Source organism: Treponema sp. OMZ 857 (genome assembly GCF_024181085.1).
Lineage (GTDB): Bacteria > Spirochaetota > Spirochaetia > Treponematales > Treponemataceae > Treponema.
The window spans coordinates 1-57,671 of record NZ_CP051147.1; the positions used below are offsets into that span (position 1 = coordinate 1).

Here is a 57,671-nt window from a genome sequence, read left to right on the forward strand (position 1 = left end):
ATGAATAGTTGCGATTATCGTATTTTTTGGGAAGAAACCGTTAAACAATTAAAGGATGAGATAGGCGAACAGGAAATATCTACGTGGTTCTCGCGTATTGTCTACGAGAGGGCTTCGGACAGTACTATCGTTTTATCGGTACCTTCCGGATTTTATCGCGATAGTGTACGGCAACGGTATGAAATCCTTATCGAAAAAAAATTATTGGAGCTGCTCGGCTCTCGGATCAGTATTGAATTTGAAATAAGAACACATCAGGCACCGGATAGTCACTCAACGCCTAAAAACAATACGCATACACCGAAAGAATCTTCTTCATCGGCGCTCCGTGAGCCGCAAAAATCGGTGCCTCCCGAAGAAAAAAAGAAGCATCCCCTATTGAATGAACGCTATACGTTCGACAAATTCGTTATCGATGCGGATAACCCGCTGCCTGCGAACGCAGCCATTGCCGTATCGAAAAATCCCGGAACAGCGTATAATCCGTTGTTAATTTACGGCGGTGTGGGATTGGGTAAGACTCACTTAATGCAGGCAATCGGCAATGCGCTGTACCAAAATACCAATCTGAAGATTTTATATGCGCCTGCCGAGACCTTTACGAATGAATATATTGCTCATGTAAATAAAAACAAAATGCATGAATTTAAAAATAAGTACCGCAATGCGGATGTGCTGTTGCTTGACGATATTCACTTTTTGGAAAAAAAAGAGGGTACACAAGAAGAATTGTTCCATACGTTTAATGCCCTCTATGAAAGCAATAAGCAAATCGTATTTACGTGCGACCGTCCGGTAGAAGAACTGAAAAATTTAACCGACCGGCTCCGTTCCCGCTTTACCCGCGGTTTGAGTATCGACTTAAAAATACCTTCGTATGAAACCCGCTGCGCCATTTTATTTAAAAAGCTGCAAGATGAACATTTTTCCATTCCTGACGAAGTAGTACACCTGATTGCAAAGAATGTTTCTTCCAATGTACGTGATCTGGAAAGTGCACTTACTAAATTGCAAGCGTATTCGGAACTTACCGGTCCCATTACATTCGAGAATGCCCAGCGGCTTTTACAGGATACGTTCGGTTCTCCACGCCAGCATAATATTTCGATCGATACGATTCTAAAAATCGTTGCAGATTATTTCGGTATCTCCTATATCGACTTAAAAGGAAAAAAACGGACAAAGAATATCTCCTTTCCACGGCAGGTGGCAATGTACCTTGCACGGGAAATGACCGAATTCTCTACCACGGAGATCGGTGTTGAATTAGGTGGACGAGACCATTCGACAGTCATGCACGGACATCAAAAAATAGAAACGCAAACAGCGCTTGAACCTTCGCTCGAGGTTACCATTGCCGAATTGAAAAAACGCATAACGAACGCGAATCAGTAACGGTTTTTGCAGAAGTAAATGCGATATTTCCGGCGTTGCCGAAAACATATTTGGTAATGCGGCGTAATAATATGCCTAATATGCCGTATATTTTCAAAAAGAAAGGTTGGGGAGTTTCCCTTATTATGCGGTGTTGTTAAAAGACCGCTTGATGCGTTTGCCCGAATCCTATGAGAGGTATATATGAAAAAATTAACTGTATTAGTTTTAATGATAATGCTTGTGATCACCGTATTCGCACAGGAAGCGGCAGGAACTGAAACAGGCAGTCTTGAAGATGAGCTGTTCGGCGGCGATACTGAAGCGCTCGTAACACCGGAGCAGGCAAACGCCGAAACTCAAAAAAGCGGTGTTTCCCTAACGGGCGATCTTAAAACCGCAACACTCGCACTTGAAAGTAATAAATTGCGTATCGGCGGCTCGTTAAATGCCGAATTAGGTCTTAAATATGTATGGGCTGATCCGTACACAAAGAAGAGCAATGTAAAAGAAGCTTTTTTAAATCCCAAACAGGCGGTGTTGCAGCCGACAATCGGTGCAAATCTCTTTTTTGATGCGCGTCCTGTACAGGACTTAAAGTTATACGGCAAGTTCCTTTTTGAATTCCCGTTTGAAAAAAACTTGAATGGAGCCCTTTCAATACCTAAATCTCTTGTTCCTCCCAATGGTGTTGATATACCGATAAGTGTAAACGGTTCTCCAAATTTTAAAATTTGGGAGATGTATACCGATTTTTCGGCAAAAGATATTGCGTTTTTCCGGTTCGGAAAACATACGGTTAAGTGGGGAACCGGCTATTTTTACAGCCCTGCTGATGTTATCAATATTTCGCGGATAGACCCTGAAAAACCGACGGCAGATCGGGAAGGACCCGTTTCGCTTCGGACACATATCGTTATTCCTAAGACGCAGTACAATATATGGTTGTATTTGCTGCCCGACACGGAAACATTTAAGCCGCAGTATACGGCGGGGGCTGCAAAGGCTGAGTTTGTATTCGGCGATTGGGAATGGGGAATCGGCGGTTGGTATCGCTATGAAAAGGCGCCGCGGTTTATTACAACCCTCTCCGGCAGTATTGCAGGGAAGGTTGCCGTTTTTGCGGAAGGCGTATTTGCATGGGGCAGCGATTATACCTATTATAGAGACGATGCTGCACTGACGTCGTATACGGTAAAGAACAAGCCGTTTTTCCAAGCAACGCTCGGCGGCTCGTATTCAAATGCAGACTCGCATACTATGCTTGCATTCCAATATTATTATAACGGCTTCGGCTATGCAAACACAAAGGCCGCCGACCGGATTATCGACAGTACAGTTGCTTTGGCCGATCCACGAAATCATTTCACCCCTGAAGAAGCAAAGAATATACTCGAAAAATCCCGCGAGGTTGCCGCAATGGGAAATCGAGGTCAGCACTACATCGCGTTTACGGTATCTCAGAATAAAATCGGTACGGAAGATTTGACGGCAAATTTGTTCCAGCAGTTCGCAATCAGTGAGCTTGAAGGGCTTACAACACTCAGCCTTAACTGGAAGATATTTAAGTTTGTACAGATGAGTACCGGCCCGATATTCTCGTATCCGCTGAGCCCTGCATCGCACAGTAAAGGTTCCATCGGCTATAACCTCAGCTTTAAGCTTGGCGGTGGCAAGTTCTAACGTCCGCAATTCATTCATGGGGAAAGTTGAGGGCATCTTTCAAAAAATCTATTAGCCGTTTATCATTTTGTAGAATTCTTCCGCAAGAAGATTCATTCTTTTGTCTATATTGAACGAATCTTCTTTGCCTTCATATCGAGCAACAAATCTTTTTACGCTTTTAAAGGATGATTGGGCACCTCTAAAAACTCGGTTAGATTTTTAGAGGTGCCCGCCGAGTTTTTAATAAGTCTATAAATACAAATGACTTATTAAAAACATCGCAAATAAGCTTAAGGAAAACCTCTAAAAAACTGAGGTTTTTAGAGGTTCTCGATTGTTTATAAAACTGCATTTTTTTTGCACAACTCCCCTTATACTTACATATCAAGACTATGCTCATTTAAAAGAAAGTCGTAGATATTCATCGTTGTGATACCGTCATCATCTCTTCTGATATTCAGCGTGTCATGTACGATTATTATTTTCTTAAATGAATCCCCCACATTGAGAAGCGGCGTTTTTTCTTGTTTTATTTTTTCCTCATCAGGTAAACTGAATGCAGATTGAATATAATACTTCCGGCTTCCCAACGTTGCAATAAAATCGATTTCAAGCTGACTGCGTTCACGCTCTCCGCTGCTCACCGTTTTTCTTATCGGGACAACTCCCACATCAACGTTAAAACCTCTGGCTCTCAATTCATTATGCAGTATATTTTCCATCAAATGCGTTTCTTCATGTTGTCTAAATCCAAGCCGCGCATTTCTTAAGCCGACATCCTCAAAATAATATTTTAAAGGACTGCCGATATATTTTCTGCCTTTAACATCAAAGCGCTGCGCCTCATGTATCATAAATGCATCTTGTAAAAATGCTATATATTGACGGATAGTATTGATAGAAATATCCGAGTGGAGTTTGCTTTTAAATGTTGCTTCTATTTTAGAAGGGTTTGTAAGCGAACCGACTGCAGAAGCAAGTACGTTAATCAGATCATTTAATTCCTGTATTTTATCGATACGGTTCCGTTCCCGTATATCCTTTATATACGTCTCTTCAAAAAGCCGTGTCAGATATTCAACTTTTTGTTCTTCCGTTTTCATAGAAAGAATAAGAGGCAGACCGCCATACATGATATAATCTGCAAAGCCGCGATAGGTATCTCCGCTATAGCCCTGCATATATTCCTTAAAGGTGAGCGGAAATATGTGTATTTCATCGCCGCGCCCTCTAAATTCCGTTATGATATCCTTTGATAAAAACCGAGAGTTACTGCCGGTTACATATATGTCAAGATTTGATATATGTAAAAGGGAATTTAACACTTCCTCAAATTCGTCGAGTAACTGTACTTCATCAAGCAGCAAGTAATATAATTCATTATCTTTGATTTTATTTTCTACATAATCCAGTAGCACATCGGGATTTCTATAGTTTTTATTCTTTCTTTCGTCCAATGCAATTTCAATAATATGATCATCTGAAATATGTATTTCCTTCAGATAATTTTTAAATATTTTGAAAATAAGATAGGATTTTCCGCACCTTCTGATGCCGGTAATCACCTTAATCATGCCGTTATGCATGCGGTTTGTTAGGGCTTTCAGGTATTTTTCACGCTTAATTTCCACTCTCTTCTCCATTGAAAATTAACGGGCTTATGGCCGCTTTTTTTCAAAATTATACTATTTATATCGTGTGGTCAAGCATAATATTGACAATATACGGCCATTTGGCCGGAAATTTTCATTTTTTTTGATGGCTTTTGCCGTATTGGGGCAATAAGAGGGAGTAGCGGACAGGGATTCCGCATTATAACGAGAGCAATACTCTATCAAGGCAATCTTCTCGTTTGTTGCACAGATGTTGCTTATGGAGAAGCGGCATTTTCTTTGTGCTTATGATATCCGAGAAGTCAACCTGTTTGAGAATATTCAAGACAATTTTTCGTAAGACGCTTAAGTTTGCTGCCGCATTGTCTTTCCGTACAAGACAATAATCCTCATCGAGAATCGCATCGAGAACCCAATGCAGGTTATTTTCTATCCCCCAATGAGCCCTCATCGCAAATGCGGCCTTGTGCACATCTGTCAGTGAGGTCAAGAAATATCTTTGTTCAACGGATTTCTTCCCAGTCTTCTTTACCGTTCTTTCGCACACGAGCATTCCAACTCCATTGAGATTCTTCCATTCATCTTTTTCTGAAAGCCAATCAATATTCCCGCAAAGATAACAGGTGCGTTTTTCAATTCGCCCGTGTCCAATTTCAATGGTATATTCTCCTCGCTGAATATGGTAACACTGACAATACGCACCATCACAAGGGTGCTCAAAGAACTCTTTTACATCCCGGTGTATCGATTGCTGATTTCCTTTCAGAGAAATAACATACTCCGCTTCCTTTTCTGCTATTTTCTCAACGATTTTTTTCTGACAGCCCATCGCATCTATAGTAATAATCATGCCTTTTAAGTCTAACAGATCCAGAAGTTCAGGAATGGCGGTAATTTCATTTGATTTTTCTTCTGTTTTCACCTGCCCGAAGCACACACCCAGAGAATGCGCCCAAGCCGAAACAACATGAGCAGCTTTATGCGGTTTTTTATTTTCGCCTGTCGATACATATTCAGAGCGCCGGATAGTTTTTCCATCAATCGCGACCACTTCATTTTCTGCAATATGCTTGCCAAATGTCTCTCGTGCATATTCTATGAATACTTTTCAAGCTGCTTTGCATCAATCCTTGCAAGCACTCGCAGAATCGTATCGCTGCTGGGGATGCCATTTTCCAGTTTCAGATATTTTTTGAGGGTTTGCTCGCTTAATGTCGCATAAAACTGTATTTGTTCTATACTTTTATAGCCGCACAATACTCCCATAAACATAAGCATTAATATATCGATGAGATTGTGTTTCTTGCATCTGTCGATTCTTTCGTCTTTAATGTTTTCAAATGCTTCTTGTAATGTCATTGTTCCACTCCAAGAACATTTTACCATTATTTATACCATGGGGGCTACTATTTTTTTTGACACGATTTATAATGCGGAATCCCTGATACCATGCCTTTGATCCCTTGCCCATAAGAACCCACAACACAGAAAAGAGCATTCCCAAAAAGCAGATAACAAGAGGAACTATTCCCATAGTAAAAGGCTGGGCAAATGACTTTTCCGTACACGGCGGTTCATTTTTTTCGGTAATGATGACCGTAAACTCTTTACAAACTTTCACATCATCTTTAACAGCTTGAACCGTTGCAGTAAGGCGATTGCCGGCTAATTGAGGGATAAATATATCCTTCATATAAACAGCATAAGCGCCTGCAATAGCAATTAAAAAAGCGGCAAGAAAAACAGACCGAGACCAAAGACGTTCAAGCTCAAAATCTCTTCCGCGCCAAAGGTATTTGTAAATATCCTTTGCTGTAGGGGTGTGATTATTACTGTTCGCATTCGTATTGTCATTACGATTGTTATCTTGATTGCACATAAATCCCTCTTTTTATTTTGCCGTAATATTTTGACAGTAGGATTCAAAAGTTTTAGTGATTGTCCGCACCCCATATTCTATTTCTTCTTTTTTTGATTCGGTATTATCATTACGAGAAGTTGCAATTGTTTTTTTATCGTACCGTTCTCCTACTTTTTTAAGAGCTTCATCATAGGCGTATGTTAAAAGAGCGTATTTACGGCTTTCTTCTGAGAATACAAGGTTTATAAGAGCAAAGGCAACAATAAGAACTGTCATAATACCGACAAAAATTGAGGTGATGATAAATATATCTTGATTACCGTATTGACGTACATTCATCCATAAGAAAATCAATAAACCAATTGCAAATACACTGAACACTATAAATAATACGTAAGAACATATCGGCATTTGTATTTTTTCTATATACATATCGATTATTAGAGAATCATCCTGCTCTGGTATTTTGTCTTTATTTATTAAGTTCTTTGCATTTATACTTTCATTACTTTTACCGTCTGTAAACATAGATTTGTATATGTATTTATCAAACACTTTAATCTTCTCCTTTTCCCGCCCCCATACGGAGCGTTTTTCTTCATTATCTCTCCACAAACTGCACTGCTGTTTGCGGCAAGTTCAAAAATTGACTTTCTTGCCAATTTTTGAACGCGACATCCTTGTTCGTTCTGAAAATACTGAGCGTAAAAAGCATAGCTACTCAGCTTTTCATTCAGAACCCGCTTGAGCACCAAGGCAGGTTCTTAGGGCAGAGCCCTAAGTCGCCGTTTTTCTTTAGATGGGGTCATAGGGGAAGACTTTTCTTTTTATCGAAAAAAAAGAAAAGTCTTCCCCTAACCGGTTAAAGGCCTGCGAGACAACAAACACGATCACTATCGTTCTTGAGATCGTAGCCCACGTCGCCGTCACTGAAATACACGAGCCACGCGAAATAATAGTCGTAGGAATGCTGCGACGACGACCAATACCATGAAGTACCGAGACTTGCATCTGCATAACTGCTATTAAGACTGCTTATCTTTGCAAGGCTTGCATTAATAGCCGTTCTGTTCTTATACACCTCGCACAGTTCCGCAAGACTTGGCATATACCAGTCAAACCTCTTTTCTCCAAGCTGTGTCTTATATGTTTCGTTATAAGTATTTACCCAGTGGAACGCCGGATAGTTCGTTGCTGCATCCGCGGCTCCTGCAGAATCTTGCTGCTTAATATACTCCCAGTTATTGCTACCGTCAGTATCGCCGGTAAACGTTGTCGTTTGGGCAGCGCCACTTCCTGTTGCGCTCGGTGTGCAGATAATCCCTTCAAACTTCGTCTTGTAGCCGGCGCTGCCATCCTTTGCCCAGCTAAGACCGCTATCGCTTGTATGCAGCGCAATCATACGCGGTACACCATAGCTATTAGAGCCGCAGATAATACCAACCGGTGGCTTGTTTGGGTCTATTGCAGTATAGCTATCTTTATCAACGACTGTTTTATCCGCAAGTACGATTTTACCGATAGTGTAGCTGCTATAGTTTTTAACAGAAAAGGTTCCGGTTTTGTTTTCACTTCCGCAAGTTATCGTAACCGTGTAGTCGTCCGCTGTTCCCGGTATGGTAAGGCTCACTTTCAGCGTAGCATCGTCTATAATCGTAATCGCCGAGTGATCGGTGATTGAAGCTGTTGCGCAGCTTACCGAAAAATTCTCTTTGCTCACTCCCGGCGCTTTGAAGTTCGCTCCTTTCACGACCGCCGTTACTGGAAAGTCTTCTTTGGAAATACCCGCATTGGGAATTTTAAACGAGGTGAATTTCGGACTGCCGTACACCTGAATGGTCGGATGGGTTACGTTCTTTTTATCATCGTAAGAAGATCCTTCATAATATGACGTTTGAACGGCATTGCCGAACAACACTTTCGCGGTAAACACGCCTTCTTCCGATGGGACGGGAATATCCGCCGTAAGCGTGGTAAGCTCGCGTCCCGTATGCGACGTATCAATTGGCGCCGCGCTTCCGTAAGCGGCTCCGTTACTGTCATAGAGCTGTACGGTGATAGCCCCCGCAATATCGAGATTGATGCCTTTGAGCGTAATTTTCGTTGTACTCGAAGGCGTTACCGCACTTGAAGCTATCTGTGTTACGCTCAATTCGGGCTGGGCGGTAAGACGCGCTTCTTGCGATATGATAAAGCCTTTGGTTACGCTTTGATATGTTCCGCACAGTTTTACCTTTACCGTGTATACTGCTCCTTCCACGGTTACATTACTCGCAGAAAGGCGTGGCGCAGTAAGCGTTACCTTATAGTCTGAACCGTCTGCGGCTGCGTTTTGAAGGCTGCCTACCGGATCGTTGTCTTTAAAGATACCGACTTTTACCGTCGGGTCGCTTTGACTTGCGATAAGGTCAAAATTACTTCCTTTAAGCGTTGCCGTTATCGTGAGGTCGGTGTCGTTATAGACAAGGTGCGCACGGCTCAATTCGATGCCGTTCAGGGAAGGAGTCAGCGAAGCGGTAACGGATACCGAAGCCGGGTCGCTTTTGTTTCCGACGTCATCCTTTGCACTCACTGAAACCGTATACACATCGCCGACGACAGGAGTTACCGGAAGTTCATAGCCGGTTTTGTCTTTTGTAAGCGGCACATCCGTTGCATCTTCGCCTCCTTTTTTCCAGCTCAAGGTAAGTCCGGCAAAATCACTGTCTGTAGGATTCGTCCACGTTACGATAATCTTTTGGTTTCCTGAATCGTATACTGCAGAAAGGTTTTTCACCTTTGCAGGCGGTGTTTTGTCGATGTTTGTAATGGTAATCGTTTCTACTTCACGTCTGCCGTCATTATCTAACACTGCTACCGAGTAGATGCTGTTCGCAGTAACCGTAAAGCTATTGCCGGTTATCGCGGTTCCGCTCTCCAAAACATCCTTTGCGCTCGCTGCATCTTTCTTCCATTTTACTTCTTTTATTGAGGTGCTTGACGCAACCATTACTGTAACATCGCCGTTTGTCGGTGTTGTAGGATTCTGCGTCAGGGTAATGGCCATCACACTACCTGCAACGTTGGTTGTAACCGTTTTACTCACACCGTCTTTACTCTTGTTCAGTACCTTGTCAATAGTCTTAATTGTAAACGTATACGCGGTGCCGTTGGTAAGGCCCTCTGCCGTAAAGCTCATCTCTTTACCTTTTTCCGCTGAAAGATAAACGGGATTTATAAGGGTGCCTGCCGCAGGACTTGCACTAACTTCTACTTGATACAAGTCTGCATCGCCGGGGTTTTTCCAGCTTAAACTCACTTTACCGTTGCTGGCAACCGCTGCAAGTGCCGTAACCTCCGCCGGCGGTGCCTTGTCGCTGGTGTCAATCGGTTTCACCGCTTCTGCGGTACTTATGCCCGCGCTCTTGTTTAACGACTTATCGATGGTCTTAACGGTAAACGTATATGCGGTACCGTTGCTCAGTCCTTCCGCGGTAAAGCTCATCGCTTTACCTTTTTCCGCAGAAAGGTAAACGGCGTTTGTAAGGGTTCCCGCCGCAGGGCTTGCAGTAATTTCTACCTGATACAGGTCTGCATCCGCAGGGTTCGTCCAGCTTAAACTTACTTTACCATTTCCGGCAGCTGCTGTAAGTTCCGTAACTTCCGCAGGTGGCGTTGTGTCTTGTGCGGCGCTAACATTTGGATTACAGCCGATTATCATCGCTGCTACAGCCATATATGCAGCGGCGATAGTTATATAGCGTATGTTCTTTTTCATACGGTGTTCTCCTTATTATGTAAATTATCTCATGTTGTTCGTATGTGATTCCTGCGAGGATTATCCGGTATCAAACCAGACTGCATACCGAGCATTGCGGTACAAGGCGGACAATAATAAGAGGTTTATATAATAAGTTCTTTTCAGTATCGCCACGAATGGCGGTGGTTCCATACAGTAGCGAGTTTGCTGGGCAAACTTGTCGTTGGACAGCGTTTTTAGTGATGAGGAAACATTGTTATGTGTGTGAAATACGGATAAAAAATTATCTAAATAACATTCATGCTGTGAGCTGTGAGCTGTGAGCTGTGAGCTGTGAGCTGTGAGCTGTGAGCTGTGAGCTGTGAGCTGTGAGAATTGTACAGCCGACTATGCGCGTGTCAAGCCCCTTTTGCAAATATGCGGTATAGATGCTAGGAGCGTACAAAAAACACCCGCAGGCGTACTTGTTGTACGTCGAGGACTGTTTTTTGTGAAGCGACAACGCAGATATGCTGCATATTTGCAAAAGGCTTACGGGAGGCGGTTTTGACTGCGAATATGCGGTGTGTCGGCTCGGCATGGGTAGTATTATAAGCTAAGAAGGAGTAAAAAGCAACTCTGCGCATTGCATCACATTAAATCTAACCGAAAAAGAAGCGGTGCATCACGTAAAAATCTAACCCAAAATAGAAGCCCAAAGGAAGGGCACAATGGGGTTAGACATGAAAACGAAAAAGAAATTAACCGAAGAGACGGCGAAGCGTTACTGTACGGCAAGCAAAAAGAACAAGACGAAAATAATCGATGAGTTTATCGCAACAACCGGTTACAATCGAAAGTATGCCATTCACGTTCTGAAAAACAGTGCATACGTAAAGGTCACGCACTTTAACAATGTCGCAAGACAGAGCGTACAGGTCATTACAAAGACACGTAAAAAGCGGAACTATGAAAAATACTACGGTCAAGACGTACAACAAGAAGTCATCCGGCTATGGATTTTTTCGATGTATCTGTGTTCAAAACGGCTCGTGCCGTTCATTCGGGATAATATCGATTACTTTACTCAAAAGTTCGGCTATGATGAAAAACTGAAAGCAAAACTCGCCCGCATATCAAGCGCGACAGTCGGCAGGATTCTCAAACCGGAAATCCCAAAACATTCCATCCGCGGTATTTCAACAACACGACCTGCAAAGAATCTTAATAAGCTCATTCCCATCCGCACCTTTTTCGATTGGGATGAACGTAAGCCGGGTTTTTTTGAGGTTGACACCGTTGCCAACTGCGGCATAAGTACCCAAGGACAGTATATTTGCACGCTTACCCTTACCGATGTCCATTCCGGCTGGACAGAAACAAGAGCCCTTTTAAACAAAGCTCATCGTTGGGTAAAAGAAGCAATAGAAGATGTGAAAGAGAAGCTCCCCTTTCAGATGAAAGGTATTGATAGCGACAACGGAAGTGAGTTCAAAAATACACAGCTGTTGCAATGGTGTAAAAGTAATGAAGTTATTTTCACTCGGAGCAGATCATATAAAAAGAATGATAATTGTTTTGTTGAACAGAAAAATGACAGTGTCGTAAGACGCATCGTCGGTTACTATCGCTTTGAGGGAGAAGCGGCACGAGCGGTCATGGCTAACCTTTATCAGCAGTACAATGCACTCGTCAATTTCTTTTTTCCCTCGATGAAAATTATTTCAAAAAAACGGATAGACGCAAAGGTCATAAAAAAATATGATACGGCAAAGACGCCGTATTGCAGGCTGATGGAAAGCTCTGATGTAAGCGAGGCGGTAAAAGCTGAGCTGTGCCGCAGGAAGAACAACTTGGATTTACAACAGCTGCTTGAAACAACGCAATACTTGCAGCGTAAACTTATCTCTATGGCCCAGCCTTGGACATAGAGTGCTATGGTTAGATTTTTACTTGAGTAACCGCAATCCTTTCGGTTAGATTTTTACGTGAGTAAATACGCTCCGGAGATATTAGGTTTAGGACCCTCCAAAAACTTCCGTTTTTAGAGGGTTCCCTTAGATTTCTTTTGCGATGTTTTAGTGCCAAAGCTACGGAGGACGCAAAAGCGGCTATGGCGTTTCGGCTTCTGGACTGGCTGAGAGCAAGCCGCAACAACCTATCTCCGTGCACGCAACGAATTGCACACGGCAAGGAGTGCGACACCGACATCGGCGAATACCGCTGCCCATAATCCGATAATCCCTAAAGCGCCGCCTGCCAAAAAGGCGATTTTAACGACAAATGACATAACGATATTTTGTTTGACGATTTGCCGTGTAAAGCGTGCCGACTTGATTGCCTGCGGAATAAGCTGCGGATTATCGGTCATAAGCACGACATCGGCGGCTTCGATTGCGGCGTCGCTGCCGATTCCGCCCATCGCGATACCCACATCCGCACGGGCAAGAACAGGCGCATCGTTGATGCCGTCTCCGACAAACACGCACACGGCGCGGGCGTTGCTCTTTTTCCGCTCGTCGCTGATTGCTTCAAAGCGGGCGACCTTTTCATGCGGCAAAAGTTCGCTGCTGCAGCGGTCAAGCTGCAATTCGGCGGCTATTTTTTCGCCCGTGCGTTTCGTATCGCCGGTCAGCATCTCAAGATATCCGACCCCGGCGCCGCGCAGTTCCCGTATCGCTTGTGCGGATTGCGGTTTAATGCTGTCGCTGCAAATAATACAGCCGGCATAACGCCCGCCGTAGGAAAGGAATACCTTTGTTCCTTCGATTTGGGCAATGGAATCAGGCTGTTTTTCCGCATCGCCGAAGATGAACAGCGCGGAGCCGGCCGCAAGCTCCTGTCCGTTCCGCAGCATTTTAACACCGGAACCTGCTTTTTCCGTGTATTGCCGGAGTTCGGCAGCTTCTTTTTCAAACACGGCTGTTTTCTCTTTACCGAGCTGCCCTTGAATAGCGCCTTTTATCGCAACGGCAATCGGATGACCGGAATGATACTCGGCGATGTAGGCAAGCTCAAGCAATTCCTCCGTGCTGAATTGTTCTGCAGGAAGAATATGCTGTACCGTTAAAACACCGGCGGTCAATGTGCCGGTTTTGTCGAATACAACGCTGTCCGTTTTGGCAAGCGAATCGATAAAATCTGCACCTTTTATCAATATACCTTTTTTTGCCGCACCGCCGAGTCCGCCGAAGTAGCCGAGCGGAACGGAGATAACAAAGGCGCAGGGGCAGGATATAACAAGGAATACCAATCCGCGCGAAATCCACGGAACAAAGGCATTCCACGAAAGCGGGCTGCCGTGTACAGCCGAAAGTACAAGCGGCGGAAGGAGCGCCAGCACGACTGCACCGATCGTTACAATCGGCGTGTATACTCGTGCGAAGCTCGAAATAAGCCGCTCCGTTTTTGCCTTGCGGTCTTGCGCATGTTCCACCAACTGCAGCATTTTTGCCGCAGCAGTATTTTCCGCCGCTACGGTGGTTTTAATCACCGCAAGCCCGTCCGTATTGACGAATCCTGCAAGTACCGTACCGCCTGCTTCAATAAAACGCGGAACACTCTCTCCCGTCATCGAAGAGGTGTCAAAAGAACACGCCCCTTCGACCAGTATCCCGTCAAGCGGAACCTTCTCTCCCGGTTTTACAAGGATCAGCGTACCGATAGGAACATCTTCCGGGGCTACAATGTCAGGGTCATCGCCTTCATGATGATGCCCGCAGCAGCACTCTTCGGCATGATTATGCGTATGTTCGTGTTCATGCTCGCAATCGCATTCTTCATGTTCGTGATGATGTTCATGACTGTGATGGTGGTCATCATCTTCATGTTCATGACCGCAACAACTATGTGCATCGCTGTGTCCCGATTCGGAGTCGGCAGGATTACGGTAGAGCCGGACAAATTCGGGGCGCAAATCCATCAAATTGGTAATGGAACGCCGAGACTGCTGAACGGCGGCGGCTTGAAGCAGCTCGCCTAAGTTGTAAAACAGCATAACGGCGGCGCCTTCCGACCACTCTCCGAGTATGAATGCACCGAGTGTCGCAAAGGTCATCAAAAAGTTTTCGTCAAAAATACTCCCTTTACCGATGGTCTTCAGCAAGGTTTGGATAACTTCCAGTCCCGCAGCAAGCCACGAACCGACAAAAAGCAGTGATGAAAGTGCAATGGAGTAAGAAGCGCCGCTGAACTGAACGGTTATTTTGAAAGGTTCGGAAGCAATTTTCAATATAATCCCGGCGATAAAAAACACCGCCGCTACGCTAAATCGGATAATATCGTGTTTATCCCACAAACTGTCATGATGATGTTCATCATGATTATGCGTTTCGTGTATATGATTACATGCCATACAACTACAAGCCATCTTCTCTCCTCCTTAGGTCTAGCGCCCTTCCAGAATATGCTCCATGCCGACGCTGTATAAGATGCCGACATGATTGTCCTCTATAGAATAGTAGATTTGTTTTCCAACCCGCCGCGAACGTACTATTTTTGCTTGTCTGAGGATACGCAGTTGATGAGAAATTGCCGAAGCGGATATTTCAAGTACCTCCGCAATGTCGGCAACGCACAGCTCACCCGCCATTAACGCGGATACAATCTTGATACGGGTTGAATCACCGAAGTTCTTAAAAAAATCACTCAATGCGGTCATCGTGTCTTCGTCGGGGATCTTTGAGCGTGCATGAGCCACGGCATCAGGATTAAAATACTCCGCTGTTTCGTCACTCATCGGTTCTTCTTGATTTTCCATTACGCTGCCTCCTTATGTATTCCGATTATCACGCCTGCCGGCCTTGGTCATTCGCTTTCTCAAAACAGCAAGGTGATTTTTTTACCTACAAATATATGAACAGATGTTCAGATGTTTATTTGATTATAGGGGCAATAACATATACTGTCAAGAGAAAAAAATACAAGGAAATCTGAGTTGACACATCGCCAATGCACACAGTCTTTCCCGCGCCTTTATAAAACGTTCGGTTTCCTGTATACTGCATCTCATGCGAGTTACTACGGAAAAAATCGTATTCGGCGGGAAAGCGCTGGCACGGATAGATGGAAAAACGGTATTTATCCCTTTTGCACTCCCCGATGAAGAACTCGATATTACCGTTACGGCAAATAAGCGCGATTACAGCGAAGCGGTTATAAAAAAAATCATCACACCTTCTCCGCACCGGATTGAACCGGCCTGTCCTTATTTCGGGCACTGCGGCGGATGTAATCTGCAAATGGCGGATGACGACTTTCAACAAGTACTTCGGCAGGCAATGGTTGCAGAGCTTTTCGACAGAGCACATATTACTCCGGAACGTCCGCCGGTTTTTATTACGGGACCCGCATGGGAATATCGAAATCGGTTTCAATTCCATACAGATAAAAACGGAACAATCGGGATGCACGGCTTTGCGAGCAACACGGTTGTTCCCGTACACGACTGCCCCATTGCAACACCGGCTTTGCGTACTATTCTACAACAAGGTGGGTTGCAAAAACTTTTTCCCCGCAGTACAAAAATCGCTCAAGACCGTTACCATATTTTTGCACAAGATGACGTATACAGTCCCGTTCATCCCGACGCTTCGGCACGAGTAAAAGACACTGTTTTGAACTTTAGCGTATTCGGCTTTTTTCAGTCGAATATCACAATGCTGGAAAAACTGATTGAACCGGTATCGGATATCCCCCCATGTACGCGGATACTCGATTTTTATGCCGGTGTCGGCACCTTTTCCGCTTTTTTAACGGACAGAGCAGCCGAGCTTCATTTGGTGGAACACAATGAACGGGCGCTGCGGACGGCACAGCAAAACCTCGACCGGATTATTGCGGAAAAGAACAGCCCCTGCCGCTGCTTTTTCCATGCCGTTTCCGATACCGATTGGCCGGACATCCCCGCCGCACAGCTTACATATAATGCCGCTATCATCGATCCGCCGCGGCAGGGCATTCACGAACGGGCGCTTACTTATCTGGGGCAAGCAAAAATACCGCGCATTCACTATGTTTCATGCAATCCCGCAACCTTTGTCCGCGATGCAAAAAAACTAACCGCATTGGGGTATCGATTTATCGAATACCATTTATTCGACTTTTATCCGCAAACACATCACTGTGAACTTTTAGGAATTTTTATACGATGACAAAACCGAAACGCTTTTTAACATCCTTACTTACAGCAGCCTTTTCATGTATGTTTTTGCTGATTCCGACACGGTTGCTTACTGCACAAACCGCACAAACAGAACAAGCGCAGTGGTCTGCGGTTATGGCGGGCGAAACACTCTGCGATCCGGTCTTACATGGAGAATATCTTTATACATTAAGCTCGGATCAGGCGCTTAACTGTATCGATTACACCGGCTCCTTTGTATGGCGGCGGAATATTGAGCGGACAATAAAACCGTTTTTAAGCGTATCAAATTCGGGAATATTGATTATTGCAGATGCGTCGAGGATGCTGCAAGCGGTTTCCGGACAGGGGATTTATCTGTGGTCGGTGCAGCTGCCGGAACCGGCATTATATGCTCCCTACAGCACTACGGACGGCAGAATATGCGTGCTGACGAAATCCAATCTTTACTGTTTTTCCATAAAAGGGAAGCTCAAATGGCAGGTTACATTATCTTCTCCGCCGGCACGGCAATTATGCGAAACGGGAGCGGCATCATTACTGCTGACGCTTACGAACAAAGACTTTGTAACCGTTTCGCTTACCGGACAGGTGTTAAATACAAAAACACTAAAAAAAGATATTACAGCACTCACAGCCGCTCCCGGCGGGTATGTGATGAGCACCGGTGACGGCATCCTTACCTATTACCGCAGTACCGCTTCCCAAGAAAAAAACACATCCTCACTAGTGCCGCAGGGAGAAATCGATGGGTTTGCAGTTTGGCAAACACAAGAAACAGCTCCGCTGTTTATGCAAAATTCCGGCGATGAACTGGTATGCGTATATGCTGACGGCACCGTTTCCGCACGAAATATTACCTCTAATAAAATCGCTTGGACGGTAAAATTGAACAGCCGCATTACACTTCCGTTATATTACAGTAAGACGGACGGCGAATATTACATCGCCTGCAAAAGTATAGCGGCAATTATCAGTGGAACGGGAAGCGTAAAGCGGGAACAAAAGATACTCACCTCGGCTTTTCTGCCTGTTATCACACCAAGCGGGATCCTTATTGCCGTCAATGATTGGGTGATCAACAGCTGGCGGCTGGACACAAAGATTATGCAAAGCTCTCCCCAGCGGGACGTACTGCCGCAGTATCACATTTTGAAAACACAAGAAAAAACGCAAACCTTGCCTTTCTTTGTCCCCTATGGAGATACGGGAACACTGTTATCAAGCATTGACGAAGCTGTTACCAAAGGAACAATCGGTACAAATGAAGCAGCCTACGCACTTACTCTGCAAACAATTTTAACAAACAATCAGCGGGCAGCATATTTCCCATACGATTTTACGATATACGAACGGGCACGGGCAGCGGAATTGCTTGGACTATTGGAATCATTGGAATACCGAACCATCTTACTCGGCGAAGCATCAAAAACATACGACCCAACTTTAGCCGTTGCAATCATCCGGGCATTAGGATTTATTGCCGCCGACCCTGACGGACATTCGATCGAATCGATACAACTGTTACTGCAACGCTGCGGAGTCCGTATTTATGAACCTGCGTATGCAGCCTGTGATGCTTTAACCGAAATTGCAAAATATGGCGATAAACAGACCGCAGGTTCAGCTGTAAAAGCATTGTTTACCATCGCGGCGGGCGCCTTTCCCGAAAATATTAAGCAGTACGCAAGACAAAAAATAAAAACTATAGTAGAATAGGATTGAACTTTGTTTTACTGAGAAGCTCTCTTCCTTCAGGATACGTCCTAATGGGTTGGAATTTCTTCGTATCATCTTCATAGAAAGGGGTTGTTCAATGAAAAGAATAGCGCTTGTATGCCTCTGTACATTTGCCTTTATGAGTATGGCTTTTGCAATAGAGGTCGATCAAAGTGAACTGAAGCAGGCCGAAAATACGCCGATTGAATTTATCAACTACACAGGGCCTCATGCCGAAATCGATACGCTGCGGGCAATCGCTGAAATCGGAGAGTCGCTTGCCGGAGCTGCTCAGCGCGGACGTGCCGGCGATACGAACCGCTACGCCGTTATCCATGCAGTTGATCCGTCGGTGAAAACCGGTCTCGATGCCGATGTCATGATTATCGGAAGCGGAGCAAGAGTAGACCATATCAACAACTTACGAGTTATTATCGCCGGTTATTTACGGCGTGCTTACGGATACTCCGAAAAAGATGCAAATACGATTGCACATTTTGTAACAATTTATAACGCCGTATACCGCGGTGACATGAATATGTTCAAAAGTAAGTATAAAGCGGTTGTTGTCAAGAATTTGACTGCCGATAAAGCCGGTCTTGCCCTGCGCTATGATGAATGGCCGGGAAAGACACAGATTGTTATCCCGCTTTCCGATCAAAAATATAGCGGTACGTTAAGCGCGATCGATACGAAATCGATCTCCGATAAAAACGTCGTTAGCAAGATGCGTGAACAGGATGATAAAGATATCGCAACACGCAAAGACATGATCAACCTGAAAGAGCGCGAAAGCAGTGCCGCCCGCGACCGTGCAGATGTTGCACAGAAGGATGCCGCCGCGGCTCGGAAAGATGCCGACACAAAACGGAATGAAGCTGCAGCCGCACAAAAAGAAGCGGACAAATCAAAAACAGCGGCGACTCAGTCAAAGCAAGATGCGGAAAAAGCCCGAAAAGATGCAGAAGCAGCAAAGAAGAAAGCGGCTCAATCCGAAAAAGATGCGGCAGCAGCGCAGAAGCAGGCTCAGAAAAACCCGAATGATCGTAAAGCTGCTGAAGAGGCTGCAAAGAAACAACAGGAAGCAGCAAAAAATAAGCAAGAAGCAAGCAATAAAGATAAAGCTGCTGCCGAAAAAGCAAATGCAGCGAAAAAAGGCGATCAGGAAGCAGCGGCAAAACAGAAAGAAGCCGATACAAAGCAGAAAGCCGCCAATGAAGCTGCAAAAAAAGCTCAAGACAAAGAACAGGAAGCTTCTTCCGAAAAACAATTTGCCGATACAAAAGAACAAGAAGCTCAAAGCGACCGGAAGGATGTCGCTGCAGATACTCGGAAAATCATTGAAGAAAAACGAGCTGAGCGGAAAGCTCAAGATGAGGCGGCTTTTGCATCTGCATTACCCAGTGCTGTGCTGAAAGTAGTTGATTCCGGCTCCATGCTTTCCGAAGTGGTACTGCTCGACCTTAAAACGGAAAAAACACTGAAAACCTCGTCGTTGAATACCGTGCGCGGACGCGTTTTGATCGAAGGAACGGATTCGCTTATCGCGATTGCCGGTTCAAAATCCGGTAACCAGATGATTACACTTGTTGGCATTAACCCCCGCACGCTTGAAATGACCAAACAGGCAACAGTACCGGTTGCTGCACAAAGTCTTTTAATACAGGTTGATGACAGCTACTATGCGGTAATTGAACAATCGGGCAAAAATTACCTTGCACGATTCAACAATAACCTCGAAATGCAAGCAAAATCGACGGTAACCGTTCTTCCGTACACGGCGATAACCGTTACGGAAAAAGGCTTGCTCGTACAAGATACGGCAAACAAGATCCGCCTTTTGAATACGGATAACCTTGCGGAAGCGATAAAGTAAAAAGCTTGCAACCGTCAAAATAGCAAAAAGCCGATTGAACACGTCATGTGTTTAATCGGCTGTTTTAGTTACTTGTAAAATTATTGATTCTTGAACTACAAAAGGGAATATATCCGTGCTGATTTTGATTTCAATCATTGCTTTAAGTTAAACTTAGTTTCAATTTTGTATTTAACAGGAATTGCTCTAAACTTATTATTATTTTCGAAAGTTTCTTCTGCTTGATTAAATTCAAAGAATTTTTCTATAAATTTTATTTTCTGTTTTTTTGTATCAACTAAAGCTATATCGTAAAAGGATTTATTCTGAAAATTTAGTCCAAATTCTTTTTCTTCATAACTTATAAATATTTCGCCATCGTATTTTACTTCCAAATATCTATGCGGTTCATCGTTTTTCCAGTATTCAAAATCATAATGGAATGAATCATCACCATTAGATTCTCCTGAGGCGCCTCGTCTGTCGGTGAAACTATAGTTATTCTCCTGAAAGTACTTGATTACTATATTTTCTGCAGTCGCACCAATAGTTTGATTTACTCTATCAGACGAGAGATTATACGACCCATGCGATTTATGACGGCTGCCAGCTTTATTATTAGTTATGGCGATTTCTGGTGCGGTGGCTTCTCCCCATTCTGCACTTGGATGGAGAGAGTTTTGATTATCACTATTAAAGCATTCATATCTCGTAGGCTCTATAAGTTTTTTTATGATCTCTCTATTACCGGAAAAGTAAAATAAATATCGATTATCATTATCTTTTAAGTCGAAGAAGTCTTTGTACTCATCCAACTCTTTAATTTCTTGATAATCATTTATATGAAAATTAATTTCAATCACATTCCATTTGTCTTTAGTTGTATATTTTTTTATAATAGTATTTAAAATTGCAGTTGGGTCAAATGCTAAATCATATTTTAATGGATTAATAATATCATCATCATGCTTTGAGGCTATTATATCAATTAGTTCTCGATATAGATAAATACGGTCAAAATAATCTTTTTGTTTTGTACTATCAGAGTTACATTCCTGCCACCAAAGGGTAATAAATTGTTTTTCATAAACACTAATAGCATCTCTTAACTTTTTTATATTAAAATTATATAAAGGGAGCTTATTAATTTTCAAAAGACAAAGAATATCAATATTTAAGTTTTGTTTTAAAAGATTTAAGTATGCAATTCCAGCATTATTATTGAAATCATTTAAAGTGAAGTTCGGTTTAGATATTCCGAGTTTGCTAACGGCATAATCGGTGAGTTCATTGTTTGACTTCCAAATTTTCTCAGGTAGCGACTTATCTGCTTGCACAAAAACAGATTTCCAGAATTTATAATCGAATGTATATTTCAATTCGCAATATTTCTGGCTTTCATCAACTTCTTCATCCAATAGAAACCCATTATCTGTTAATGACTTTAACGTAGCAATTCGGGATATTACCAGCCTGAAATCATTAAGTTTTGACTCATCAGATAAGTTGAAAATAATTGAAAATATTTCTGTAAGCGAATCTTGAAATTGGGGGGTATTGTAATATTGTTCATATTCCGGAATCTTTATGTAAAAGTGTTTCTCATCTATATCCGATACAAAGTCATAGTCATCCAATTCTATTACATCATTTGAAATTAAATCACATTTATAGAGCAATTGATTAACAAGAATTATTTCTGAATCATTAAATTTTTTTATTTCACTATCCTTATCTTTCACATTTGATTTAAATCGAAGTGCAAAAATATAAGGTTTTATTTCTTGGAGCTTGTCTTGGAAGTTTAAATTGAAAATACTATTGCGATTTTGGTTATAATATATTTCGATATTTACATCTTTTCTTCCCTTTACATTAAATAGTCTTGGTATAGCGTCTCCACCTTGTCTAAGAGGCATATCAAGTATATTAATGGAATTCATAACTCGGCTGGGCAAAATTTTATCGTTAAAATAATATACTTCTGAATTATTTGTATAAGATTGAGATTTACCTTTTTTTGAAAAATATAAAATATTATCAGGAGGAGTAATAGATTTTCCTTCTTTTTCCAGTTCCATTAAAGCGTTTTTTGCTTCAGTATATATCGATTTTACATATTTCCCATCAGGTAAGTTGTCTTTGACGATACGTAAAATATCATACACTCCGGTTATGCCATAGTCTTTTAATCCTTTTTTTGCTCCTAGTGCAATCATGATAGTTGCAATATCATTTTCCTGGAATATTTCTAAGTTTATCGGGTTACTCGTATTGAGCAATTTAAAAATTGCAGAATTTTTTTCTTGAGCAAATGTATTGTCAAATTTATGTAATTTTCTTAATTGCCAACATGCAAATGAATATGGGGTTTTCATATACGATGTACTTCTGAAAAATTCATAGTTGTTGTGTAACAATTTTTCTCTTAGTGGATACGATTTATATATAATAAGCAAAAGAGATGTTAAATTTGTAATCTTATTGAGTTTTTCAATATTTGTAGTTATAGCATCTATATTATCATAATAATTTCCATTTGATTTTACTGCTTTGTCAAACTCCGAAAGTTTATCTCTATTTTTGAAATCTCTTAAATCGACTGCTTTGAACGATTCAATATTGATAAAACTATTAACACCAAAATATGAGAAGAATTTTATTATATCTTCAATTTCTTGATCTTTTAAACATTCCCAATAATCTTTAAAAATAAGATAATCAGAAGAAGTATTAACTTCTTTATACAATTTTGTAACTATTTTTCCTAGGGATGAATAAGTTTCTGAGAAATATAAGTCAGAACCTAATCTGGGTTGATAATAAATATCTAAAAAATAAGCTTTGTAATCAGGTCTTTTAGAAATGTTTCTCCAGCTATTATTCGCAAAATATAAGAAATAAACCTCCTGGTTTATAATGTCTTCAGGGGAATTTTGAGCACTATCTAATTGTTGTTTAGTTTGACTGAGTACTTCTTTTGTTATTGCTGTAATATTATATTCTTGAACTTTTATAAAATTTGATAATAATCTTGCTAATGTTCTTTGCGAAGATTCGTCAGGATTTTGAGCGTTTTTTCGTTCGTTTTCGATATCCAATTTAGAAAATAATCTATTATTTAAATTTCTATCAACTAAAGAAAATTTAGCATATGTAGGTTTATATTTATCTACTTCATTATATGAATTTTCCGTATAAACATAAGCTGTTTCATTGTTTGAAATACGTATAACTTTATTATTTTTGTCTACTCCAGAATATAATAATGCAAATTTTTCATTTCCATTCCAATTTTGAAAAATTATTTTCTTCTTATCAATTTCTTTTAAAATTGAAATTAACTCAAGCCTCTCTCCTCAGGGCTTCAGCATGAAAGAAAAGTATAGTAAAGTAACGTTATGGTGGAAGGGATATTATTTGAACAAGTAGAAGACAGTCGGCAAGACTGGAAAGTAAAGCATTCGATAAGTGAAATACTGATGGTAGTAATGTGTGGAGTAAGTGCCGGAGAACGAAGCATCTATGGGATTCGAGAGTTTGCGCGGCTAAAAGAACAATGGTTGCGAGATGTTATCGGTCTTAAACTGCCGAATGGACTGCCTTCATATGATACGGTACGGCGAGTACTAGGAATGTTAGATCCAAAACAGTTTCAAAGTGTATTTATTCGCTGGATAGAAGAAGAACTCGATATTCCAGTAGGCAGTTATGTCAGTTTAGATGGAAAAGTCTAAGAGGAAGCGGGTTGAAAGAAGTCGGCATAGATCCATTGCATCTGTTACACGCTTATAGCCATGAATTGGGAGTCGTTATCGGACAGATGGAATGCAGCAGCGAAAAGACGAACGAAATACCAATCGCTGAAAGGCTGATACAGATACTCAAAATCAAAGGCGTCATTATAACCGCTGATGCAATGCTATGTCAGAAAGAAATAGTGAAAAGATTGCAAAAGATAATGATTATATTCTGGCTCTTAAAGGAAATCATCCGCTTATGGAGCAGGAGGTAAAGGACTTCTTTCTTAGTCCTGCACCATCGACTCGGATCGTCCATACGACCTTTGATAAAGGGCACGGGAGAATAGAAAGGCGAATATATAGCCTTGATACCAACATAGAATGGTTTGAAGATAAAAAGGAGTGGAAGCACCTTGCTGCATTCGGTATGGTCGAAAGCATTGTAACGAGGAAGGGGAAAGAATGCCGTGAAATTCGCTATTTTATTACGAGTCTTACAGATGTAAAACAATTTGCAAAGGGAGTACGCAGTCATTGGGCGATAGAAAATAACTTACATTGGTGTTTAGATGTGTTGTTTTCTGATGATGCCTGTACTGTTCTTGACCGGAATGCAGCAGAAAACCTAGCTATTATCAGAAGAATTGTCTACAATAGAATTAAGATGCTTTCTAAAATGGATACGCTCAGTATGGGCAAGCGCGCTTGCATCTACGACGATAATTTTAGAGCTCAGATCCTTTTTTCATGCTGAAGCCCTGCCTCTCTCCTAAAGCATTTCCATCATCCATTAGTTCAAGTGTTTTTTCAATTTTTTGTTTTAAGACATCAGGGGGGTATATTTTTGAGATAATTTCAGTATGGTCTTCTTTATTTTTTGCCTTTACCATTTCACAATAAATATTTTTATATTTTTCATTACAAGAAAAAACACTCCACTCATCAGAATAATAAATATAGGCATCTCTCGTAAGGTACGTATTATTTACAGCCGGATATATTGCTAATGTTTGTTTTAAATTTTCCAGTTTTTCATTAAAATAGTTTGTGTCTTGTGGCAGATTTTCCGACTGTATAAATTTAAAAGATTCCCAGTTGGATTCTTTTGTTTTTGATTGAATTTTTCTTATTCCCTTTTCTATAAGAGTGATAATTTTATCAAAAATAAATTCGTTATTTTTAAAACCTACATCCTCCTGAATCAAATGATTTCTTGCTGTATCAATTTTAAAACTACCATGGATTATGAATGGCAGCTTTAATGTTATTTGAGTTGGGAAATAGGTGTAAAGATTATTCATGGCTAAATTAGTATCTTTCCATGCAATCATAGCAGAATATTTCGGTGTTTTGTTTGCTAATTTTATATTATCTTTTGTGTATTCAGGATACTCACCTGCAGATGAGTAAATATTCCATAAAATTCCATTAATTTCTTTAACAAAAAAAGTATATTCTTCATCAATTATTGTTTCTTTCACTTGACTGGTAATAACTCTAATAGTGCCGAGTTCATCTTCGATGATAATCTTCTTGATATTGTTTAAGAACAGCAGAATATTATCATTTAATCCCTTTTCAGATATTTGATATTCAATGGCTTTTAAGATTTCCGGATCTTTTTTATAAGTTAGCTCAATTTCTGTTATCCAGTTATTCTCATTATTGTCTTTTGAATAGCAAAAATCTTCTTGACTATCAATTTTGGGTATACCTAAAATAGGGAAACAAACTGAATCGGGTTTATATTCCTTTTCCATGTTGATACTATTTATATCATCATCAGAGTATCCTAATCCGCTATCTTTTTTGCTTGGGTCTTTGATTTTTGAAGTTAAAAAATTATATGCAACTTCTTTTGAGAATGTTAAACAACAACTATTTGATTTTATTTTTATACAATCACACCAGGATATTAAGGATCTAAAACCAAGGCCTTTATTGCCAATACTTGACCATTTTGATTTAGGACTAAAATCTGATACAAGAAGAGACTCGACCCCGGCAACAGAAAAAGAATCCTCATTCCTTCCCGTATTAGCTATTGAAATCGTATTATTAATTCTATTTAATTTAATTCTTACATTTTTGGCATGTGCATCATCAGCATTTTGTAACAATTCTAAGATTTGCCTTCCATTATAGTCTTCTGCAAGTCTTGTTTCCCTATTGAAAGCTGCTAAAAATGATGTTCTATTAACCTGATAAGTTCGACAATATATTTCCCGTAGTTTATCAACATCTTCAATAAAACTGTTCACCTTCTCTCCGGTATTTAAAATTTAAACAGCCGATTGAACACGTCATGTGTTTAATCGGCTTTTTGCGTTTACTTTTTCCGGCTATACGGCGTATTTTCAAGTGGCAACTTTGTTCTAAAAATACCGTCGCGGTTGTAATACGCAAGCGCCACCGCCGGTGCTGTCGGGATACTGGCAATTTCACCGACTCCCTTTGCGCCACAAGCAAGTTCATTATCGTTATGTTCGATAATATCCACCTTTATCGGCGGTACCTGCGGTGCTTTAAACAGGCCGAGTGTACCGAACTTAGCAGTCGGAACACTCTTTTGCAGCGGATAGTCCTCCGTCAGCGCATACCCAAGGCTCATCACGACACCGCCTTCGATCTGCCCCTCCAGCGAAATCGGATTAAGCGCCCGGCCGACATCGTGTGCGGCTTCCACATACGCAAGTTTTCCTTCTTCATCCAAATCGATGAGGTGCGTTGCATAGCCGTACGCAACATGACTTACCGGATGAGGCTTGTCGGAACCCAGTTTGTCCGTCGGATAGGTATATTCCGCAAAAAACTCTTTGGCGCTCAAGGCGGTAAACAGTTCGGGCAGTATATCTATGTGTTCGGAAAGGCAACCGGTTTTGCCGCGCTTTTGTAGCTCTTCTTCAAGCGCTCTTTTGACATCGGTAGCAGCCATACGAGCACTTTCGCCGGTAAACACGGTCTGACGCGAGGCGGTTGTCTCTCCCGCATCGGGAGCAAACTTGGTGTCGGGTATTTCGTAGTGTAACAGGCTGCGCGGCAGATTAAGCACCTCGCTGACAATCTGCAAGAGGATTGTTCCAACCCCCTGCCCGATACAAGCCGCGCTCGAATAAATATGTACGCCGTCTGCTTGAAGCCGCAGGGTTGTCCGGCCAAAGTCCGGGATGCCGACCCCGAGACCGGAGTTTTTAATGGCACACGCGATACCGGCTTTCGGATGCGCATCGTAATACGGCTTTACCGCTTCGAGGGTTTGTACAAGAGCGGTTGAATCGTCGGCATATTGACCGTTCGGCAGAACCTGCCCGGGACGGATTGCATTCCGGTAGCGGATTTCCCACGGACTGATGCCGACCTTTTCCGCTAATAGGTTTATGCACGATTCAACGGCAAAGCAGCTTTGTGTTACGCCGAATCCTCTGAATGCACCGGCCGGCGGGTTATTGGTATACCATGCACAGCCGAGTATGTCGATATCTTGATAATTATACGGCCCTGCCGCATGGGTACAGGCACGCTGTAGTACCGGCCCGCCGAGGGAGGCATAGGCGCCCGTGTCCGAATGGAGCACGGCTTTTAAGCCGGTTAGGTAGCCGTTCTCATCGCAGCCGAGTGTAAAATCCATCTCCATCGCGTGTCGCTTCGGGTGGATAATCATACTCTCTTTTCTGCTTAAACTCACCTTGACGGGGCGTTCGGTCTTTAACGCAAGGATAGCCGCATGGTGTTGCACGCTCATATCTTCTTTGCCGCCGAAGCCGCCGCCGACCATCTTGGCGATAACCCGCACCTTATCGATGGGTAAGCCGGTCGCTTCCGAACATTCCCGTTTTGTTTGATATATACCTTGATCCCCCGAATAAATAATGACACCGCCTTCTCCGTCCGGCTTTGCCACCGCCGTTTCCGGCTCCAAAAAGGCATGTTCGGTGGGAGGTACGGAATAGTGGTGAGAAACAACATATTTCGAATTTTTCAGCTTTTCATCGGCATTGCCGCGTACGAGGTGTTCTTTTGAAAGGAGGTTCCCGCTTTCATGAACATGAGGCGCATCTTCCGCCATTGCTTCCGCTATGGAGCATACGGGCGCTAATTCTTCATATTCGATTTTTACTGCTTTTTTTGCAGCCTCCAAAATCTCGCGGCTTTCGGCAGCAATCAGAACGATGGCATCCCCTAAATAATGCGTCTCTTTGCCGAGGGGAATAAGCACATCCCAGTCTTTTTTTAAGTGCCCGATTTTTTGCATACCGGGAAGATCTTTCGCCGTCATTACAAGATGAACGCCGGGCATCTTTTCCACATCTTCGGTATTGATAGCCAATATCTTGGCCCGCGGGTATGCAGTGCGTACCGCGCTTCCGTAAAGCATACCATCCGGATACATATCGTCGGCATATTCGGCTGTACCTGCGGCTTTCGCGTATGAATCGACACGGAGCGCGCTGCTTCCTACAGCCGTTTCGGTTTTTCCTTCCGGCACGGGCGTGTTTTCACGGAGCATCTTGGCAGCCAACAAAATAGCTTCTTCAATTTTTACATAGCCGGTACAGCGGCAAATATTATTGCGGATAGCCTGCTTTACATCCGCGGATGAAGGATTAGGATTTTCGTCTATCAACGCTTTTGCACAAATAATCATTCCTGGAATACAGAAACCGCATTGCACCGCGCCACAATGAGCGAACGCATATTGATATACGGCAAGCTCGCGTTCGGGGAACCCTTCAAGCGTTGTAATTGTCTTTCCCGCTAATTTACCGGTCACTTGAACACAGGCCTTCATCGGCTTTCCGTCTATTAAAACAGTACACGTTCCGCATGCACCCTCCATACAACCGTTTTTAACGGAAGTTAAACGTAGTGAATCGCGTAAAAAATAAATAAGTTTTTGGTTTTCTTCGGCTTCAACAATCCGGCCGTTCACGGTTAATGATACCATAGCATACTCCATCCGGAAAGATATTATGTAATTGTGGATACCCAAAACGGATACGCACAAAAGATACCTAAGGGAAGTCCCTAAAAAATTGAGATTTTTAAAGACTGTTCATCAATGAACTGACTCTACCGTATCAGTATAAGGGATAAAAATGGAAAAATCAACAATAAAAAAAGAAAATTAGGATGCCAAAAAAATAGTTTGATTTATGTGGAAAGGTGAATATTCGTACTCTGCATTGGAATACGCTAATTTGCCGTTTTTTACTATTTTGAGTACATTAAAAAAAATTACTTACATATATTGAGGTTATAGCATGGCAAAGTATGAGTTTCAAACGGAAGTTAATCAGCTGCTCCACCTGATTATCCATTCTCTGTATTCAAATAAGGAAATATTCCTGCGGGAGCTGGTGTCGAATGCCTCCGATGCGCTCGATAAGCTGAAATATCTGACCGTATCGGATGCCGCATTAAAAAATCTGCAATTCAATCCCCGTATCGATATTACGTTTAACGAAGATGCCGCAACGCCGACGCTGACTATCCGCGACACGGGTATCGGTATGAACGATGAGGACATCAAAAACAACCTCGGTACGATCGCCCGCTCCGGCACCAAGGCGTTTTTGGAGCAGCTTGCCGCGGAAGATAAAAAAGACTCCAACCTGATCGGACAATTCGGTGTCGGTTTTTATTCAGCCTTTATGGTTGCATCTAAAATCGAAGTGGTCTCAAAAAAAGCAGGGGAAAACACCGTGTGGAAGTGGATTTCCGACGGCAAGGGCGAATATGAACTGGAGCAAACCGATGATTCGGCGTTCCCGCTCATCGATGACGTTCCCGAAGGAGCAAACGGTACCTGCATCTCCCTCTACCTGAACAATGAGGATTCCGAATTTGCAAGCCGCTGGAAGATTGAAGACATTATCAAACGCTATTCGGATCATATCGCATTCCCGATTTACCTCCATTATATTCACAAAGAATATGATGATAAGGGGAACGAAAAATCGCAGGCAGCAAAGAGCGAGCAGATTAACGATGCAAGTGCGCTGTGGCAAAAACCGAAGTCTGAGCTGAAAGACGAGGACTATAAGAATTTTTATAAGTCGCTTTCGCACGATTCTACGGATCCGCTCCTGTACATCCACACCAAGGCGGAGGGTACGCAGGAATACACCACGCTCTTTTATGTCCCGGCAAAGGCGCCCTTTGATATGTACCATGCCGACTATAAGCCCGGCGTAAAGCTCTTTGTAAAGCGGGTGTTTATCACGGAGGACGAAAAAGAATTGCTGCCGGTATATCTGCGGTTTGTGCGCGGTATTATCGACAGTGAAGATTTACCGCTCAATGTCAGCCGCGAAATCCTGCAGCAGAACCGCATTTTGAACAACATCCGCTCCGCCTCGGTAAAAAAACTCTTAGGCGAATTTAAAAAGCTCTCCGAAACCGATAAAGAAAAATACGAAACCTTTATCGCCGAATACAACCGTCCGTTAAAAGAAGGTTTATACAGCGACTACGAACATCGCGACGAGCTTTTGGAACTGATCCGCTTTAGAACAACGAATGAGGAAAATACATGGACGAGCCTTGCCGACTATGTACAGCGGATGAAGGAAGGGCAAAAGGCGATTTACTATATCACCGGCGGCGATGAAAAGGCGCTCAGACAGTCCCCGCACTTGGAAGCGTACAAGGCGAAGGGTTTTGAAGTGCTGATTATGCCGGATGAAATTGACGATATCGTGATTCCCTCCGTCGGCAAGTATAAAGATTGGGAACTCAAGGCTGCAAACCGCGCCGGCTCCGACGAAGAGCTGAGCACTGACGAAGAAAAGAAAGAAGCAAAGCAGAAGGAAAAGGACTTTAAGCCGATTGTCGAAAAAATTAAAACAGCGCTCGGCGATGCGGTAAAAGAAGTACGCCTTTCCAAGCGGCTTGCCGACTCACCTTCGTGTATTGTCGTGGATGAAAACGATCCGAGCTTGCAGATGGAGCGCATGATGCGGGCAATGGGGCAGCAGCTCCGCGGCGAGGTAAAGCCCATTTTGGAAATCAATGCGGAACACCCTATTCTGCAGCGGCTCAAGGATACCGATGACGAAGCGCTCATTGCCGACACCGCATTTGTGCTGTTAGATCAGGCGCTGCTGCTGGAAGGCAGTACGCTCAAAGATACCGCCGACTTTGTAAAACGCTTGAATAAGCTGCTTGCACGGTAAGGTAAAAAAAATCCCGATAGAAAGGCTCTCTTTCTATCGGGATTACATCGTATCTTCAATTTTTGTGTAATAAACCCCTTTTATTCATCGGTTTTTCGTGATATATTGCAGTAAAAGTCGTCGGCATTCCGTGATAGATTACACTAATAATCATTGGGATTTCGTGATTCTTAGAATATCCGTATGTATAGAAAAATAAAGATTTTAGCTGTCTTTCTATGTAATATAATCGATTAAAGAGGTTCCCTTATGGCTATAAACTGCGGTATTGTCGGACTGCCGAATGTCGGCAAGTCAACCATCTTTTCTGCATTAACCCGTGCCCCTGCGGAGGCGGCAAACTATCCGTTCTGTACTATTAACCCCAATGTCGGTATCGTCGATCTGCCTGACGAACGGCTTGCAAAGCTCTCTCAATTTTTTGAACCGAAAAAGACCATCCCCGCTGCCGTCGAGTTTGTCGATATTGCAGGACTCGTAAAGGGAGCTTCAAAGGGTGAAGGGCTCGGCAATCAGTTTCTTTCTCATATCCGTGAGGTAGGTGTTATTGCGCATGTCGTGCGCTGCTTTGATAATCCCGACATCGTTCACGTAAATAACAAAGTTGATCCCGCCTCGGATATCGAAACTATCAATATTGAACTCGCACTTGCCGACCTTGCTTCGCTGGAAAAGCGGGCGGAACGGGCGGACAAGGCAACCCGTATGGGTAAAGATATGCAGAAAGAGGCGGCGATTGCGATGAGCGCAATTGCAAAAATCAAGCCCTTGCTGCAAGACGGAAAGGGCGCCCGCAATGCCAATTTAACCGATGAAGAGCGAGCCGTGATGTACGACACGCACCTGATTACCATGAAGCCACAGCTGTATGTTTGTAATGTCGATGAAGACGGAATCAAAAACGGGAATGCGTATATCGAAACGGTTAAAAAAATCGCCGCACAGGAGGGAGCCGAAACCGTCGTTATCTGCGGAAAGTTTGAAGCGGAGCTTGCCGATATCGACGATGCGGAAGAACGTGCTGCCTTTTTGGAAGAGATCGGGCTCAAAGTTTCGGGCTTATCGGTTCTTGCCCATGCAGCGTATCATTTGATTGGCCTCCGTACCTTTTTTACCGCCGGAAAAGACGAATGCCGCGCATGGACAATCCATGCAGGAGATACAGCTCCCAAGGCGGCCGGCGTTATCCACACCGACTTTGAACGAGGATTCATTAAAGCTGAAGTCTACAGTTTTGACGACTTCCTCAAATACGGCTCTGAACAAAAAATCAAAGAAGCAGGCCGCTACCGCCAAGAAGGCAAGGAATACATCGTGCAGGATCTGAACAAAAAATCAAAGAAGCAGGCCGCTACCGCCAAGAAGGCAAGGAATACATCGTGCAGGATGGGGATATCATATTTTTCAAATTCAACGTCTAGCACCTTTTGAAATATACGGTACATCTACTGCGTTGCTACACAAAAATAAATGCTCAACGTACAAAAAGTACGTCTCCGCTTTATTTTCGCTCGCGCCTTGTATCTGCACCGTCTATTTCAAAAGGCTTACGGAAGGGGTATTGCCAAAGGGGCTCTTTTAAAATATGTGGACATCTGCGTTGTTGCGTCGTATCAGAACGGACAAGGATGTCCGTGGTTCCATACGGCAGCGACGTTTTTGCTTTGCAAAAACTCGCCGCCAGCAAATGTGCATGGGCGCACATTTGCTGGCAAGGTATCTACCCACATCTTTTTAAAAGGCTTACGGAAAGACACCTGTAGCATTTTTTTATCCCCTTTAAAAAAAAGCGAAAATTCGGTATACTCGCCCGCATGGAATTAACTCAAGAGTTTATTGACGGCCTTACGGTAAATGAGGTCGAAATTATGAAACGAATTGCGGAAGAGCTGAACATTAGAATGCAGCAGGTTTCCGCAGTTATCACATTGGTCAACGAAGGATGCACAATTCCTTTTATTTCACGGTATCGTAAAGAAATGCACGGTTCGCTCGATGAAGTTCAAGTTCGGGATTCCGATAAATTGTTTAAATCCTATGTCAACTTGGAAACACGGCGGCTTGAAATTGTGCGGGGTGTGTTTGCAGCGGGAAAGCTGACCGAGCTGCTCTATGACAACATTATGAAGGCATCAACGCTGGCAGAGCTTGAAGATATTTGGGCACCCTTCAAAAAGAAGAAAAAGACACGCGGTATGCTTGCCGTCGAACGCGGTTTGCAGGGCTTAGCGGATTTAATGAAGGAATTGGAGGAAGCAGAGCTTGTAAAACGGGCGCAGGAGTTTGTTAAAACCGATTGTGAAGATGAGACACTCAATGTGCCGACGGTAGAGGAGGCGCTTGCGGGAGCTTCCGATATTATCGCCGAAGAAACAGCACAGGATACGGAAAACCGGAAAGCGGTACATGACTTCTTTATGGCAACCGGTCTTTTTGAAGTGAAGGGTATCGGGGATGAAGAAGCGCAGAAAACCTCCGTGTATCAGATGTACTGGGACTATTCCGAAGCGCTGAACCAGATTAAACCGCACCGGGTGCTTGCCATCAACCGTGGAGAGCGTGAAGGGGTATTGGAAGTAAAAATCAATGTTGATGTAGACGAAGCGGTTGCGCGGGTACAGAGCCGTTCGGTACAGCACAACAAATACTACAGTGAAGCGATTGCAGACGGCATTGTCCGGCTGCTCAGCCCGGCGGTATTGCGCGAAATCCGCAGCAACTTAGGCGAAGATGCCGACACCCACGGCATTACTATTTTTAGCGAAAACTTAAAACACCTTTTGATGACGCAGCCCATTAAGGGAACCCGTGTACTCGGCGTAGACCCCGGTATCAGAACCGGCACCAAATGCGCCGCCTTAGACGAAACCGGCAAGTACCTCGGCTCTTTTGTTATTTATCAGCATAAGACAGAGGAAGCAAAAGCGGCGCTGCTCAAGGCGGTGAAAGACTATAAGGTGCAGCTCATCGCAGTGGGCAACGGGACAGGCTCTCACGAGGTACAAGAAATTGTGTCCGATGTGATTAAAACGCATTGCCCCGAAGTACTGTTTACGGTAGTTGATGAGGACGGCGCCTCTGTGTATTCCGCAGGAGATGTGGCGCGCGAAGAGTTCCCCGACTTGGATTTGACCATCCGCGGTGCTATCTCCATCGGGCGGCGCTTGCAGGATCCCCTTGCCGAACTCGTCAAAATCGATCCCAAGTCTATCGGTGTCGGGCTCTATCAGCATGACTTAAACCAGAAAAAACTTTCAGAAGAGCTGGATGCGGTTGTCGGTTCGGTAGTAAACAATGTCGGCGTCAATTTGAATACCGCAAGCGCCTCGCTGCTCAAATACGTGTCCGGTATTACGAGCGGATTGGCGAAAAAAATTGTCAGCCACCGCGAAAAAACCGGCATCTTTACCGACCGGGAGCAACTTCATAACGTGAGCGGTTTAGGGCCTAAGACCTTTGAACAATGCGCCGGTTTTTTAAAGATACCGGAGAGCGCCAATCCGCTGGATAACTCGTGGGTACACCCCGAAAACTATCCTGCAGCGGAGGTTATCTATCAGATTGTACGTAAAAACGAACCGGTAACCAAAGAGGTTCGCATAGAGCTGCAGGAAAAATATCAGCTCGGCGAGCAAACAGTCAGCGACATTATCGAAGAACTGAAAAAACCGAACCGGGACCCTCGTGAGGACTGCCCCAAGCCGATTATGCAGCAGGGCGTTCTCTTGTTTGAAGACCTGAAACTCGGCATGACCGTTAAGGGCAAGATCAAAAACGTTGTAGACTTCGGCGCCTTTGTTGACCTCGGTATTAAGGAAACCGCCCTGCTGCACATCTCCGAAATGAGCGACAGCTTTGTTTCCGACCCGCTTGAGGCGGTAAAGGTCGGCGATATTGTCGAATGCCGGATTATTGCACTCGACGAAGCGCGCCGCCGCATCTCACTCAGCCGGAAAAGCGAAAGCGGGGTACAGGGAAAGCTAACTGCAAAGCAAAAGGTGGAAGTAAAAAAGATTACCGTAAAGACTAAGGACGGAAAAACCGTTGCGGTTAAGACTAGCAGCGGCGCCCCTGCCGTACAGGGTGAAAAACACCTGAGCCACCGCGGAGAGCGGCAGCCCGCAGTCCGTTCGGAGCGGCGTGTCGCAGAAGCCCGACCACGCAAGGACGACGACGGTACAAAGTACAATCCCTTTGCAGCGTTCTTTAATAAGAAGTAAGGCCGCCCATTCCAATCAACACCTCCAGTACAGAGCATCGGGGGTGTTGATTCTTTAGGGGCCGTTTTTCCGGTCTTCTACATCTTTATAGCAATTCGGAACTAAAGTTTCGGCAATTACCGATTATCCATGACAACAACCAATTAAAAAAACCGTACTTGCTTAAAAGGATAAAAGTTTCTATAATTATAAACTGTCATTTTTTTACAAAATGGTTAGGAGTAAAATATGGAAACTCGAAGCCGTTATGCTCCGTCTCCGACAGGATTACAGCACATTGGCGGAGTACGTACTGCATTATTTAATTATCTTTTTTCCCGCGCTACCGGCGGAAAATTCATCTTGCGTATAGAAGACACCGATCAAACCCGCTATGCTGCCGAATACGAAACAAATCTTTACGATACCCTTGACTGGCTTGGAATGGACTGGGATGAAGGCGGCCCGCGCGGCGGCCCTTATGCCCCCTATATTCAATCGCAACGTTCCGAATTATACCGCGAGTACGCCGATAAACTGGTCAAAAGCGGCCATGCCTATTATTGTTTTTGCGATGAAGAACGGCTCGAACGCATTAGAAAAATCCAGACCATGAATAAGATGCCTCCGGGATATGACCGACACTGCCGTAATTTAACGCAGGAAGAAATCGATGCGAATATCGCAGCGGGAAAACCCTATGTTATCCGTCTCAAGGTGCCGCTTGAAGGAACAACGGTATTCCACGATGTGCTCCTCGGTACAATCGAGTGGAAAAATGAAGACATCAACCCTGACCCTATCTTGCTGAAAAGTGACGGCTTCCCCACCTATCACTTGGCAAACGTTGTCGATGATCACTTAATGAAGATTACGCATGTCATGCGCGCCCAAGAATGGATTCCATCTACACCGATGCATGTCATTATGTATAAGGCATTCGGTTGGGAGCATCCTGATTTTTGCCATTTACCGATGGTAATGGGAAATGACGGACATAAGCTTTCCAAGCGGCACGGCGCGACCAGCTGTAATGAATTCCGCAATAACGGCTATTTAAAAGAAGCGATTATCAACTATGTTGCGATGCTCGGCTGTTCTTACGAAGAAGGCCGAGATATGTTCTCACTCCAGGAATTGGGAGAACGCTTTAATCCCGAACACATCAATAAAGCCCCTGCAATCTTCGACTATAAAAAACTGGAATGGTTTAACGGACAGTATATGCGGCTTAAAACCGATGAAGAACTCTTTGAGTTGACATGGCCGTTCATTGCGAACTCCGGAATCTTCGGTGAGCAAGATCAAGCAGCGCGTGAAGCAGCCGGATTACGTTTTGCCGACCAGACTCTGCTTAAACCTACCGATGAACAAAAGGCAATGCTGATGAAGGTGATGCCACTCATTAAAGAACGCCTCCACTTTTTGACGGAAGCCCCGCAAATGGTGCGGTTCCTCTTTGAAGAACCGACTGTGCCGCCTGCAGAAGAGATTATCCCCAAGAAACTGGATGCGGAGAAAACGAAGGCGGTACTCGAAAAAGCAAAGATCGTTCTGCCTTCGATTGCAAACCTTGACGAGCACGCGGCAAGCGAGGTGTTCCGTGCGGAGGCAGAGGCAATGGGCGTTAAATTGGGCGACTTTATGATGCCGATGCGTATGGCCGTTACGGGCAGCCGCGTAAGTCCGCCGCTGGTCGGTTCGATACAGATCTTAGGTATAGACCGCTCTATTGCCCGTATCGAAAAAACAATCAAGGAACGCTTTGCATAACTAAAAGAGGAGTTTACAGTATGGAAGATCACGCAATTTCAATGGAAAAAATTGTCAGCCTGTGCAAAAGGCGCGGTTTTGTGTTTCAGTCTTCTGAAATTTACGGAGGGCAAAACGGGGCATGGGATTACGGTCCGCTCGGGATTGAATTAAAAAACAACATCGCCCGCGCATGGTGGAAGGAAATGACCCAGCTGCACAACTCAATTGTCGGTATCGACGCCGCAATTTTGATGCACCCGCGTGTGTGGGAAGCATCGGGACATGTGGAAAACTTTACCGACCCGTTGGTGGACTGTAAGAAGTGTAAGGCCCGTTTCCGTGCCGATCAGATTGATCAAGACAAGTTAGCCAAAAAAGAATGCCCCGACTGCGGCGGCGAGCTTACCGATGTACGGAAATTCAACCTGATGTTTAAAACCCATATCGGGCCGACGGACGATAATAGCAACCTCATCTACTTACGCCCCGAAACTGCACAGGGTATTTACGTGAACTATAAAAACGTTGCGCAAGCCAATCGTATGAAAATCCCTTTCGGTATTGCGCAGATCGGTAAGGCATTCAGAAATGAAATCGTAACCAAAAACTTTATCTTCCGCACCTGCGAATTTGAGCAGATGGAAATGCAGTTTTTTGTAAAACCCGGTACCGACGACGAATGGTTCAACTATTGGCGTGAACAGCGGTGGGCGTTCTACAAAAAGCACGGTGTCCGCATGGATAAGCTGCGCTGGCATCAGCATGGCCCGGATGAGCTTGCTCACTATGCAAAAGACGCCTACGATATCGAATACGAATTCCCGATGGGCTTTAAAGAGCTTGAAGGCGTACACAACCGGACGAATTTTGACTTGACCCGCCATACCGAATATTCCGGTAAGGATATGCAGTATATCGATCAAGATAACGGCAACGAGCGGTATATTCCGTATATCATCGAAACCTCTGCCGGTTTAACTCGCAACCTTTTGATGTTCCTCTGCGATGCGTACGAAGAGCAAAAAGTTGCCGATAAAGGCAACGATGATGATTGGCGAACCGTGTTACATTTTCATCCGGTTATTGCGCCGATTACCGTAGCGGTGCTGCCTTTGATGAAAAAAGACGGACTTGCGGAATTGGCACAGGATATTCAAGCGGAATTGCGCGAAGACTTCCGCACAGACTACGACCAATCCGGCGCAATCGGTAAACGATACCGCCGCCAAGATGAAGCGGGAACTCCGTTCTGTGTTACCGTCGATTATGACAGCAAAGAAGACGGAACCGTAACCTTACGCTTCCGCGATTCTATGGAGCAGGTTCGCATTCCCCGCACAGAACTTGCAAACCGCATCAGAACCGAAATAAAAAATTACACAAGGGCGTAGGCGATATTTTCCCGTATAATACAGATAGCACAACATAAACAGCGACACGAGTGTTATACGGGACGCAATACTCTCTTACGCGGAGTTTTCTATGGCTAAAAAATATTTATATAGTGCAGAAGATCAATCTATTCTATCGCCGATATTATATAAGTTTTTCGTTAATCCTTTGGTAGAAATTTTACCTTATCGTGTACCGGCAAATTTTATTACATTTTCATCCTTTCTTTGTATTATTACTGCTTTTTGTGTCGCAGTACATGGGTACTATGTCGGAAGGTACGACCACTGGTGGCTTATTCCATTACTTGCACTGATGTATTTGACCGGCGATTGTGCCGATGGAAAACAAGCTCGAAAAACAGGAACCGGTTCACCGCTTGGTGAATATTTTGACCATTTTTTAGACTGTTTTGTGACCGGTCTTTTAATGAGTATTCTGATGATATCTTTCAAGATAACAAAACCGGCTCTTATTACAATAGGCTTCTTTAATTTATATGCCGGGCAGATTGGAAGTTTCTGGGAACGCTATAAGCGGCGGGTAATGTTTTTTGGAAAAATCGGATCCAATGAAGGAATTGTTGCTATCGGGTTGACATCGTGGCTTATGTCAATACCGTCGATTCACGCAGCAGCAGATACAGTTCTTATTTTGAATATAACAGGCGGAGAAGCTCTGCTGATCACTATTATGTCGGGAACAGCCATCTCCGCAATTCATTCAATCATCCGATCTCATGCAATTTCTATCCGTCTCATTGCGCATTTAATACTATCGTTTGCCGTTACCTATACCGCTGCCTGTCTCTTTGGGAAGAACAATATGGTGTATATCACAGGTGTGGTAAGTTTCTATAATGTATTTTTCCTTTCTTCACTTTTAGCAGCAACAAACCTTGACAGCCGTGAGTGCTTACCGGACATTATCATCCCTCTTTCATTCATATTATTCTTTTTGATCCCGAATTATACTTCACTTATTCAACATGTACAAATTGTATATTTGGTAGTACGGGTTGCGATAAAGTTTATCTCGTTTGTCAGAATAAACCGGCAGTATTGGTATTGGATTAATCCGCCGCCGCCGGATGAAGGTCTTTCATCAACGCGGTAATCCGATCGGGGTAGTCGGTAATAAGACTGTCTACCCCCATTTCAATCAGCTGCCGGTAATCGCACTGAATACTGCCGAACCACGGATTGACACGGATACCAGCCCGGTGCAAAGCCCCAACCAGTTCGGGCGTTACACAATAAGCTGATGGGTGATAACATTCGATACCGAGGTTCTGCACATACTGCTCAGGATGAATTTGCCAACTGTCTACCAATAGTCCGCAAACAACCGATGCATCGAGCTTCTTCATCCGTAGTACACTTTCGTGATTAAAAGACGACACAATACAGCGGCTGATCAGTTTGTACTCCTTCATCAGCTGATATACAACTTCTTCAATTCCTTCATAAACAAAAACGCCGGTTTTTAATTCAATATTTGAAATAATATTCGGCTGTGTTGCAATATATTCAAAGTATTCCCGCAATGAAGGAATGGATGCAAAATCTATCGTTTCAGGATGCGGCTTTGCGGCATTCAACGCTTTTAACTCATGGTATGTTTTCTGTCCGACCAACCCCGTACCGTCAGTCGTGCGGTCAACCGTTTCATCGTGAATAATAACAGCCTCGCCATCTTTTGAAAGATGCACATCAAACTCTATCCCGTCGCACCCGGCTTCTACTGCTTTCCGAAAGGCAAGCATGGTGTTTTCAGGATACCGGCTGCGGAATCCCCTGTGTGCAATATTAAGCATTGTTTTTTCCATCATGACGGGATTATAGCACAGAGGGGGCAATGATGTACACGTAAGATTTTTCCAATCACAGACTTATCACAGACTTAACCATCTGTCGCACTTCCCGGTGAAGTTTGTATAGGGATTTGTTCACCTAAATAACGGGGAGCGGCTTTAATCAGTATTGCACCGACTGCTTTTATCCGCGCAAAAAATTCCCGTATCTGACGGCGTTTTTCTCCGTAGATAAACCGCCGGTCACTTGCAACCCCGTATGCCTCAAGACCCAAACAGCGTGCAATATAGAGAGCCCGATATAAATGATACTGCTGTGTTACAATCACAACCTTTTTTGCACAAAAAATATCACGCGTTCGGTAACAGCTATCGTACGTAGAAAAACCGGCATGATCCGTAAACACACAATCAGCAGGAACACTTCTTTCTACTGCATACTGTTTCATTGCTTTTACTTCATCATAGCTTTTTGTACCATGATCACCACTCATCAGAATCGCCGGCGAAATACCGGCACGGTACAAATCGATACCGGTTATAATTCTATCTTCTAGGATATGGCTCGGCTGTCCGTTGCGCCAAACACGCGCACCTAACACTAAAATGCAATCAGATTTCGAGAGGCACTCATCATCAGCATTTTTGACATATTGTTTTGCAAAGCGAACCATATCGTAATTGATCCAAAGCGCGACAAAAATAAACGCACCACATACAATAAATATTTTTTTCATAAAACTTCTGCGTTTTGATATCTTCATAGTATCTTCCCATCAATTTTAACGATAATAATGACAGATAGTTGCGTTATACCATTCTTCGTAACATTCCGTACAGACGGCGAAAGTGTAGAACGATAAAAAAACCGATAAGGCTAACAATCAATGCGCCGAATATTACTTTGATTGAACTGATCATTTGAGCAATAAATTGTAACACCACGAAAAAATACGGCTTTTGTTCGAAAATTGGATACGCGGTATACCCATCAAAAGACATCGGTATAGACATCACTATAATAATACATCCGAGTATTGAAAGGATAAGAGAAATTCCAAAATACAATCTAAGATATTTTAACAGCCGGTTCATGTAGTTTAAGCCTTTCTCAATAACTTCGCGAATACTTGGCCTGTTCCCCAGAATACCAATCCGAGCGTTACATTCGATACGACCTTTTCAAGATATGCTAATTGATTTAATGTTGCATGCCCCTGCGTTAAAATATCAATAACTAAATTAAGTGCTGCAGCAAGAATAGAGAGCGTAATAAAAATGACGCTGGCAATTTGGATATATTTCGGTATGTCAATGTCTTGCAGCGTCTGCTTTTTCTTTTCTACAGTTTCATTTTCATTCATGATATGCTCCTAATTGATTTGATTTGTTTACGTATTGACTTCCATTATATCAAAACAATTCCAGTTGTGCATTCGGCTTTCCGGGGATTTTATCAAAGGCGCTTAAATACGCAAATATAACATCGGGATTGGTTTCTATGCCGTTTTCTTTGCACCGCGTGCGGAAGATATTCATCAGACGTGTATTGTGCGGACTCATAACGGAATAGCGGGTACCGTAACGCTGGATATATTGTTCTTTTAAGCCCGGAAACGCTGCATCAAGGTTTTTGTAAAAATATTCGCGGTTGCCGTTTCTCAGCGTTAAGCCCATGCCGAAACAGATGATGCCGCGTACTTTTGCTTCGATACAATACTGTAAAATACCTTCGAGATTTTCCACCGTATCATTGATGAAGGGGAGAATAGGTGTAAGCCATACAACGGTGGGAATACCTGCGTCGCGCAATGTTTTTAGCACAGTAAACCGTTCACTGGTAACCGCAACATTCGGTTCAAGTATTTTACACAAGCTATCGTTATAGGTGGTCAGCGTCATTTGTACAACGCATTTTGCTTTGGTGTTTACCGCCTGTAAAAGTTCGAGGTCGCGTAATATAAGCGGGGATTTTGTTATCACCGTAAAACCGAAACCGTAGCGGTGGACAGTCTCTATCGCTTTCCGCGTCATCCCGAGTTTTTCTTCCAACGGCATATACGGGTCGGTCATAGACCCGGTACCGATCATGCACTTATTTCGTTTTCGCCGCAAGGCATCTTCAAGCAGCTCTATTGCATTTTCTTTTATTTCAATATCTTCAAAGCTGTGGTTTATATGATAACACTCACTGCGCGAGTCGCAATAGATACACCCATGTGTACAACCGCGGTATAAGTTCATTCCATTTTTAGCTGATAAAATTCCTTTTGCTTGTACAAAGTGCATCTGTTATTCCTGAAAATCCGGCAGTTTTTAGAGATGGCTGTTATCGTGCCCTATATTTTTTCAATGCTTTGTTTTATACCGATTTTGCATAATCTCTTTTTGCATAAAATATATGCAATATATGTACAATCTTTTCTTTATCATCAATCGAATACAAAGCTAGATAGTTTTTATAAAAAAGGAATCTATGATATCCCTTCTTCTGCAATTTTATATCATTACAAAGGGGATACATATATGGCGAATCCTTTAAATTATTTTTCTGTTTTACAAAGTCCGCAAGCAAATTGGCGGCAGCTGTTACATTTGAAAGCTTTTCCGCAATATACCTGATAATTTCATCAAGATCAGTCTTTGCTTTATCGGTTACTCTGACTTTATAAACCATACTTGGATTTTAGTTCTGCAACTGCATCATCAGCATCGATAACACGCCCTTCTTTCACATCCAGCTCCGCCGCATTCAGATTATCATACAGACGATAAAAAAAGGAGTTTCTTTCAAACGTTTCCATACTCATAATTACCATATCGCCGTAACCGTTTTTTGTTATAAAAATAGGTTCATTACTTTCATGACACAAGGCGGAAATATTTGCAGTATTCTTTAAATCACGTATCGGAACTATTTGCGGCATAACTATCCCTCTATGGCATGATAATACCACAATAAAGCCGTATTGTCTATCTAGGTCTTGGCATAGTTTGTTGTTACTCCTTTAGTACCCTAGCTTAGTAACGGCCTCCGCAAGGGCGCTCGCCGTTAAACCGTAGTCGGAAGTATGCAGGAGTTTTGCAGCTTCGGCATGGGCAAGGCTACCTGTCAGAGCTGCTTCAAGAGGCGGATATCCTTGCGCCGCTAATGCGGTAATCATCCCGCTCAGTACATCGCCCGAACCCGCTTTGGCGAGCGCATTGGTTCCGAGCGGATTCACAAACACGCGGCTTCCGCACCCGATAAGCGGATAAGCGCCTTTCAATACTATGACTGCCTGCGGGAAAGCGCCGCAAAACAGTCTCAAATATTCAAACCGGCGCTCCTGTATTTCAGCGACACTTACCTGCGCGAGCCCGCTATTTGCAAGCAGACTTTGGAACTCCTTTGGATGCGGCGTTAGAATAGGCGCTTTGAAAAGCGGCAGCAGTTCAGGCAGTCTTGTGTTATGCAGTATATCGGCATCAAGAATGAGAGGCTGTTCCCGAACGTGCTCTTGTGAAAGGAAGTCGAGCGCCCGAGCCTGTGCATCGGAACTTCGCCCTAATCCGGAGCCGACCATTGCTGCGGAAAAGTTTTCGGGTAGCTGTAACGTATACATAAAATCGAACGGAGCAGCAGGCACAGGTTCTCCGAATACTGTCACCAAACCGATTCCGAAGTGGAGCGCAGCTGTGGCCGCCAGTATGCAGGCGCCGGTCTTTTCGCCGCAGAAAAAAAGCCCATGCCCGTAGCTCATCTTGTGGGTATTTTGCACGCGGCGGTGAGGCAGCTTCATATCCTCCACAGACAGGAGAAAGGTGTCGGTCTCACCTTCGTAGCATCGCCGCGGCAGACCGAGATTACAAACATGAATAGTGCCGGTATAATCCTTTGCGGCGTCGGCATAGAGAGCAGTTTTAAGGGCTCCCATGGTACAAGTTTCATCGGCGCTGAACGCAACAGGCGACGGTATACCGAATTCATTTAAACCGCTCGGAATATCGCAGGCAATCTTATAGCCCTGTACTACATTCATCCGCTCAATCAAGGCGCACATTTCGCTATCGAGGCTGCCGCGGATTCCAGTGCCGAACACCGCATCAACCAGTACATCACAACGTTCCTGCAATTCAGCGACTACCGGAATACCAAGCAGTTCAAGCCGTTCCCGTTGCAGTTTACATAAAGGGGATTTCGGTTCTTTTACCGGGACAACCCGAACAGTACAAAAATCGGCAAGAAGCCGCGCAAGAGCGTACCCGTCTCCGCCGTTATCACCCGAACCGCAGACAATCTGCACAAGCGGCAGTTCCATCTGCAGCGATTTTATGTGCGAAGACGGTAAATCCAAAGCATTGTTCTGCCTCGAACGTCCCTGTATATTTTGTGGGTACAATAAACGTGATGAAAGAAGATTCCGAATACGTTCGACCATACCGCGGGCAGCATGTTCCATAAGAACGCCGTTTTTTAGGTTAAAGGCATCTTCCGCCCGCTTATCCAGATCCCGTACCGAGTCAAATATCTTTTCCATAAAAAAGACCTCTCAGAAAGGCACTATTAGGCATCTCTAAACACTGAAGTTTTTCGACATCCCGCGGTTGTGTTAATTACCGATTTTCCATCGCTTTATCCCCGTTTAATTAAGGTGTTATAGCCCGCTCTAAAAACACTTAACCCATAACCGGACTTTTAGAGATAACCTATTATATTTGAAACATTTAGCAGTTTATGTCAATATATAAATTTGTCTATTCAATAGCTTAAAAGCAATATATTCATATACACTCACGTGCGCACAAAAATTGGGAATAGGTAATAGTATCCAGTCCCAATTTCCTATGTTCTACTATTTACGATTACTTTCGTATCAGTTTGCCGTCATTGCCTACCTTCCACTCCTGTGCGGGGGTCGTTTGCTGCGTTACGATAAACTTGGTGTAGTTTTGCGGTGTACCGTCTGTTATATCGCCATCCAGCACTTGCGTACTCGTGTTATATTTGTTGTTCGGTACGGTAATGCATGCAACGGGAGTTGTGCCGGTCAAAGCCCCGTCAAGTTTTATTTTTGCATTGGAGGGACTGCCACCCAAATACACATCGTTGTTTGTATCGATTTTTGCACTGCCGGACATACGCATATTTGAAGGAGAAGATACATACACACCTCGCCCTTGTTTTGCATCGTTTCCGGTAATATTTCCCGATTTAATATCCAAGGTTGCACCTAAGGCAACATATACGCCGCCTCCGGAAGCGCTTCCGCTCGTACTCTCTGCTTTATTTTCGGAGATTTCAGGATTGCCGCTTTCCATAATGAACTTACTATTCGAATTGCCCAGTGCTATGCCGCCGCCGGACACGCTGCCGCTCATACTGACCGCTTTGTTGTTTTTAATTGCACCACCTTTCATTGTAAACTCTATGTTTGAGCCAAGTGTCACGCCGCCTCCGCCGCTGTTGTTATTAGGCAAAGCAGCTTCTGCGGTATTGAAAGAGATGGTACTGTTTTCCATCTTAAATGTTTTGTTACCGGTTGAGGCAAAATATATACCGCCGCCGTTCTCTGCAATATTACCTTTTATCTTGTTGGGTGCGGAATCTGCATAATATTGCTCACCGCCGATGAGCGCATTGTTTGTAAGTTTCAATGTACTGGTGTATATATACATACCACCGCCGAACGACGATGCTTTATTGGCGCAGATTTTACCGCCGCTCATCATTATGGTACTGTTTTGACGTGCATAAACAGCTCCACCGTTGCCCGCCTCGCTGCCGGTAATCGTGCAGTTTGTAATATTGATTGTACCGCCGTCTGTGTAAATTGCCCCGCCGCAGTCAGCCGGTGCAGTCCCTTCTGCCTTGCCATTTTTGAGCGTCAGGTTTTCAAGGGTAAGCATTTTGCCGCTTGTTACCTTGAAGATGCGGTGCTTCATCGGAGGGGCATTGGGATCCGTGGTAGTGCCGTTTGCGTTAAGAATATCCGAAGCCGCTCCGGTTTTGCCCTTAATCGTGAGGTTCTTGTTGATAACGATTTCGCCGTAATTGGCTGTCGGGCCCGAACCTTCGTTTGTCGCTTTAATTTCGCCGTTGATAGTGATAATACTACCGTTGGGGAAATTCTGCACGGCATTTTTTAGCTTTTGCCATGCGAGGGAGTCCGAGCCGTTTATAACACTAGGAATCGCTTCCAATTTTCCGTCATTCTTTATTTTCCATAGGTTTGTTGAATCGAAGGTTTGTGTTACACTGAACTTGATATATTCACTGCCGACGGCCGTGCCCGTAAGCACTCTATGCGTATCGCTGTATGGTACAGGTGTAATACGGGCAACAATAGGCTCGGTACTCGTCAAAGCACCATCCACTTTAATCGAAGAACTCTTTGTAATATCCAGATACACGTCATTTTTGCCCGGCGTGTTTACTTCACTGCCGATGGATGGGGTAATAACAGTCTTGCCTTTCAGCACAAGTATGCCGCCCGTTTCGACGTAAGCCGCGCCGCCTTTGCCGTCGCCGGCATTGCCGCCTTCAAGCTTTATATCTTCCAAAGTCAGCTCCGTGCCGCTTCCGCTTATGTTGAATATCCGTCCCTTTCCGGCTGCGTTTATAATATGGCTCGAATCGCCCGGCTTAGGCAGCGCTATCAGTTTCTTGCCGCCTGTTACCGCTATTTCGGTATTACCAATATCGGAAGGAGCAGTAATATCATTGTCAATGTTGATTCTTATTTCATTTCCAGCCGGAGCATTTTGTACGACATTTTTAAGCTCGCTGTAGGTGGTAATAGCCTTTATCACCTTAATATGCAGTGTTGTTTTAGGGCCTTCTATGCCGTTTTTTACAGCCCATACTTGGAGAGTGTGTGTGGGGGCGTTTGGTAATGTTATGGGGGCTTCCATCGTTGCTGAGTGTTCAGGATCGGTGTTCAGTTGATATTTTACTGTTGCACCGCTACCTGTACGCGGAGCGATTAGGAACGCTGCCCCGCCATTTAAGTTGTAAATAACCAGCGGCGTTGTTGCGGTATTATAGTTTCCCGCATCCGGAATGATGTCTTCGTTAACATAGCCTTTCGTTGCTGTTGAAATATTTTTATGGAAACTCTGACCGGAACTGCTAAAATCCTGTTTTATTTTAAGGACGGGAAGCTCCTGCCGTAAAAGCTTGACAAAGAATGTTTTTTTATCGCTGTCGTCGTAGCCGCTTAACCGAGCTTTGAGAGTAATTTTGTAGAGCGCTTCGGTTTCGCCTGTGCCGAGCGCCGGTAAGTTTACCGTAACAGGCGTTATACCGCTTACGGTATCCGTCTCTGTCCAAGCGCTGCCGTTTTTCTTATAGATAGCTCCCGTTATCGCCGCTCCGCTTTGTGCTTTTGCTGTCAAGGTTTTTACGCTCATACCTGCAAATACTTTCGGATTTGCCTCAGATACTCCCGGCGATGTAGGGGTTTCCGCCATTGGGGTGAAACCGTCAAGCAATTCCACATCAGCCAGCTTGTTTTTTGGCGTGCCTGCCGATATAACCGTAGAACTTACTCCTTGTGCGTCTTTTATGCTGACTCTGTATGCTTTTTCATGACCATCTACTTTTACATCGGTCTTTAAGCGGAGTATCCAATCCTGCGCGGTCGGTGACGGAAGCGAGGAACTATCCAACGAAACTACATCTGCTGAGGCTAAAAGATCGGCACTCGCTACAAAGTCTGTCTTGCCTGTGTTAAAGGTAAGCGGAATCTCAACAGGGCTTCCTCCGCCCGCCGTAACAATCAATTTCTTGATGTCTTTATGTACACTGCTGTCGGTAATCGGGGTATTCATACCTTTTACGCGGAATAAAAGCACATAGTAGTTGTCAGTACCAACCGTCGTTTTTCCGATTCCCGCGTACTCCAAAGCAGGGGCGGTGTCAACTTTTAAATTTAAGTTGAACTTTCTACGAAACACCCTGCGGCCAGTGATGAAGGTAATTTCAGGACTAATGTTACCGTTACCCCACTCGTGCGCTTGCAAAAAGGTCGATTTGTATTTAAGTTCCAGTTTATCGTTTGCGGTTTGCGTTAAAGTGTAGTCTTTCAACTCGCCATACTCAGGCTGCGGCGAAAGCCCGGGAAATGTGATAACCTTTCCTGCATCGAGAGAAGGGGAGTTAGGCATAACGAGCGTAAAGTTTTTCGGATTACGCAGGTTAATCGTAACCGTTACATCGCTTGTTGATGGTATACACAAGACATCGTCTTTATTTGTTGGGTACGGTTTTTGAAGCTGATCAATGCTATAGCTTACCGGAGCAATCTCTGCCGCCCAATACCCCAAATATGTATCTATATCCGAGGTAAACTGCTCACAAGAGGTAAATAAAAAAGTGAAAAAAATTCCGGTTAAAAGGGTAAAAACTTTACGCATACGTTCCTTCGTTTTGAGGATAAGGGATTATTAAAACCGATAATAAAAAACAGCTGTATTATGGGCTTGAGTATCTGCTATTTTTATAGAAATAACAAGGGCATCGCTAAAAGCTCAAGCTGCCCCGGCATTCCCTAATATCCAATTGTGCAAATCAATTAAAATGAGTATAGTCCTTTCATGCTTGAATTTTTAGCGCTTTGCGCAGTCGGCGCGGAGCCGATCCTTTCAAATGAATTAAAACTGTTAGACTTTAAACCGGTTAACCGATTGCCGGGACGTGTTTTTTTTACCTCTACACTGAAGGAGCCTGAAGTCGTAAGCATTATGCGTGCAAACTTTTACCTCCGCACTGCGGACAGGCTCTATCTCGTCCTGAAAGAATTTGCCGCTGATAACTTCGATACGTTGTATGACACCGTTGCCGCAGTAGATTGGCAGCGTTTTTTTTCCAAAGATTCCAAGATAACGGTAGACAAAGTCAGAACCTTTAAGAGTAAACTCGCTTCCGAACATGCAGTGCAGCGGGCTGTTCATAAGGCGGTATGCACCGCGCTCTGTTCCGCATGGAAGATGGATGTATTACCGGAAACAGGGAGAGAGTACAGTATACGCATATACATAGAACATAACCGCGTGTATCTGCTGCTTGACCTTTCGGGAGAGCCGCTGCACCGGCGGGGATACCGCTTAAGCGGAGGCGCCGCGCCGATGAGGGAAACGCTGGCGGCTGTTCTGTTGCAGTGTATGCAATGGAAACGGAAGCTGCCGCTGCATGACGCTTTTTGCGGTTCGGGTACCATCCCGATTGAAGCGGCGTGGTATGCCTATAATATCCCGCCCGGAATCGGCCGCAGCTTTGCCTTTGAAACCTTTACCTGTTATTCGTCTAAAAAAGACCGGCAGCTTATTGAAGAAGAGCGCCGGCGCGGTGCGCTCAATATCCGCACGGATTGCTTGGTGCGAGTGAGCGGTTCCGACAACGATCCTGAGGCGGTGCGGCTTGCGCAAACCAATGCGGAGCGCGCTTGTATGCTTGCAGGCAAAGCGCTGCAACGGATTGGAAAAGATAACCGTATCCCGCGCCCCGAATTTATCCAAGCTGATTTTAGCGAACTTACCGCGCCGTATCCCGAAGGGGTGCTCCTTTCCAATCCGCCTTATGGAGACCGCCTCGGCGATGAACAGGAAGCAACCACGCTCTACGAAAAAATGACGTCCATTCCGCACGAGTTTGACAACTGGCGTTTAGGTTTTATTACCGACAAACCGGCTTTTGCAGACATATTCCTGCGTGCAGGCATTACGCTCAAAAAGCGGCCGTTAAAGAGCGGTAACCTCGACACCTGCCTGTATTCATACGGATTGTAGAAAGGTTTTATATGACGGCATTTTTTTCTACCGTACATACGGTATTTACCGGTATCGTGTTGCAGGCGGTGCCGTTCATGCTGCTGGGGGCGCTTTTGTCCTCGGCTCTATACGCTTTTGTTCCCGACCGGTTGCTGATCAAGCTTTTTCCTAAAAAATACGGGCTCGGCTTTTTAACCGCGCTCTTTGCCGGAGCGTTGTTCCCCGTTTGCGAGTGTGCCGCCGTTCCGCTGATGCGCAGCCTGATTAAAAAAGGCGTCGCGATGCCTATAGCGGTTACTTTTATGCTTGCGTCCCCCATCGTCAACCCTATTTCGATTGTGTCGACGCTGTACGCCTTCCCGCAACAGCCGTCCGTAGCGTTCTACCGGCTGTTCTTCGGTTTGCTGATTGCATTTACGATTGGGCTTTTACTGCTGTTTTACCCCGAAGAAAAATACTTAAAGGAAGATTTTGATACGCAACCGACAGCCCAGCCGCATTCCCTTGATAGTGCTGTGGCAGCATTTCGTCTTGCAACAGGCAGAAGTACACAGAACAGCCGCAGCGAAGCTCAATCGGACAATTTCGAGGGCACCGCTACAGAAAGCAAAGCGCACCGGCTGCAAGTAAAAGTATACGTCCTATTGATGCACACCTGTTCGGAATTTTTTACCACAGGCCCCTTTTTAATCCTCGGTGCGTTTATCACCGCCCTGATACGCGCGGCCGTGCCTCAGGAGTTTTTCAGCATAACAAGCGGCAGTGCGGCAGGTTCGCTTCTTGTGATGATGCTTTTCGCTTTTGTATTTTCTGCTTGCTCCACCTCCGACGCCTTTATCGCCCGCAGCTTCTTAAACAGATTTTCCTTCGGTTCAATCCTCGGTTTTTTAGTATACGGCCCGATGATGGATATAAAAAACCTCTTTATGCTGTTGTCTTTGTTTAAAAAGAGGTTTGTGATAGAACTTACGCTTATTATCACGGCGATCAATTTTATCGGCATTTCAGTGTTGATTCGACTGGTTTTATGATTAAAGAAGCTTCTGAGAAAATTTCGTCATATTTCTCTTGACTTTTTATTCCAATAAGTATATTATTACCGCCATTACGGGGGCGTAGCGAAGCTGGTTATCGCGCTGGCCTGTCACGCCGGAGATCGCGGGTTCGAGCCCCGTCGCTCCCGAAGAAGCTCACCGCGCAAGTGGTGAGCTTTTATTTTTATAATAGTTACGATATAATCACACAAACGGGCAGTAGCGCAGGGGTAGCGCGCTTGGTTCGGGACCAAGAAGTCGGGGGTTCAAATCCCCCCTGCCCGATCTTTCCTAAAATTGAAAAACGATAAGAATAGCCTATCATCCCTATCCAAAGATATTGAGTAGATTACAAATTAAGACTATAGTTCCGCTATGCGGCCGTGTCGCTTGTTTTTAGTATTTTTTATCATTTTTTTCCTCTTACCACCAATACTTTTAGCACAGGACGCAAAGCGTCTCGATACTGCTGAAAAGACAAAAAAATTTCCGGTAAGCGGCTTTATTGCATTTTCGTTGAACACCATGATTGCCGAAAGCCGCGAGTATGTGTGCCGTTATGATGCCATTTTAAGTGATCTAAAATGGCCGCTTATACCTTCGGCCTCTTACACGCTTTATGGCGGCGTATATTTCCCGAAAGGGATTCACCTTGAAGGGAATATTTCATTTATGCAGCCGATGGCTACCGCACCCATGACCGATTTGGACTTTGAGGGGATTCTGGCGACTCCTCAGCAGACGGGAATAACCAAATTTTCCAAACATAACTGTACAATCGTTAACGGGCTAAGCTGGATGGCAAAACTCGGTTTACAGTTGCCGATGCCGCAGTCTGCAGCAATGAGGAGCGCCGGTATTGCAATGACGATAGAACCGATGCTCAGTTTTTACTATTCAAAAATCAGTTGGCATTCCTATGGGGGCTATCTGCAATATGCAAAAATACGGCCGAACGGAACGTATGAACCGTGGAGCCCTGCATTACCTAAGGTGCCGCATATAGGATCGGCTGTATCGTATCAACAACAATTAATGATACCGGCAATAGGAGTCGCTTTTGAAGCAACGCTCCCTTATAAACTAACGCTTTTATCGGATTTTCACCTTACAGCCGATATTACAGCTTTCGCAGAAGATATCCACCATGCTACTAATGTGCGATATGTTGACATTCTGGGCGGCGGATGGGCATTGCACGGTAATCTCCGGTTACATTGGAACTGCCTGCCATTCGTTTCAGTATTCGTTAATCTTTTTTATCAATATTGTATAACAATGGAAGGTAGTAGTATTATTTATAACGACATCACCTCAACTAAGCCAAGCTCCTATACACCACCCAATTCCGCAGGCACGTCTTTACGCGGTTGTACCTGCTCGATCGGGTGTGCCTTCCGGATAGGCCGGTAACCATGCAGCAAATGGGGCAAACGCTCGGGCAACGGCTTGAGCAGCGAATGAGTCAAAGTCAAATCCAATCGCTGGATATATTGGCAATGCCGACCGTCGAACTTCGAGAAAGAATTGCGGAAGAGCTTGCCGAAAATCCTGCTTTGGAACTCATCCACGGAACACAACAAATATCGCCTGCGCCAACCGGTCAAGCAAAACTGCTCGAACGGAAAGAGCCGTACTACCGCAACGACCGAACATCGTCATCCTTTTCGACGGAAGCAAGCGACGTATTCCAGACTTTCTTAGAAAATATTCCGGCGCCTCAGCAGCAGAGCTTACAAAGTCATCTTTTGGAACAACTGTTTGTTCACAAGCTGGATCCGCTTACCGCGTCTTTTGCTGAACGGATTATCGGAAATTTAACAAATGACGGTTTCCACGTTGTCCCGCTAAACGAACTTTTTAAAACGGAACTATCTAAAAACAAAGGAGAGAAAGCCCTCGCTTTTACGCGGCATAAAATATCTCATGCATTATCGGTTGTTCGACGGCTTGATCCTATCGGATGTGCAACACGGGATTTTAAGCAATCGCTTTTGGTTCAGGCAAAAATATTATTCCACAAAAAGACCGAAATAGACCCTGTTTATGCCTATACTATCGATATTTTGGCGCATCATTTTGCTTATTTGGAAAAAGCGCGTCCGTATTCGCTCGTACGTGCCGTCAATGAAAACAAAGAAATTCCCTATAAGCTGACACAAGAAAATGCAGAAGATATTCTTGCATTGATTGCATCGCTCAATCCTTTTCCGGGACGAGCCTTTACGCCGGATATAACACCGGACGAATATATCATTCCAACTGCGTTCATCGAGCGGAATGATCAAGAATTCACCGTAAGAATAAATAACTTAGAAGTTCCGATTCTTACAGTCTCGCCCGAATTTCAGGATTTAATAAGCCACGCAAAAGATTCCGACTCTAAAACGTATATTAAAGAGCAGATGCAAAAGGCAAAGGTTTTTATCGGAAGTTTAAACCAGAGGGAAAAAACAATTGTAGCAGTATTGCGTAAAATAGTATCGGTACAAGAAGCTTTCTTTTTAACGGGAGATAAACGGCGATTGGTTCCGCTTACGCAACAGCAGATAGCAAAGGAATTGGATGTCCATGAATCTACCGTGTCGAGGGCGGTTGCCGGGAAATATGTACAATGCCAATGGGGCACTTTTGAGATACAATACTTTTTTACCAATGCCGTAGCAGTGCAGCCGCAGTCCAGCCCTATACAGTCCAACGCTTCTTTGGAGTCGGGAGCATTTTTGCAATCCAATGCTTCCGCGTCATCAACCATTCCCGCAACACGAGAAGGCGTAAAGGATTGCATTAAAGAGCTCCTTACCGAACATACAGCAAAAGGTTCCAAACTTTCGGATCAAAAAATTTCCGACTTGCTGCAAGAAAAATACGGTATTTCCGTCGCCCGCCGCACCGTCGCAAAATACCGAAAAGAACTGGATATCGGTTCGTCGTATGATAGGGCGTAAAATCCCTCTTGTAGATTTTTTTTGAGGTTTGTATGTGAATACGTTATCTTGTAGGTTTAATATCTGCAGTAGTGAACATCGTATATAAGGTTCTTGTGTGAATGGTAGAAAGCCTGAGGGTATGTCTGGTTTTTTCAGCAGTCTTATGAATATGTGCCGTTACAATCGACTTATTAAGAAAATGGTATAGTAGTAGACAAAATAGTGTTTTTATTATAACAATAATTACCGAGCATCTATAACAACTCGGGTAGATTTTTATTTTCGGAGGCGATTTTTATGTATAAAAAATTTTTGAATCTTTTATTGTTAAGCGCTGTAGTTTTATTATTGTTTAGTGCTTGTCCTACACCTTCAGGCTCAAATCAAAACAAGACACCGGAGCAAAACAACGGTGAAAATAATACGACTAAACCTGCTGAAAAAGGTGTAATAAAGGGATCCTTAAAATATGATGGAAATCCCTTAATTGCAACTGTTCGACTTTACAAGAAAGATGGAGAAGGCCTGAAAGAGATTGACTTTACAATTTCGGGAGGTACAGATGGTTCATTCGAATTTAAAAATCTGGCAAGCGGAAAATACCTTATAAAATTTACCGGAACATCAGTTACTATCGGCTCTCTCGGGCACTTTATACAGTGGTATAACGGCAAGAGCAGCTTTGATGCTACTATTATTAATATTACCGATGAAAAAGGAGCTGACCTGGAGCTTATCACCATTTTAAAGAAACCTGCTCTTAGCGTACAGATGCCAAAACGCACATATAGCCCTACTAATCCGAAAGATGTAAAATATACGGTTTCCATCTTAAACGACCAAAAAGAGCTTCTTGCCAAGCAAAGTTTTAACATAGGTACAGAATCTTTATCCCCCCCCCCCCCCACTATGGATTACTTAACCGATCAGGGGGCTTATTATGTCAAGTTTTCTTATGAGGGCATTAATGAAAACAAGATGGAATATTATGACCTTTGGCTTAAAGAAAAAGCGGGACATACACCTGAACATCCCGACTATACGGTAACTATAAAGGAAGAAGATGCCTGCAAAGTAAACTTAAACGACATAAACTTAATTAGTCCTTATCATCCCCAGGGAGATATTAAGGGAGTTTTGCAACAGCATGACGGTTCCTCAATGAAAGCTATAAACACTAAATATGACGATATTGAGTTGCGTGGTGTCTTTTTAGGAGAAAAACGTATACTTGAGTATAAAACCAATTCCTACGATCGATCAGCTAAGACCTCTATTTTAAGCTGCTACTATAAAAACGATGGGACTGCCGTTTTTTCTAAAGATGAGGCAAGTATTATAACCTATGAAGGTAATGGAATTAAAGATGTAACGTATACCTTTAAATATCCGGAAGCTAAAACGGTTAATTTTACCATGAAGCACAAGGCGGATAACTCAAATTTTACAACTCCTAGGGATTTTGAAAATGGGCGCAGCTATAGCAGTCTAATAGAAATGGCCGACTCTAATGGTCAAATTTTATATACTATAAGAAGGTTTGAAAATGAGGAGGCTGTAAACTTTAAAGCTTTTATGCCGATTGGTCATAAATTTGCTTTTAAGTACCTTGAAGGCTATAGACCCGAAAAACCTGGAAACATTTATCCTAACGAATTCTGGATAGGCAAACAGATCGGAGATAGTTTTGATGCTGCCTGTGTTATGACTATTGAAACTTCAAAAAACGATTACGATTTGTGGTATCCTGATGTAAAGATACAATATGCGCTCCCTACCTATAGAGGTAGTTACAACGTATTCTTTTTGAAGAATAAAGAAGACGGAAAACCTGTACGAATTTTTAACGGCAACACAGTTTTAGCCCGTGAATATTTTGTAAACATAAAGCATGAGCCAGACAAATATGCTGCAGTTGCAGCTACATCACCTGAACTTTGGATGTCTGCAAGGGATACATTCTCTTTACATAAAGCGGATGGTCAAAAGATAAAGTTTAACATGGGAGCAGAAACCATCAATATTGCATATCCTGGTACAGCGCAGTCCGTGCTTAACTTAAAAGTCAATGACATCTACGGAAACTATTCCGGACGCATAGGTACGGTTGAATTATATAAGGACCAAAAAGAAACTCCTTTTTTAAGCCTGTCCTCAAATAAAGACTTTTCTTTTAAGCATTTACCTCAGGGTTCTTATTATATAAAATTAAAAGATACCGGCACCTTTCAAGAATATGAATTTTGGTATGATAAAAAACTTAATAAAGGGGATGCAAAGCCTATTGAGCTTAACGGAACTAACTCAGAGAATTTAACGGTGAATAGACCATACGCTGAGCTCAGTATAAACAATGCAGGCTTAATGATTCGAGGCTCTGAGTATGATAATGAGTTTTGGGTTGCCCGTTTATTTAAAGCAGATACGGACTTTAACTCTTCCGACTTTAGATACGACCGAGGAATAGCCTTTGGAGCAAAGGTTGAGAATCAATATACCCCGGTGAATGAATTATATTTGGCTAAGGATGACCATTTTGTAACTTTCGAGCCACATAAACACCGGCGGATATTTCCCGGAAAATACTATCTCGGTTTCTACGTAGGCAAAAGCTTTAAAAATAATACTAAGCCCTTTAAATGGTTAAAGATGAGCGGAGCTGTTGCAAGTTTTACTGATAATTTTGAAGAGGCTTCCTTAATAGATTTTGCCGTTGATGAAAAAAAGGTATTATCATCAGATCTATTCCCCCAAACAAAACGTGATCGATATTTTAAAATTACAATAGAGGGGGAGGGTACGACTAGTATTCCAAACATTGGTTCAAAAAAACTGAGGTTTTATGTTCCAAGCAAACAGAATCCCGATAATGATTTTTTTGTTGAATCAAAGGAAACTCTCAATACTAATGGATCTGCCAAGGAAATGGTTTATCACCCTGCCTTTGTAATATCTGATAAGTGGCTTTTGGCTATTGAACACAGTGGAAAAATGTACTATTTTAAGGGGACTCAGAAACAAACCCCTGTAAATGATTTTACGGGAGAACTTACAACCGAAAGGTCTGAAGCTTATGAGTTTGAGCCGAACTTTTCTGGGGTCAGTTATTATAAGGTAACCATCTCGAACTGGAAGATTCTAAAATAATCTTCGCCGAGAAAAATCACGGAGATATCCCGAAAGCAACCGACTTTCGGGATATCTCCTGCACCGAGGCCTATAAGGCTTGGTGCTCAAGCCGAAACTTAAGCTCCCTGCTTTCACAATTTTTTTTAAAAAATTTCCCTTCTTTCCCCCAAAATCCTTAGCCAAAAAGCCGCGCGTGTCGCATATAGAGGTTAGCTTGTAGATTCTTAGGAGGCTAACTGATGAAAAAACTCTTGTTTGTTGTGCCGATTGTCTGCGCCCTGTTTGGAGCAGGATGCGCAGGTTTTTCTGAACAGCCCATTTTTACCGAGATTATCGGAGGAGAAGCCGAACCGGTCAAAATAGCAAAGGCCGCGCGGACAGAAGACAATACCGTGCAACTGTTCTTTTCCGGTACGGCGGAGTTGTTGTCGGCGGAAATTTTTATACCCGAAACGGGAGAAACGCAACCGTGCAACGCCGAGAATATGGATATTCCCGACGGCTTTACCGATTCCGAAGGGCAATCCGGCAAGGCAGATACCTACACCGCCGTTGCGCTTACCCCAACCGCCCCGATCGGTATCGGAGCTCCGTTTGTATTGCGCGGTTCCGTGTCGGACACAAAACACAGTGTCCTCGATTTTGCGCTGCCCTTTGAAGGAGCTAATACGCGCCCTGCAAAATTACGAATAACCGAAATCCGCCCATTGTACAGCAGCAAACCCAAAAGTGAATTTATCGAGTTCATTGTGATGGAAAGCGGGAACCTTGCCGGCATCACCATTACGAATGTCGGGGATAAGC

Annotated in this window: 39 protein-coding genes, 2 tRNA genes and 1 pseudogene (1 of these 42 running past the window's edge); 23 read left to right on the forward strand and 19 right to left on the reverse strand. The window is 43.7% G+C overall.

The genetic code is table 11. From position 1 onward, the window contains the following. Together dnaA and E4N66_RS00010 are read left to right on the forward strand one after the other, a co-directional pair. Positions 1 to 1,395 (forward strand): chromosomal replication initiator protein DnaA, encoded by a 1,395-nt coding sequence (gene dnaA / locus E4N66_RS00005; RefSeq protein ID WP_044017036.1) that lies wholly within the window; start codon positions 1 to 3, stop codon positions 1,393 to 1,395. Positions 1,396 to 1,578: 183 nt separating this feature from the next. After that, positions 1,579 to 3,057 carry a hypothetical protein gene (locus tag E4N66_RS00010; RefSeq protein ID WP_253728407.1) on the forward strand — a complete coding sequence of 493 codons (1,479 nt, stop codon included), beginning with the start codon at positions 1,579 to 1,581 and terminating at the stop codon, positions 3,055 to 3,057. 359 nt (positions 3,058 to 3,416) lie between these two features. Here the strand turns inward: E4N66_RS00010 and E4N66_RS00015 are convergent, their stop codons facing one another. From E4N66_RS00015 to E4N66_RS00040, 6 genes are all read right to left on the reverse strand, one after another. After that, on the reverse strand, positions 3,417 to 4,670 hold the full coding sequence (locus E4N66_RS00015; protein WP_253728409.1) for an ATP-binding protein: 1,254 nt from the start codon (positions 4,668 to 4,670) through the stop codon (positions 3,417 to 3,419). Positions 4,671 to 4,851: 181 nt separating this feature from the next. Beyond that, positions 4,852 to 5,703, reverse strand: a complete 852-nt coding sequence (locus E4N66_RS00020) for an ISAs1 family transposase (RefSeq protein WP_253728411.1) — start codon at positions 5,701 to 5,703, stop codon at positions 4,852 to 4,854. Between the two features lie 44 nt (positions 5,704 to 5,747). Next, positions 5,748 to 6,011, reverse strand: coding sequence for a transposase family protein (locus E4N66_RS00025; RefSeq protein WP_253728412.1), 264 nt, complete (start codon positions 6,009 to 6,011; stop codon positions 5,748 to 5,750). Continuing rightward, on the reverse strand, positions 5,989 to 6,531 hold the full coding sequence (locus E4N66_RS00030; RefSeq protein ID WP_253728413.1) for a hypothetical protein: 543 nt from the start codon (positions 6,529 to 6,531) through the stop codon (positions 5,989 to 5,991). The genes E4N66_RS00025 and E4N66_RS00030 overlap by 23 nt, the downstream gene beginning before the upstream one ends. Before the next feature lie 12 nt (positions 6,532 to 6,543). Then, the gene (locus E4N66_RS00035; protein ID WP_253728414.1) at positions 6,544 to 7,128 is read right to left on the reverse strand and encodes a hypothetical protein; all 585 of its coding nucleotides are present in this window, start codon (positions 7,126 to 7,128) and stop codon (positions 6,544 to 6,546) included. Positions 7,129 to 7,375: 247 nt separating this feature from the next. After that, the gene (locus E4N66_RS00040) at positions 7,376 to 10,270 is read right to left on the reverse strand and encodes a fibronectin type III domain-containing protein (RefSeq protein WP_253728416.1); all 2,895 of its coding nucleotides are present in this window, start codon (positions 10,268 to 10,270) and stop codon (positions 7,376 to 7,378) included. A gap of 692 nt (positions 10,271 to 10,962) precedes the next feature. Between E4N66_RS00040 and E4N66_RS00045 the strand changes: the two genes are divergently transcribed. Then, positions 10,963 to 12,162, forward strand: a complete 1,200-nt coding sequence (locus tag E4N66_RS00045; RefSeq protein ID WP_253727994.1) for an integrase catalytic domain-containing protein — start codon at positions 10,963 to 10,965, stop codon at positions 12,160 to 12,162. Between the two features lie 227 nt (positions 12,163 to 12,389). On the opposite strand, the gene E4N66_RS00050 is transcribed toward E4N66_RS00045, so the two are convergent. Together E4N66_RS00050 and E4N66_RS00055 are read right to left on the reverse strand one after the other, a co-directional pair. Continuing rightward, the gene (locus E4N66_RS00050) at positions 12,390 to 14,600 is read right to left on the reverse strand and encodes a heavy metal translocating P-type ATPase (protein ID WP_253728418.1); all 2,211 of its coding nucleotides are present in this window, start codon (positions 14,598 to 14,600) and stop codon (positions 12,390 to 12,392) included. Between the two features lie 18 nt (positions 14,601 to 14,618). Beyond that, positions 14,619 to 14,990 (reverse strand): ArsR/SmtB family transcription factor, encoded by a 372-nt coding sequence (locus E4N66_RS00055; RefSeq protein WP_253728419.1) that lies wholly within the window; start codon positions 14,988 to 14,990, stop codon positions 14,619 to 14,621. A gap of 250 nt (positions 14,991 to 15,240) precedes the next feature. Between E4N66_RS00055 and E4N66_RS00060 the strand changes: the two genes are divergently transcribed. From E4N66_RS00060 to E4N66_RS00070, 3 genes are all read left to right on the forward strand, one after another. Beyond that, entirely contained in the window at positions 15,241 to 16,383 is a 1,143-nt protein-coding gene (locus E4N66_RS00060) for a class I SAM-dependent RNA methyltransferase (protein WP_253728420.1), read from the forward strand. After that, complete coding sequence (locus E4N66_RS00065; RefSeq protein ID WP_253728421.1) at positions 16,380 to 18,092, forward strand: outer membrane protein assembly factor BamB family protein; 1,713 nt, start codon at positions 16,380 to 16,382, stop codon at positions 18,090 to 18,092. The genes E4N66_RS00060 and E4N66_RS00065 overlap by 4 nt, the downstream gene beginning before the upstream one ends. 97 nt (positions 18,093 to 18,189) lie before the next feature. Next, complete coding sequence (locus E4N66_RS00070) at positions 18,190 to 19,968, forward strand: P83/100 family protein (protein WP_253728422.1); 1,779 nt, start codon at positions 18,190 to 18,192, stop codon at positions 19,966 to 19,968. Positions 19,969 to 20,102: 134 nt separating this feature from the next. On the opposite strand, the gene E4N66_RS00075 is transcribed toward E4N66_RS00070, so the two are convergent. Further along, a complete protein-coding gene (locus tag E4N66_RS00075) occupies positions 20,103 to 23,048 on the reverse strand; it encodes a hypothetical protein (protein ID WP_253728424.1) in 2,946 nt (981 codons plus the stop codon). Between the two features lie 300 nt (positions 23,049 to 23,348). Here E4N66_RS00075 and E4N66_RS00080 point away from each other — a divergent pair, with 300 nt between their 5' ends. After that, complete coding sequence (locus tag E4N66_RS00080) at positions 23,349 to 23,684, forward strand: transposase family protein (RefSeq protein WP_253728090.1); 336 nt, start codon at positions 23,349 to 23,351, stop codon at positions 23,682 to 23,684. Between the two features lie 187 nt (positions 23,685 to 23,871). After that, positions 23,872 to 24,444, forward strand: a complete 573-nt coding sequence (locus E4N66_RS00085; protein ID WP_253728425.1) for an ISAs1 family transposase — start codon at positions 23,872 to 23,874, stop codon at positions 24,442 to 24,444. On the opposite strand, the gene E4N66_RS00090 is transcribed toward E4N66_RS00085, so the two are convergent. Further along, complete coding sequence (locus E4N66_RS00090; protein ID WP_253728426.1) at positions 24,416 to 25,951, reverse strand: sacsin N-terminal ATP-binding-like domain-containing protein; 1,536 nt, start codon at positions 25,949 to 25,951, stop codon at positions 24,416 to 24,418. The two genes, E4N66_RS00085 and E4N66_RS00090, sit on opposite strands and share 29 nt — an antisense overlap. A gap of 68 nt (positions 25,952 to 26,019) precedes the next feature. After that, positions 26,020 to 28,635: a selenium-dependent xanthine dehydrogenase gene (xdh, locus tag E4N66_RS00095; protein WP_253728427.1), complete on the reverse strand. Its 2,616-nt coding sequence runs from the start codon at positions 28,633 to 28,635 to the stop codon at positions 26,020 to 26,022. 316 nt (positions 28,636 to 28,951) lie between these two features. On the opposite strand from xdh, the gene htpG reads away from it, so the two are divergent. From htpG to E4N66_RS00125, 7 genes and pseudogenes are all read left to right on the forward strand, one after another. Further along, positions 28,952 to 30,865: a molecular chaperone HtpG gene (htpG, locus tag E4N66_RS00100; protein WP_253728428.1), complete on the forward strand. Its 1,914-nt coding sequence runs from the start codon at positions 28,952 to 28,954 to the stop codon at positions 30,863 to 30,865. 249 nt (positions 30,866 to 31,114) lie between these two features. Beyond that, positions 31,115 to 32,188, forward strand: a pseudogene (gene ychF, locus E4N66_RS00105) (redox-regulated ATPase YchF); the annotation flags it as partial. 11 nt (positions 32,189 to 32,199) lie between these two features. After that, on the forward strand, positions 32,200 to 32,286 hold the full coding sequence (locus E4N66_RS13020; protein ID WP_371922469.1) for a DUF933 domain-containing protein: 87 nt from the start codon (positions 32,200 to 32,202) through the stop codon (positions 32,284 to 32,286). A 393-nt stretch (positions 32,287 to 32,679) separates the two neighbouring features. Beyond that, complete coding sequence (locus E4N66_RS00110) at positions 32,680 to 35,085, forward strand: helix-hairpin-helix domain-containing protein (RefSeq protein WP_253728430.1); 2,406 nt, start codon at positions 32,680 to 32,682, stop codon at positions 35,083 to 35,085. 228 nt (positions 35,086 to 35,313) lie between these two features. Further along, entirely contained in the window at positions 35,314 to 36,837 is a 1,524-nt protein-coding gene (gene gltX / locus E4N66_RS00115) for a glutamate--tRNA ligase (RefSeq protein WP_253728431.1), read from the forward strand. A 20-nt stretch (positions 36,838 to 36,857) separates the two neighbouring features. Beyond that, on the forward strand, positions 36,858 to 38,210 hold the full coding sequence (locus E4N66_RS00120) for a glycine--tRNA ligase (RefSeq protein WP_253728432.1): 1,353 nt from the start codon (positions 36,858 to 36,860) through the stop codon (positions 38,208 to 38,210). Between the two features lie 91 nt (positions 38,211 to 38,301). Next, the gene (locus E4N66_RS00125) at positions 38,302 to 39,327 is read left to right on the forward strand and encodes a CDP-alcohol phosphatidyltransferase family protein (RefSeq protein WP_044014384.1); all 1,026 of its coding nucleotides are present in this window, start codon (positions 38,302 to 38,304) and stop codon (positions 39,325 to 39,327) included. Here E4N66_RS00125 and E4N66_RS00130 read toward each other — a convergent pair. The 8 genes from E4N66_RS00130 to E4N66_RS00165 form a co-directional block, all read right to left on the reverse strand. Continuing rightward, positions 39,284 to 40,042 (reverse strand): glycerophosphodiester phosphodiesterase, encoded by a 759-nt coding sequence (locus tag E4N66_RS00130; RefSeq protein WP_081984405.1) that lies wholly within the window; start codon positions 40,040 to 40,042, stop codon positions 39,284 to 39,286. The genes E4N66_RS00125 and E4N66_RS00130 overlap by 44 nt on opposite strands. Positions 40,043 to 40,113: 71 nt before the next feature. Then, complete coding sequence (locus E4N66_RS00135) at positions 40,114 to 40,761, reverse strand: SanA/YdcF family protein (protein WP_253728433.1); 648 nt, start codon at positions 40,759 to 40,761, stop codon at positions 40,114 to 40,116. A 363-nt stretch (positions 40,762 to 41,124) separates the two neighbouring features. Beyond that, positions 41,125 to 41,388 (reverse strand): hypothetical protein, encoded by a 264-nt coding sequence (locus E4N66_RS00140; RefSeq protein WP_044014390.1) that lies wholly within the window; start codon positions 41,386 to 41,388, stop codon positions 41,125 to 41,127. 49 nt (positions 41,389 to 41,437) lie between these two features. Beyond that, positions 41,438 to 42,313, reverse strand: coding sequence for an SPL family radical SAM protein (locus E4N66_RS00145; protein ID WP_253728434.1), 876 nt, complete (start codon positions 42,311 to 42,313; stop codon positions 41,438 to 41,440). Between the two features lie 73 nt (positions 42,314 to 42,386). Continuing rightward, the gene (locus tag E4N66_RS00150; RefSeq protein ID WP_253728436.1) at positions 42,387 to 42,701 is read right to left on the reverse strand and encodes a type II toxin-antitoxin system RelE/ParE family toxin; all 315 of its coding nucleotides are present in this window, start codon (positions 42,699 to 42,701) and stop codon (positions 42,387 to 42,389) included. After that, positions 42,691 to 42,951 carry a type II toxin-antitoxin system Phd/YefM family antitoxin gene (locus tag E4N66_RS00155; RefSeq protein ID WP_044014397.1) on the reverse strand — a complete coding sequence of 87 codons (261 nt, stop codon included), beginning with the start codon at positions 42,949 to 42,951 and terminating at the stop codon, positions 42,691 to 42,693. The genes E4N66_RS00150 and E4N66_RS00155 overlap by 11 nt, the downstream gene beginning before the upstream one ends. Positions 42,952 to 43,032: 81 nt before the next feature. Then, positions 43,033 to 44,544, reverse strand: coding sequence for an NAD(P)H-hydrate epimerase (locus tag E4N66_RS00160; RefSeq protein ID WP_253728438.1), 1,512 nt, complete (start codon positions 44,542 to 44,544; stop codon positions 43,033 to 43,035). A 325-nt stretch (positions 44,545 to 44,869) separates the two neighbouring features. After that, positions 44,870 to 48,421 (reverse strand): right-handed parallel beta-helix repeat-containing protein, encoded by a 3,552-nt coding sequence (locus tag E4N66_RS00165; RefSeq protein WP_253728439.1) that lies wholly within the window; start codon positions 48,419 to 48,421, stop codon positions 44,870 to 44,872. Positions 48,422 to 48,601: 180 nt separating this feature from the next. Here E4N66_RS00165 and E4N66_RS00170 point away from each other — a divergent pair, with 180 nt between their 5' ends. The 8 genes from E4N66_RS00170 to E4N66_RS00205 form a co-directional block, all read left to right on the forward strand. Further along, positions 48,602 to 49,792, forward strand: coding sequence for a THUMP domain-containing class I SAM-dependent RNA methyltransferase (locus tag E4N66_RS00170; protein ID WP_044014404.1), 1,191 nt, complete (start codon positions 48,602 to 48,604; stop codon positions 49,790 to 49,792). Positions 49,793 to 49,803: 11 nt separating this feature from the next. Next, positions 49,804 to 50,805: a permease gene (locus tag E4N66_RS00175; protein WP_253728440.1), complete on the forward strand. Its 1,002-nt coding sequence runs from the start codon at positions 49,804 to 49,806 to the stop codon at positions 50,803 to 50,805. A gap of 78 nt (positions 50,806 to 50,883) precedes the next feature. Further along, positions 50,884 to 50,957 (forward strand) — tRNA-Asp (locus E4N66_RS00180). A gap of 64 nt (positions 50,958 to 51,021) precedes the next feature. After that, positions 51,022 to 51,093, forward strand: a tRNA-Pro gene (locus E4N66_RS00185). Positions 51,094 to 51,198: 105 nt separating this feature from the next. Beyond that, the gene (locus E4N66_RS00190; RefSeq protein WP_253728442.1) at positions 51,199 to 52,221 is read left to right on the forward strand and encodes an omptin family outer membrane protease; all 1,023 of its coding nucleotides are present in this window, start codon (positions 51,199 to 51,201) and stop codon (positions 52,219 to 52,221) included. A gap of 2 nt (positions 52,222 to 52,223) precedes the next feature. Beyond that, positions 52,224 to 53,756 (forward strand): RNA polymerase factor sigma-54, encoded by a 1,533-nt coding sequence (gene rpoN, locus E4N66_RS00195; RefSeq protein ID WP_253728443.1) that lies wholly within the window; start codon positions 52,224 to 52,226, stop codon positions 53,754 to 53,756. Between the two features lie 279 nt (positions 53,757 to 54,035). After that, complete coding sequence (locus E4N66_RS00200) at positions 54,036 to 56,885, forward strand: prealbumin-like fold domain-containing protein (protein ID WP_253728445.1); 2,850 nt, start codon at positions 54,036 to 54,038, stop codon at positions 56,883 to 56,885. A gap of 221 nt (positions 56,886 to 57,106) precedes the next feature. Continuing rightward, positions 57,107 to 57,671: the 5' portion of a lipoprotein TP_1001-related protein gene (locus E4N66_RS00205; protein WP_253728446.1), read on the forward strand. The gene runs 491 nt beyond the window's last position; the window shows 565 of its 1,056 coding nt (coding positions 1-565); its start codon is at positions 57,107 to 57,109; the stop codon falls past the right edge of the window.

Excerpts from the sequence above, each read along its gene's own strand:
- dnaA (WP_044017036.1), top strand. The coding sequence starts at position 1 with ATGAATAGTTGCGATTATCGTATTTTTTGGGAAGAAACCGTTAAACAA.
- E4N66_RS00010 (WP_253728407.1), top strand. The coding sequence starts at position 1,579 with ATGAAAAAATTAACTGTATTAGTTTTAATGATAATGCTTGTGATCACC.
- E4N66_RS00025 (WP_253728412.1), bottom strand. The coding sequence starts at position 6,011 with ATGACATTACAAGAAGCATTTGAAAACATTAAAGACGAAAGAATCGAC.
- E4N66_RS00030 (WP_253728413.1), bottom strand. The coding sequence starts at position 6,531 with ATGTGCAATCAAGATAACAATCGTAATGACAATACGAATGCGAACAGT.
- E4N66_RS00040 (WP_253728416.1), bottom strand. The coding sequence starts at position 10,270 with ATGAAAAAGAACATACGCTATATAACTATCGCCGCTGCATATATGGCT.
- E4N66_RS00045 (WP_253727994.1), top strand. The coding sequence starts at position 10,963 with ATGGGGTTAGACATGAAAACGAAAAAGAAATTAACCGAAGAGACGGCG.
- E4N66_RS00050 (WP_253728418.1), bottom strand. The coding sequence starts at position 14,600 with ATGGCTTGTAGTTGTATGGCATGTAATCATATACACGAAACGCATAAT.
- E4N66_RS00055 (WP_253728419.1), bottom strand. The coding sequence starts at position 14,990 with ATGGAAAATCAAGAAGAACCGATGAGTGACGAAACAGCGGAGTATTTT.
- E4N66_RS00060 (WP_253728420.1), top strand. The coding sequence starts at position 15,241 with ATGCGAGTTACTACGGAAAAAATCGTATTCGGCGGGAAAGCGCTGGCA.
- E4N66_RS00065 (WP_253728421.1), top strand. The coding sequence starts at position 16,380 with ATGACAAAACCGAAACGCTTTTTAACATCCTTACTTACAGCAGCCTTT.
- E4N66_RS00070 (WP_253728422.1), top strand. The coding sequence starts at position 18,190 with ATGAAAAGAATAGCGCTTGTATGCCTCTGTACATTTGCCTTTATGAGT.
- E4N66_RS00080 (WP_253728090.1), top strand. The coding sequence starts at position 23,349 with ATGGTGGAAGGGATATTATTTGAACAAGTAGAAGACAGTCGGCAAGAC.
- E4N66_RS00085 (WP_253728425.1), top strand. The coding sequence starts at position 23,872 with ATGTCAGAAAGAAATAGTGAAAAGATTGCAAAAGATAATGATTATATT.
- xdh (WP_253728427.1), bottom strand. The coding sequence starts at position 28,635 with ATGGTATCATTAACCGTGAACGGCCGGATTGTTGAAGCCGAAGAAAAC.
- htpG (WP_253728428.1), top strand. The coding sequence starts at position 28,952 with ATGGCAAAGTATGAGTTTCAAACGGAAGTTAATCAGCTGCTCCACCTG.
- E4N66_RS00110 (WP_253728430.1), top strand. The coding sequence starts at position 32,680 with ATGGAATTAACTCAAGAGTTTATTGACGGCCTTACGGTAAATGAGGTC.
- gltX (WP_253728431.1), top strand. The coding sequence starts at position 35,314 with ATGGAAACTCGAAGCCGTTATGCTCCGTCTCCGACAGGATTACAGCAC.
- E4N66_RS00120 (WP_253728432.1), top strand. The coding sequence starts at position 36,858 with ATGGAAGATCACGCAATTTCAATGGAAAAAATTGTCAGCCTGTGCAAA.
- E4N66_RS00125 (WP_044014384.1), top strand. The coding sequence starts at position 38,302 with ATGGCTAAAAAATATTTATATAGTGCAGAAGATCAATCTATTCTATCG.
- E4N66_RS00130 (WP_081984405.1), bottom strand. The coding sequence starts at position 40,042 with ATGATGGAAAAAACAATGCTTAATATTGCACACAGGGGATTCCGCAGC.
- E4N66_RS00135 (WP_253728433.1), bottom strand. The coding sequence starts at position 40,761 with ATGAAAAAAATATTTATTGTATGTGGTGCGTTTATTTTTGTCGCGCTT.
- E4N66_RS00140 (WP_044014390.1), bottom strand. The coding sequence starts at position 41,388 with ATGAATGAAAATGAAACTGTAGAAAAGAAAAAGCAGACGCTGCAAGAC.
- E4N66_RS00145 (WP_253728434.1), bottom strand. The coding sequence starts at position 42,313 with ATGCACTTTGTACAAGCAAAAGGAATTTTATCAGCTAAAAATGGAATG.
- E4N66_RS00150 (WP_253728436.1), bottom strand. The coding sequence starts at position 42,701 with ATGGTTTATAAAGTCAGAGTAACCGATAAAGCAAAGACTGATCTTGAT.
- E4N66_RS00155 (WP_044014397.1), bottom strand. The coding sequence starts at position 42,951 with ATGCCGCAAATAGTTCCGATACGTGATTTAAAGAATACTGCAAATATT.
- E4N66_RS00160 (WP_253728438.1), bottom strand. The coding sequence starts at position 44,544 with ATGGAAAAGATATTTGACTCGGTACGGGATCTGGATAAGCGGGCGGAA.
- E4N66_RS00165 (WP_253728439.1), bottom strand. The coding sequence starts at position 48,421 with ATGCGTAAAGTTTTTACCCTTTTAACCGGAATTTTTTTCACTTTTTTA.
- E4N66_RS00170 (WP_044014404.1), top strand. The coding sequence starts at position 48,602 with ATGCTTGAATTTTTAGCGCTTTGCGCAGTCGGCGCGGAGCCGATCCTT.
- E4N66_RS00175 (WP_253728440.1), top strand. The coding sequence starts at position 49,804 with ATGACGGCATTTTTTTCTACCGTACATACGGTATTTACCGGTATCGTG.
- rpoN (WP_253728443.1), top strand. The coding sequence starts at position 52,224 with ATGCAGCAAATGGGGCAAACGCTCGGGCAACGGCTTGAGCAGCGAATG.
- E4N66_RS00200 (WP_253728445.1), top strand. The coding sequence starts at position 54,036 with ATGTATAAAAAATTTTTGAATCTTTTATTGTTAAGCGCTGTAGTTTTA.